Origin of the sequence: Microbacterium sp. Se63.02b, from assembly GCF_014171575.1 — a bacterium.
GTDB lineage: Bacteria > Actinomycetota > Actinomycetes > Actinomycetales > Microbacteriaceae > Microbacterium.
The window spans coordinates 2,158,071-2,213,897 of record NZ_CP050453.1; the positions used below are offsets into that span (position 1 = coordinate 2,158,071).

The 55,827-nt window shown below is 68.3% G+C and carries 49 protein-coding genes, 1 other RNA gene and 10 pseudogenes (2 of these 60 running past the window's edge); 24 read left to right on the forward strand and 36 right to left on the reverse strand.

What is annotated here, in order from left to right:
- From G4G29_RS21930 to G4G29_RS21950, 5 genes and pseudogenes are all read right to left on the reverse strand, one after another.
- Positions 1–266: the 5' portion of a hypothetical protein gene (locus G4G29_RS21930; protein WP_244631883.1), read on the reverse strand. It extends 13 nt beyond the left edge of the window; only the first 266 of its 279 coding nucleotides appear in the window; its start codon is at positions 264–266; its stop codon lies beyond the left edge, outside the window.
- Positions 267–330: 64 nt separating this feature from the next.
- Positions 331–564: pseudogene (locus G4G29_RS23990) on the reverse strand (hypothetical protein); the annotation flags it as partial.
- Positions 565–568: 4 nt separating this feature from the next.
- Positions 569–889, reverse strand: a pseudogene (locus tag G4G29_RS21940) (acylglycerol kinase family protein); the annotation flags it as partial.
- A gap of 1 nt (position 890) precedes the next feature.
- A complete protein-coding gene (locus tag G4G29_RS21945; RefSeq protein ID WP_244631884.1) occupies positions 891–1,721 on the reverse strand; it encodes an FAD-linked oxidase C-terminal domain-containing protein in 831 nt (276 codons plus the stop codon).
- Between the two features lie 5 nt (positions 1,722–1,726).
- A complete protein-coding gene (locus G4G29_RS21950; RefSeq protein ID WP_244631886.1) occupies positions 1,727–2,512 on the reverse strand; it encodes an FAD-dependent oxidoreductase in 786 nt (261 codons plus the stop codon).
- Positions 2,513–2,532: 20 nt separating this feature from the next.
- Between G4G29_RS21950 and G4G29_RS21955 the strand changes: the two genes are divergently transcribed.
- The 6 genes and pseudogenes from G4G29_RS21955 (at position 2,533) to G4G29_RS10665 (ending at position 5,424) form a co-directional block, all read left to right on the forward strand.
- The gene (locus G4G29_RS21955) at positions 2,533–2,688 is read left to right on the forward strand and encodes a TetR family transcriptional regulator (RefSeq protein ID WP_244631888.1); all 156 of its coding nucleotides are present in this window, start codon (positions 2,533–2,535) and stop codon (positions 2,686–2,688) included.
- Positions 2,689–2,756: 68 nt separating this feature from the next.
- The gene (locus G4G29_RS21960) at positions 2,757–3,143 is read left to right on the forward strand and encodes a hypothetical protein (RefSeq protein WP_244631890.1); all 387 of its coding nucleotides are present in this window, start codon (positions 2,757–2,759) and stop codon (positions 3,141–3,143) included.
- A complete protein-coding gene (locus G4G29_RS23420; protein ID WP_274601157.1) occupies positions 3,140–3,535 on the forward strand; it encodes an FAD-dependent oxidoreductase in 396 nt (131 codons plus the stop codon). Before G4G29_RS21960 ends, G4G29_RS23420 begins: the two co-directional genes overlap by 4 nt.
- Positions 3,536–3,628: 93 nt before the next feature.
- A pseudogene (locus tag G4G29_RS10660) lies at positions 3,629–4,276 on the forward strand (FAD-dependent oxidoreductase); the annotation flags it as partial.
- A gap of 15 nt (positions 4,277–4,291) precedes the next feature.
- Positions 4,292–4,588, forward strand: coding sequence for a glycerol-3-phosphate dehydrogenase C-terminal domain-containing protein (locus G4G29_RS23995; protein WP_258567215.1), 297 nt, complete (start codon positions 4,292–4,294; stop codon positions 4,586–4,588).
- 140 nt (positions 4,589–4,728) lie between these two features.
- On the forward strand, positions 4,729–5,424 hold the full coding sequence (locus G4G29_RS10665; protein WP_183152809.1) for an SPFH domain-containing protein: 696 nt from the start codon (positions 4,729–4,731) through the stop codon (positions 5,422–5,424).
- Positions 5,425–5,472: 48 nt separating this feature from the next.
- On the opposite strand, the gene dxs is transcribed toward G4G29_RS10665, so the two are convergent.
- From dxs to dut, 5 genes are all read right to left on the reverse strand, one after another.
- A complete protein-coding gene (gene dxs, locus G4G29_RS10670) occupies positions 5,473–7,413 on the reverse strand; it encodes a 1-deoxy-D-xylulose-5-phosphate synthase (protein ID WP_183150114.1) in 1,941 nt (646 codons plus the stop codon).
- A gap of 157 nt (positions 7,414–7,570) precedes the next feature.
- A complete protein-coding gene (acnA, locus tag G4G29_RS10675) occupies positions 7,571–10,450 on the reverse strand; it encodes an aconitate hydratase AcnA (protein ID WP_183150115.1) in 2,880 nt (959 codons plus the stop codon).
- Between the two features lie 108 nt (positions 10,451–10,558).
- Entirely contained in the window at positions 10,559–11,293 is a 735-nt protein-coding gene (locus tag G4G29_RS10680) for a DUF3159 domain-containing protein (protein WP_183150116.1), read from the reverse strand.
- Positions 11,290–11,877 (reverse strand): DUF3710 domain-containing protein, encoded by a 588-nt coding sequence (locus G4G29_RS10685; RefSeq protein ID WP_183150117.1) that lies wholly within the window; start codon positions 11,875–11,877, stop codon positions 11,290–11,292. The genes G4G29_RS10680 and G4G29_RS10685 overlap by 4 nt, the downstream gene beginning before the upstream one ends.
- Positions 11,870–12,343 carry a dUTP diphosphatase gene (dut, locus tag G4G29_RS10690; protein WP_183150118.1) on the reverse strand — a complete coding sequence of 158 codons (474 nt, stop codon included), beginning with the start codon at positions 12,341–12,343 and terminating at the stop codon, positions 11,870–11,872. The genes G4G29_RS10685 and dut overlap by 8 nt, the downstream gene beginning before the upstream one ends.
- A gap of 3 nt (positions 12,344–12,346) precedes the next feature.
- Here dut and G4G29_RS10695 point away from each other — a divergent pair, with 3 nt between their 5' ends.
- The gene (locus G4G29_RS10695) at positions 12,347–12,820 is read left to right on the forward strand and encodes a DUF3093 domain-containing protein (RefSeq protein ID WP_345941057.1); all 474 of its coding nucleotides are present in this window, start codon (positions 12,347–12,349) and stop codon (positions 12,818–12,820) included.
- A 76-nt stretch (positions 12,821–12,896) separates the two neighbouring features.
- Here G4G29_RS10695 and G4G29_RS10700 read toward each other — a convergent pair whose 3' ends face one another.
- Positions 12,897–13,190 (reverse strand): DUF4193 domain-containing protein, encoded by a 294-nt coding sequence (locus G4G29_RS10700; RefSeq protein ID WP_046747247.1) that lies wholly within the window; start codon positions 13,188–13,190, stop codon positions 12,897–12,899.
- 198 nt (positions 13,191–13,388) lie between these two features.
- Between G4G29_RS10700 and sepH the strand changes: the two genes are divergently transcribed.
- Entirely contained in the window at positions 13,389–14,429 is a 1,041-nt protein-coding gene (gene sepH / locus G4G29_RS10705; RefSeq protein WP_183150119.1) for a septation protein SepH, read from the forward strand.
- Between the two features lie 3 nt (positions 14,430–14,432).
- Here sepH and G4G29_RS10710 read toward each other — a convergent pair whose 3' ends face one another.
- Entirely contained in the window at positions 14,433–15,503 is a 1,071-nt protein-coding gene (locus tag G4G29_RS10710; protein WP_183152811.1) for a nucleotide pyrophosphatase/phosphodiesterase family protein, read from the reverse strand.
- A 95-nt stretch (positions 15,504–15,598) separates the two neighbouring features.
- Here G4G29_RS10710 and G4G29_RS10715 point away from each other — a divergent pair.
- Positions 15,599–18,039 (forward strand): annotated as a pseudogene (locus G4G29_RS10715) (DNA topoisomerase IV subunit A).
- 72 nt (positions 18,040–18,111) lie between these two features.
- Here G4G29_RS10715 and G4G29_RS10720 read toward each other — a convergent pair.
- Positions 18,112–20,241 (reverse strand): DNA topoisomerase IV subunit B, encoded by a 2,130-nt coding sequence (locus tag G4G29_RS10720; RefSeq protein WP_202045652.1) that lies wholly within the window; start codon positions 20,239–20,241, stop codon positions 18,112–18,114.
- A 177-nt stretch (positions 20,242–20,418) separates the two neighbouring features.
- Between G4G29_RS10720 and G4G29_RS10725 the strand changes: the two genes are divergently transcribed.
- Positions 20,419–20,637 carry a hypothetical protein gene (locus G4G29_RS10725; RefSeq protein WP_183150121.1) on the forward strand — a complete coding sequence of 73 codons (219 nt, stop codon included), beginning with the start codon at positions 20,419–20,421 and terminating at the stop codon, positions 20,635–20,637.
- Positions 20,638–20,655: 18 nt separating this feature from the next.
- On the opposite strand, the gene G4G29_RS21965 is transcribed toward G4G29_RS10725, so the two are convergent.
- The 3 genes from G4G29_RS21965 to G4G29_RS10735 are packed head-to-tail and all read right to left on the reverse strand — an operon-like array spanning position 20,656 to position 22,396.
- A complete protein-coding gene (locus tag G4G29_RS21965; RefSeq protein ID WP_244631891.1) occupies positions 20,656–20,988 on the reverse strand; it encodes an alanine racemase C-terminal domain-containing protein in 333 nt (110 codons plus the stop codon).
- A complete protein-coding gene (locus G4G29_RS10730) occupies positions 20,985–21,695 on the reverse strand; it encodes an alanine racemase (RefSeq protein WP_244631894.1) in 711 nt (236 codons plus the stop codon). The genes G4G29_RS21965 and G4G29_RS10730 overlap by 4 nt, the downstream gene beginning before the upstream one ends.
- On the reverse strand, positions 21,692–22,396 hold the full coding sequence (locus tag G4G29_RS10735; protein WP_244631895.1) for an alanine racemase C-terminal domain-containing protein: 705 nt from the start codon (positions 22,394–22,396) through the stop codon (positions 21,692–21,694). The genes G4G29_RS10730 and G4G29_RS10735 overlap by 4 nt, the downstream gene beginning before the upstream one ends.
- A gap of 80 nt (positions 22,397–22,476) precedes the next feature.
- On the opposite strand from G4G29_RS10735, the gene G4G29_RS10740 reads away from it, so the two are divergent.
- Positions 22,477–23,493 (forward strand): sugar-transfer associated ATP-grasp domain-containing protein, encoded by a 1,017-nt coding sequence (locus G4G29_RS10740; RefSeq protein WP_183150122.1) that lies wholly within the window; start codon positions 22,477–22,479, stop codon positions 23,491–23,493.
- Between the two features lie 62 nt (positions 23,494–23,555).
- On the opposite strand, the gene G4G29_RS10745 is transcribed toward G4G29_RS10740, so the two are convergent.
- The 3 genes from G4G29_RS10745 to G4G29_RS10755 form a co-directional block, all read right to left on the reverse strand.
- Positions 23,556–24,248, reverse strand: coding sequence for a coenzyme F420-0:L-glutamate ligase (locus G4G29_RS10745; protein WP_183150123.1), 693 nt, complete (start codon positions 24,246–24,248; stop codon positions 23,556–23,558).
- On the reverse strand, positions 24,248–25,486 hold the full coding sequence (locus tag G4G29_RS10750) for an RNA polymerase sigma factor (protein WP_244631897.1): 1,239 nt from the start codon (positions 25,484–25,486) through the stop codon (positions 24,248–24,250). The genes G4G29_RS10745 and G4G29_RS10750 overlap by 1 nt, the downstream gene beginning before the upstream one ends.
- Positions 25,487–25,654: 168 nt before the next feature.
- Entirely contained in the window at positions 25,655–26,596 is a 942-nt protein-coding gene (locus G4G29_RS10755; RefSeq protein WP_183150124.1) for a PAC2 family protein, read from the reverse strand.
- 113 nt (positions 26,597–26,709) lie between these two features.
- On the opposite strand from G4G29_RS10755, the pseudogene G4G29_RS10760 reads away from it, so the two are divergent.
- From G4G29_RS10760 to sucB, 3 genes and pseudogenes are all read left to right on the forward strand, one after another.
- Positions 26,710–28,183, forward strand: a pseudogene (locus G4G29_RS10760) (leucyl aminopeptidase).
- 3 nt (positions 28,184–28,186) lie between these two features.
- Positions 28,187–29,560 carry a dihydrolipoyl dehydrogenase gene (gene lpdA / locus G4G29_RS10765; RefSeq protein ID WP_183150125.1) on the forward strand — a complete coding sequence of 458 codons (1,374 nt, stop codon included), beginning with the start codon at positions 28,187–28,189 and terminating at the stop codon, positions 29,558–29,560.
- Between the two features lie 67 nt (positions 29,561–29,627).
- Positions 29,628–31,351, forward strand: a pseudogene (gene sucB / locus G4G29_RS10770) (2-oxoglutarate dehydrogenase, E2 component, dihydrolipoamide succinyltransferase).
- 7 nt (positions 31,352–31,358) lie between these two features.
- On the opposite strand, the gene G4G29_RS10775 reads toward sucB, so the two are convergent.
- Both G4G29_RS10775 and G4G29_RS10780 read right to left on the reverse strand, forming a co-directional pair.
- Positions 31,359–31,574: a hypothetical protein gene (locus tag G4G29_RS10775; protein WP_183152926.1), complete on the reverse strand. Its 216-nt coding sequence runs from the start codon at positions 31,572–31,574 to the stop codon at positions 31,359–31,361.
- A 642-nt stretch (positions 31,575–32,216) separates the two neighbouring features.
- Positions 32,217–32,828 carry a hypothetical protein gene (locus G4G29_RS10780; protein ID WP_183150126.1) on the reverse strand — a complete coding sequence of 204 codons (612 nt, stop codon included), beginning with the start codon at positions 32,826–32,828 and terminating at the stop codon, positions 32,217–32,219.
- Between the two features lie 160 nt (positions 32,829–32,988).
- On the opposite strand from G4G29_RS10780, the gene G4G29_RS10785 reads away from it, so the two are divergent.
- Positions 32,989–33,699 carry a DUF4191 domain-containing protein gene (locus G4G29_RS10785; protein ID WP_183150127.1) on the forward strand — a complete coding sequence of 237 codons (711 nt, stop codon included), beginning with the start codon at positions 32,989–32,991 and terminating at the stop codon, positions 33,697–33,699.
- 67 nt (positions 33,700–33,766) lie between these two features.
- On the opposite strand, the pseudogene G4G29_RS10790 reads toward G4G29_RS10785, so the two are convergent.
- Positions 33,767–34,954, reverse strand: a pseudogene (locus G4G29_RS10790) (RimK family alpha-L-glutamate ligase).
- 20 nt (positions 34,955–34,974) lie between these two features.
- Here G4G29_RS10790 and G4G29_RS10795 point away from each other — a divergent pair.
- Positions 34,975–35,466 carry a RimK/LysX family protein gene (locus tag G4G29_RS10795; protein WP_183150128.1) on the forward strand — a complete coding sequence of 164 codons (492 nt, stop codon included), beginning with the start codon at positions 34,975–34,977 and terminating at the stop codon, positions 35,464–35,466.
- Between the two features lie 7 nt (positions 35,467–35,473).
- Here G4G29_RS10795 and G4G29_RS10800 read toward each other — a convergent pair whose 3' ends face one another.
- Positions 35,474–35,902: an RDD family protein gene (locus tag G4G29_RS10800; RefSeq protein ID WP_244631899.1), complete on the reverse strand. Its 429-nt coding sequence runs from the start codon at positions 35,900–35,902 to the stop codon at positions 35,474–35,476.
- A gap of 147 nt (positions 35,903–36,049) precedes the next feature.
- On the opposite strand from G4G29_RS10800, the gene glnA (G4G29_RS10805) reads away from it, so the two are divergent.
- The 4 genes from glnA (G4G29_RS10805) to G4G29_RS10820 all read left to right on the forward strand — a co-directional run bounded on the left by glnA (G4G29_RS10805) (position 36,050) and on the right by G4G29_RS10820 (position 40,682).
- Positions 36,050–37,474, forward strand: coding sequence for a type I glutamate--ammonia ligase (gene glnA / locus G4G29_RS10805; protein ID WP_183150129.1), 1,425 nt, complete (start codon positions 36,050–36,052; stop codon positions 37,472–37,474).
- A 113-nt stretch (positions 37,475–37,587) separates the two neighbouring features.
- Positions 37,588–37,860 (forward strand): hypothetical protein, encoded by a 273-nt coding sequence (locus G4G29_RS10810; protein WP_183150130.1) that lies wholly within the window; start codon positions 37,588–37,590, stop codon positions 37,858–37,860.
- A 203-nt stretch (positions 37,861–38,063) separates the two neighbouring features.
- Positions 38,064–39,443: a serine/threonine-protein kinase gene (locus G4G29_RS10815; protein WP_183150131.1), complete on the forward strand. Its 1,380-nt coding sequence runs from the start codon at positions 38,064–38,066 to the stop codon at positions 39,441–39,443.
- A 93-nt stretch (positions 39,444–39,536) separates the two neighbouring features.
- Positions 39,537–40,682, forward strand: coding sequence for an AI-2E family transporter (locus tag G4G29_RS10820; RefSeq protein WP_183150132.1), 1,146 nt, complete (start codon positions 39,537–39,539; stop codon positions 40,680–40,682).
- 32 nt (positions 40,683–40,714) lie between these two features.
- Here the strand turns inward: G4G29_RS10820 and G4G29_RS10825 are convergent, their stop codons facing one another.
- From G4G29_RS10825 to G4G29_RS10840, 4 genes and pseudogenes are all read right to left on the reverse strand, one after another.
- Positions 40,715–41,635, reverse strand: coding sequence for a diacylglycerol kinase family protein (locus G4G29_RS10825; RefSeq protein WP_183150133.1), 921 nt, complete (start codon positions 41,633–41,635; stop codon positions 40,715–40,717).
- Positions 41,636–41,685: 50 nt separating this feature from the next.
- Positions 41,686–44,661 (reverse strand): annotated as a pseudogene (locus G4G29_RS10830) (bifunctional [glutamine synthetase] adenylyltransferase/[glutamine synthetase]-adenylyl-L-tyrosine phosphorylase).
- An 8-nt stretch (positions 44,662–44,669) separates the two neighbouring features.
- Positions 44,670–46,005, reverse strand: a pseudogene (gene glnA / locus G4G29_RS10835) (type I glutamate--ammonia ligase).
- A 2-nt stretch (positions 46,006–46,007) separates the two neighbouring features.
- Positions 46,008–46,232 carry an SPOR domain-containing protein gene (locus G4G29_RS10840; protein ID WP_183150134.1) on the reverse strand — a complete coding sequence of 75 codons (225 nt, stop codon included), beginning with the start codon at positions 46,230–46,232 and terminating at the stop codon, positions 46,008–46,010.
- Between the two features lie 68 nt (positions 46,233–46,300).
- Between G4G29_RS10840 and G4G29_RS10845 the strand changes: the two genes are divergently transcribed.
- Positions 46,301–47,047 (forward strand): polyphosphate--glucose phosphotransferase, encoded by a 747-nt coding sequence (locus G4G29_RS10845; protein ID WP_183150135.1) that lies wholly within the window; start codon positions 46,301–46,303, stop codon positions 47,045–47,047.
- A gap of 70 nt (positions 47,048–47,117) precedes the next feature.
- On the opposite strand, the gene rnpB is transcribed toward G4G29_RS10845, so the two are convergent.
- The 4 genes and pseudogenes from rnpB to G4G29_RS10865 all read right to left on the reverse strand — a co-directional run bounded on the left by rnpB (position 47,118) and on the right by G4G29_RS10865 (position 50,432).
- Positions 47,118–47,474: RNase P RNA component class A (gene rnpB, locus G4G29_RS10850), an RNA gene on the reverse strand.
- 42 nt (positions 47,475–47,516) lie between these two features.
- Positions 47,517–49,216: pseudogene (locus tag G4G29_RS10855) on the reverse strand (bifunctional 3'-5' exonuclease/DNA polymerase).
- A 22-nt stretch (positions 49,217–49,238) separates the two neighbouring features.
- Positions 49,239–49,973 carry a C4-type zinc ribbon domain-containing protein gene (locus G4G29_RS10860; RefSeq protein ID WP_183150136.1) on the reverse strand — a complete coding sequence of 245 codons (735 nt, stop codon included), beginning with the start codon at positions 49,971–49,973 and terminating at the stop codon, positions 49,239–49,241.
- A 36-nt stretch (positions 49,974–50,009) separates the two neighbouring features.
- Entirely contained in the window at positions 50,010–50,432 is a 423-nt protein-coding gene (locus tag G4G29_RS10865) for a YchJ family metal-binding protein (protein ID WP_183150137.1), read from the reverse strand.
- Between the two features lie 42 nt (positions 50,433–50,474).
- Between G4G29_RS10865 and G4G29_RS10870 the strand changes: the two genes are divergently transcribed.
- Positions 50,475–51,314 (forward strand): aldo/keto reductase, encoded by an 840-nt coding sequence (locus G4G29_RS10870; RefSeq protein ID WP_183150138.1) that lies wholly within the window; start codon positions 50,475–50,477, stop codon positions 51,312–51,314.
- A gap of 6 nt (positions 51,315–51,320) precedes the next feature.
- Here G4G29_RS10870 and G4G29_RS10875 read toward each other — a convergent pair whose 3' ends face one another.
- Positions 51,321–52,157 carry a helix-turn-helix transcriptional regulator gene (locus tag G4G29_RS10875; protein ID WP_183150139.1) on the reverse strand — a complete coding sequence of 279 codons (837 nt, stop codon included), beginning with the start codon at positions 52,155–52,157 and terminating at the stop codon, positions 51,321–51,323.
- Between the two features lie 100 nt (positions 52,158–52,257).
- On the opposite strand from G4G29_RS10875, the gene G4G29_RS10880 reads away from it, so the two are divergent.
- Complete coding sequence (locus G4G29_RS10880; protein ID WP_183150140.1) at positions 52,258–53,022, forward strand: SDR family NAD(P)-dependent oxidoreductase; 765 nt, start codon at positions 52,258–52,260, stop codon at positions 53,020–53,022.
- A 33-nt stretch (positions 53,023–53,055) separates the two neighbouring features.
- On the opposite strand, the gene G4G29_RS10885 is transcribed toward G4G29_RS10880, so the two are convergent.
- The 4 genes from G4G29_RS10885 to G4G29_RS10895 form a co-directional block, all read right to left on the reverse strand.
- Entirely contained in the window at positions 53,056–54,009 is a 954-nt protein-coding gene (locus tag G4G29_RS10885) for an L-lactate dehydrogenase (RefSeq protein ID WP_183150141.1), read from the reverse strand.
- A gap of 54 nt (positions 54,010–54,063) precedes the next feature.
- Positions 54,064–54,441, reverse strand: a complete 378-nt coding sequence (locus G4G29_RS24000) for a DUF1731 domain-containing protein (protein ID WP_345941058.1) — start codon at positions 54,439–54,441, stop codon at positions 54,064–54,066.
- Between the two features lie 89 nt (positions 54,442–54,530).
- Positions 54,531–54,950: an NAD-dependent epimerase/dehydratase family protein gene (locus tag G4G29_RS24005; protein ID WP_309491568.1), complete on the reverse strand. Its 420-nt coding sequence runs from the start codon at positions 54,948–54,950 to the stop codon at positions 54,531–54,533.
- Positions 54,951–55,019: 69 nt separating this feature from the next.
- A complete protein-coding gene (locus G4G29_RS10895) occupies positions 55,020–55,577 on the reverse strand; it encodes a dihydrofolate reductase family protein (protein WP_183150142.1) in 558 nt (185 codons plus the stop codon).
- 63 nt (positions 55,578–55,640) lie between these two features.
- Between G4G29_RS10895 and G4G29_RS10900 the strand changes: the two genes are divergently transcribed.
- Positions 55,641–55,827: the 5' portion of a hypothetical protein gene (locus G4G29_RS10900; RefSeq protein WP_183150143.1), read on the forward strand. 257 nt of this gene lie beyond the right edge of the window; 187 of the gene's 444 nt are visible here — the first part of the coding sequence; it begins with the start codon at positions 55,641–55,643; the stop codon falls past the right edge of the window.

The window sequence follows — 55,827 nt, forward strand, 5'->3', positions numbered from 1 at the left end:
TCCGACACCATGACGGTGAGCGCCCCGGGAAACACGGAGATCGCGCACTCATCCTCACCGACCCGCTCCCCGTCCGCGTAGACGACGAGCCCGGGAGCGGAGATCGTGACAGCTCGCGCCCGTCGATGGACGACCTCCGGCCGATCCAGGTGGGTTCCGCGCAGGAGCAGCGGGAACAGCCGAAGCAGGCGCGCACGGCTGAGCGGCGCGACCTGCACGATGTCGAGCAGGCCATCGTCCGGCAGCGCTCCGACGCAGATCGGCATGCCTCCCGCCGTAGCTCGCTGTGCTGCCCGCGGCGATCAGCGTGCCGGGAGACATCCTCGGGATCTCGCCGTCGACGGAGATCGTGAAGTCCATCGGGCGCAGACGCGCGAGTTCGATGAGCAGCGCGAGGTAGTAGCGGGGCGCGCCGTGCGGCCAGCGGAGTCGGTTCGTGCGTTCGCTGATCTTCGCATCGAAGCCGAGAGCAGCGATGGTCAGGTACTTCTTGACCGGTCGCTGTGCGGATCTCTCCGACGTCGATCGGACGCGGCACCCCGGTGAGCGCGAGTTCCGCGGCAGCCTTGGCGTCGCGACGGGGCAGGCCCAGCGCCCGCGCCAAGTCGTTCCCGGTGCCCGCTGCCACGAGCGCTACCGGAACGGATGCCGCGCAGACGACGTCGAGGACGCCGGAGAGCGTGCCGTCGCCGCCCACCACGACCAGTGCGCGCGGTTCCTCTGCGAGCGCCGTGGCGGCGAGCCGGACGGTGTCGTCGGCTGACGCGCCGGCGTAGGTCCGCACATCCGCACCTCGTTCGCGCAGATGAGAGACGGCGATCTCCGCAGCTCTCCTGCCGCGGCCCTTGCCGGAGAAGGGATTCGCGAGCACGGCGATGTGCTCTGCCACGTCAGCGTGTCCGTTCGACGGGGATCACGGCACCGGGGTTCAGGATGCCTGCGGGATCGAGCTCGCGCTTGATCGCGGTGAGGATGCGGATGCCGGTGTCGCCGATCTCCTGACCGAGCCAGTCCGCGTGGTCCCGTCCCACCGCATGGTGATGGCTGATGGTGCCGCCGGACGCGATGATCGCGTCGTTCACGCGCGCCTTCACCGCCTCCCAGACGCCGAGAGGCTCGGCACGGATACCGGCGAGCACGGTGAAGTAGAGCGACGCTCCTGTGGGGTAGATGTGGGAGACGTGGCACATGACATACGTCTTCGCTCCGGCATCGGCGAAACCGTGCTTCAGCGCCGTCTCGACGGCCGTGCGCAGGGGCCGCAGGTTCGACCACGTCGTCGCGGTCTCGAGGGTCTCGCAGAACACACCCGCGTCGAGCAGCGAATCCCGCAGATACGGACCGTCGAAGCGGCCCTGAAGCCACTCCTCCGCCGCGCCCTCCCCGGCAGACGTGCCGCCGGCTGCGGCGAGCTGGGCACTCGCCCTGGCCCGCCGACCGGTGATGTCTTCGCCCTCGTACACCGTCACCGCGCTCGCTCCCTTCGCGAGGGCCTTCCCGATCTTCCCCACCTGGGCGAGGCTCACCGCGGTCTCCGCCTCGTCGGAGAGCCGGATGACGGTAGGGCCGTCGCCCGACTGCGCCACTCGCCGGAGCCCTTCGACGCCGCTCTCGAAGTCGGGGAAGGTCCACGATTCGAACAACCGCTCGCGAGGAATCGGATGCACGCGCACCTTGACCTCGGTGATCACACCGAAGATGCCCTCGGAGCCGAGGAACACACGGATCAGGTCGGGCCCCGCCGCCGAGCCGGGTGAGCGCCCGAGTTCGAGGTCCCCGTCGGCGTCGCCACGCGGATCCCGGTCACCATCGTCTCGAAACGTCCGTTGCCTGCCGAGTTCTGGCCCGAGGAACGCGCCGCCGCGAAGCCGCCGATCGTCGCGTAGCGGAAGCTCTGGGGGAAGTGTCCGAGTTCGAGACCGTGCGCCGACAGCAGCGACTCCGCCTCGGGCCCTGTGGTGCCCGCGGCGAGCACGGCTTCGCCGCTGAGCTCATCGAGTCTCACCAGGCCGGTCAGGCGGCGCAGATCGAGGGTCACGACACCGTGGTGCGTCCCGCGGTCGGGGTCGAGGGCACCGACGACGCTCGTACCACCGCCGAAGGGGATCACCGCGACCCCGCGCTCACCAGCCACCTCCAGGCACGCACGTACTTCGTCGTGAGCGGCCGGGCGCACGACGGCATCGGGCACACGCTGCTCCCGAGCTCGGCGTCGCAACAGGTCCGGAGTCGACCGCCCGCCCGCGTGGCGGATGCGCGCCTCCGCAGACTCGTCCACGTGCTCCGCGCCGACGACGGAGCGGAAAGCGTCGAGATCCTCCGCCGTCAGAGCGCTGTCATCGATGCGGACGGCGTCCAGCGACACCGGCTCCTCTGGCCGACGGATGCGACCGAGCAGAAGCGGCAGCAGGGTGCGGACCGCGCGCGGCAGCTCCTTGGCCTTGCGAGGATCGCCCCAGCCGTTCCACCGCATCGCGACATGGTCGGCGCCGCTGCCACTCTCCTGCTCCATGCGTTACAGTGTGACACATCATGGAAGAACGTCAACCAGAAGTCGACAAGAGCGAAGACGAGCTCCCCGCGTGGGATGCCACCCAGACCCGCATCCTCGACGCTGCCGACGCCCTGATCAGCCGTCGTGGTGTGCACGGCGTGACGATCGCCGAGCTCGCACGGCGCTCGAGCTGAGCCGTCCGACGATCTACCGCAGCTGGTCCGATGCCGACGACGTCGTCCGCTCGGCTTTGCTTCGTCGGGTGATCGGGCTCATCGAGATGCTGCCGCCGGACCCCGCCCGCACCCGCGCGTCGGTGGTCGACGCAGTCATGCGGTTCATCACGCTCTTCCGCGGCGACACGGTGTATGCGCGTCTGCTCGCCGACGAGCCGGAGGCCTTCACCCGCTACACGCTGCAGCGCGTCGGGTCGAGTCAGCGCCGGATACTGCGCTGGCTCGCCGCCGCCATCGCCGCAGCCCAGACCGATGGGTCCGTCCGCGCTGATCCGGCCGGAGAGATCGCGGTCATGGTGCTGCTGGTGGCCCAGTCCGCCGTCCTCTCGCACGGGACCGTCGCGGAGCTCATCTCCGAGGCCGCATGGGAGCGCGAACTGCGGACGACTCTCGACGGGCTTCTGCGCCCATGACCACGACATCCTCTGCGCTGAACGGGTCACGGCGTCGGGGCGACCTTGCACGAGCGGCGGAGGAGACGGTGGATGTTCTCGTCATCGGCGGCGGGATCACGGGCGCCGGCGTCGCCCTGGACGCCGCAGCTCGCGGCCTCTCCGTCACGCTGATCGACGCGGAGGACCTCTCCTTCGGCACGAGTCGGTTCAGCTCGAAACTCGTGCACGGCGGCCTGCGTTACCTTGCCACCGGGGACGTGGCCACCGCACGGGAGAGCGCGCACGAGCGACACCTTCATGACCACCATCGCCCCGCACCTGATCCGTCCGCTCGGACAGCTGCTCCCGTTCAGCGAAGGCATCACGCTCCGCCAGCGCACGGCCGGCGCTCTCGGCATGGGGCTCGGTGACCTCCTGCGGATGAGCGCACACCTCCCGGGCCGTGCTCCCGGCTCCGGTTCTGGTGTCCGCGCGCACGGCCGCCCGCATCGCGCCGGCCCTGGAACGCCGTGGTCTGCGCGGCGGCATGCTCGTCGTACGACGGCCAGCTCGACGACGACGCCAGGCTCGTGGTCACGGTGGCGCGGACAGCCGCGTCGCTCGGAGCGCGGATCCTCACCCGAGTCCGAGCTCTCGGGCTGCGTGGCGACGGCGCGACCGCCGAGGACACGCTGACGGGAGAGCGTCTCGATATCAGAGCGCGCGCCGTCATCAACGCGACCGGCGTGGGGGCGGGCTCGCTCGACGACGCGATCCGGGTGCGCCCGAGCCGGGGCACGCACATCGTCCTCGACGCGAACGACCTCGGGGCGCCGCACACGGCCCTCACGATCCCCCACGAAGGGTCGATCAGCCGATATGTCTTCGCGCTGCCGCAGGCGTACGGTCGGGTGATCGTCGGGCTGACCGACGAGGATGCTCCGGACGCCGTGCCCCGGGTTGCGCAGCCCACGGAACGTGAGATCGACTTCCTGCTCACGAACCTCAATCGTGTGGTCGCGTCGCCGATCCGACGCGAGCAGGTGCGCGGCGCGTTCGCGGGCCTTAGACCTCTCGTCGACCGGGGCACGGCTCCGACGGCCGACATCTCGCGCAGACACCTCGTGACCGTGTCCGGCGCGGGGTTCGTCACGGTCCTCGGCGGGAAGCTGACCACCTATCGACGGATGGCCGAGGACGCGGTCGATCTGGCGCTGCACACCCGCGGGCTGACGGCCCCACCGAGCCGGACCGCGTCATTGCGTCTCGTCGACCGCAGGGTTCCCGTTGCTCGAGAGCCGGTCGACGAGGAGACGGGCCTGACCAGTGCTGAGGTCGAGTACGCCGTGCGTGTCGAGGGCGCCATGACGGTCGAGGACGTCCTCGACCGGCGGACCCGCATCGGGCTCGTCGATGCCGACCGAGAACGGTGCCGCGCAGCCGTCGAAGCCATCGTCCAGAGGTCGCTCGCAGACGGGGCCTGATTCCTTCCGGAGGCGGATCCGAGCGCTCCCGGTTCGACGGCACGGCAACGCGGGTAACGGCGGGAGAACAGCGCATGAACTCCCCTCGACCGCGGTCCCCACGCGACGCACTGCCCGCCGCGAGCGTGCACAGTGGTGTCATGGACATGCTCTTCACGATGCTGGGCGGCAAAGGGATGTCAGGGCTGTTGAAGACCGGAACAGCGATCCTCACGACCCTCCTGGTACTCCCCGCTCTCCTGAAGCTCTTCATCGTCACTGTCGATGAGGGCTGGGCGGCCATCCGGACGCGAAACGGCAAGCCCATCATCCGCAATCGCCCCCAGCGACGCCCGACCAATCGCGGGGGCGCGGTCGGCGAGGTGGTCGTGCTCGATCCGGGCTCGCACGGCGCGTTCCCGCTGTTCTACTGGTACCGGCTGATCGACGTCCGCTGTCGGGCGACCGATCTCCCGGTGCGGGAGATGGGAGGAGCGAACGGTCACCAGCACCGGGTCCACGCGTCGTTCGAATGGCGACCGATACCGAGCGGTCGAGATCTGCGAGTGTTCGAGCTCGACGTCGTGAACGTCAAGGAGCGGGCCTCGAACATCGTCGGAGCAGCGCTGCGCGATGTCATCCGCGGGCTCGAGGGCACCGAGTTGCCGCACAACGACGAGATCAACACCAGGGTCATCGCCGCGAGTGCCGATGAGGTGCGCCGCGCCTGCGGTGTGGAACTCGTGCGCGTCATGGTGACCGGTGACGCCCTGACCGACGGGTATCTCCTCTCGACGGCACTCCGCGACGTCGATCGGGGCGCTCAAGCCGTCGCCGCGCTGCACGCACTGAACTGACGCCCGCCGACGCGGTGCCGGGGAAGACGTCGGCTCGGGCCGCTCGGCTCAGTGCCGCTCGTGCAGCGGAAGGTCGATCGCGCCCGTCTCCCCCGCGTGGCGGGCCTTCGGGATGCGGGTTCCGAGAACCTGGGCGACGATGTCCTGCGCGATCTTCGACGGTGTGAGTCCCGCATCGGCGAGGATCTGGTCGCGGCTCGCATGGTCGATGAACTCGTCGGGCAGGCCGAGCTCGTCGACCGCCGTGTCGATGCCGGCCTCTCGGAGGGCCTGGCGGACCCGGGTGCCGATGCCGCCGACGCGGATGCCGTCTTCGAGCGTGATGACGAGGCGGTGGTGCCCGGCGAGCTCGACGATGGACGGCTGCACCGGGATAGCCCAGCGCGGGTCGATGACGGTCGCCCCGATCCCCTGCGCGCGCAGACGATCGGCGACGTCCAACGCGAGTTCCGCGAAGGGACCGATCGCCACGATCAGGACGTCTTCGCTCTCGCCGCGGGCCAGCACGTCGACGCCGTCACGCAGGCGCTCGATCGCCGGAAGATCCTGCGCGACCTCGCCCTTGGGGAAGCGGATGACCGTGGGGGCGTCGTCGACCTCGACGGCCTCGTTCAGGGCCTCCGTCAGCCGGGCGCCGTCTCGCGGGGCGGCGATGCGGATGTGCGGGACGATCTGGAGCATGGCGAGGTCCCACATGCCGTGGTGGCTGGGGCCGTCCGGGCCGGTCACCCCTGCGCGGTCGAGCACGAAGGTGACGCCGGCGCGGTGCAGAGCCACGTCCATCAGCACCTGATCGAACGCGCGCCCCATGAATGTCGCGTAGAGCGCGACCACCGGGTGCAGCCCGCCGAAAGCGAGTCCGGCCGCAGAGGCGACCGCATGCTGCTCGGCGATGCCGACGTCGTACACCCGATCGGGGAACCGCTCCGCGAACGGAGCGAGACCTGTCGGCCGCAGCATGGCGGCCGTCATCGCGATCACATCGCTGCGCTGCTCGCCCACCGACACGAGCGCATCGGAGAACACATCGGTCCATCCTCGGCCGCCGGACGACAGTGTCTCTCCGGTCGTCGGGTCGATCTTCCCTACGGCGTGGAACTGGTCGGCTTCGTCATCGCGTGCCGGTTGGTAACCGCGCCCCTTCTCGGTGATCGCGTGCACGATCACCGGAGCACCATACGACTTCGCCAGCTCGAGGGTCTCGAGCAGTGCCGGGAGGTCGTGCCCGTCGACCGGACCCAGGTACTTGATGTCGAGGTTGGAGTACAGCGCCTCGTTGTTCGTGAACCGCGACAGGAAACCGTGCGTTCCCCCGCGGACGCCGCGGAACACCGCTCGGCCGACCGGGCCGAAGGCGCGGAACAGGCGGTCGGAGCGCTGGTGCAGGTCTTTGTATGCGGCGGCGGTGCGCACCCGGTTCAGGTACCGCGACATGCCGCCGATCGTCGGCGCGTACGAGCGTCCGTTGTCATTGACCACGATCACGAGATTGCGGTCGTTGTCGTCGGAGATGTTGTTCAGCGCCTCCCACGTCATGCCGCCCGTGAGCGCACCGTCGCCCACGACCGCGACGACATGCCGATCCGCCCGACCGGTCGCGGTGAGCGCCCGGGAGATGCCGTCGGCCCAGCTGAGCGAACTCGAGGCGTGGGAGGACTCCACGACGTCATGGGCGCTCTCCCCGCGTTGCGGATACCCGGCGAGACCGCCACGCACCCGCAGGGCGGAGAAGTCCTGGCGCCCGGTGAGCAGCTTGTGCACGTAGGACTGGTGACCGGTGTCGAAGATGAAGGGATCGTCCGGGGAGGAGAAGACCCGGTGCAGCGCGATGGTCAGCTCGACCACTCCGAGGTTCGGACCGAGGTGGCCTCCCGTCCGGGAGACGTTGTCGACGAGGAACTCTCGGATCTCTGCAGCGAGCTGCTCCAGTTGGTCGGCCGAGAGGGCGTCCAGATCACGGGGTCCTGAGATGCTCGGAAGAATGGTCATCTGCGCCTCCTCACAGGCTCCGCCGGAAGCACCCGACGGGGGTGCGGGCGCCTCTCGATCCTACCCCGCGGGCTCCGCAGAGCACGCTGCACAGACACCCCCTTGACAGGCGGAAGGGGCTCGTGTCCGAAGACCCGAGCCCCTTTCGTCTGTGCGATCAGACCAGCGAACGCAGCACGTACTGCAGGATGCCGCCGTTGCGGTAGTAGTCGGCCTCACCGGGGGTGTCGATGCGGACGACCGCGTCGAACTCCACGGTCTGCTTGCCCTCGGGCGAGTGCTCGCTCGGGGTGGCCGTGACCTTGACCGTCTTGGGCGTGACGCCGTTGTTGAGCTCTTCCAGACCCGAGATCGAGACGATCTCGGTACCGTCGAGTCCGAGCGACTCCCAGCTCTCGCCGGCAGGGAACTGCAGCGGGACGACGCCCATGCCGATCAGGTTCGAGCGGTGGATGCGCTCGAAGCTCTCGGTGATGACGGCCTTGACGCCCAGCAGGCTCGTGCCCTTGGCCGCCCAGTCGCGCGACGAGCCGGAGCCGTACTCCTTGCCGCCGAAGATGACGAGAGGGGTACCCTGCTCCTGGTAGTTCATGCTCGCGTCGTAGATGTACGACTGCGGGCCGCCGGGCTGCGTGAAGTCGCGCGTGAATCCACCCTCGACGACCTGTCCGTCGTTGACGGCCGAGACCATGAGGTTCTTCAGACGGATGTTCGCGAACGTCCCGCGGATCATGACCTCGTGGTTGCCACGACGCGAACCGAAGGAGTTGAAGTCCTTGCGGTCGACGCCGTGCTCGGTGAGGTACTGCGCCGCCGGCGTGCCCGGCTTGATGTTTCCGGCCGGCGAGATGTGGTCGGTCGTGACCGAGTCGCCGAGCGTCGCCATGACACGAGCACCCTCGATGTCCTTCACCGGGGTGAGCTCCATCGTCATGCCGTCGAAGTACGGCGCCTTGCGGACGTAGGTCGAGTTCTCGTCCCACTGGAACGTGTCGTCGTCCGGCGTCGGCAGGTTGCGCCAGCGCTCGTCGCCGTCGAACACCGTCGCGTACTGCTTGATGAACTGGTCGCGCGAGATCGACGAGTCGACGATCTCCTGCACCTCATCGGGCGTCGGCCAGATGTCCTTCAGGAAGACGTCCTGTCCGTCGCTGCCCTTGCCGAGCGCGTCGTTCTCGAAGTCGAAGTGCATCGACCCGGCCAGCGCATACGCGATGACCAGCGGCGGGCTGGCGAGGTAGTTCATCTTCACGTCGGGGCTGATGCGACCCTCGAAGTTGCGGTTGCCCGAGAGCACGGCGGTGACGGCGAGGTCGTGCGAGTTGATCGCCTCCGACACCTCTTCGATCAGCGGGCCCGAGTTGCCGATGCAGATCGTGCACCCGTAGCCGACGGTGTAGAAGCCGAGGCCCTCGAGGTCCTTGTCCAGACCGGACTTCTCGTAGTAGTCGGTGACGACCTTCGAGCCGGGGCCGAGAGTCGTCTTGACCCACGGCTTCTGCTTCAGGCCCTTCTCGAGCGCCTTGCGCGCGACGAGACCGGCCGCGATCATGACCGACGGGTTCGACGTGTTGGTGCACGAGGTGATCGCGGCGAGGGTGACGGCTCCGTTGTCGAGGATGTACTTCTCCCCCGACGGCGTGGTGACGGGAACCGGGTTGGAGGCGTTCGTCGGCGCACCGCTGCTGATGTGCACGGGGCGCGTCGTCGGCTCCTCTTCGCCGGGGACCTGTCCCGGGTCGGACGCCGGGAACGAGTGCTTCGACTCGAGGTCGACGATGTCGTCGCTCGTCGAGGGCGTCGCATAGCTCAGGATGTCCTGCTCGAACTGCGTCTTCGCCTCGGAGAGGAGGATGCGGTCCTGCGGGCGCTTCGGGCCGGCGATCGACGGCACGACCGTGCCGAGGTCGAGCTCGAGGTACTCGCTGAAGGTCGGCTCGTGCGAGGCGTCGTGCCAGAGCTTCTGCTCCTTGGCGTACGCCTCGACCAGTGCGACGGCCTCCTCGCTGCGGCCGGTGAGGCGCAGGTAGTCGAGGGTGACGTCGTCGATCGGGAAGATCGCGGCCGTGGAGCCGAACTCGGGCGACATGTTGCCGATCGTGGCGCGGTTCGCGAGCGGCACGGATGCCACGCCCTCACCGTAGAACTCGACGAACTTGCCGACCACGCCGTGCTTGCGCAGCAGGTCGGTGATCGTGAGCACGACGTCGGTGGCAGTGACGCCGGCGGGGATCTCACCCGACAGCTTGAAGCCGACGACGCGCGGGATGAGCATCGACACGGGCTGGCCGAGCATGGCCGCCTCCGCCTCGATGCCGCCGACGCCCCAACCCAGCACGCCGAGGCCGTTGACCATGGTGGTGTGCGAGTCGGTGCCGACGCAGGTGTCGGGGTATGCGCGGAGCACGCCGTCGACGTCCCGGTCGTAGATGACCTTCGCGAGGTGCTCGATGTTCACCTGGTGGACGATGCCGGTTCCAGGCGGGACGACCTTGAAGTCGCTGAACGCGGTCTGCCCCCAGCGAAGGAACTGGTAGCGCTCGCCGTTGCGCTCGTACTCGATCTCGACATTGCGCTCGAGGGCGTTCTCGGAGCCGAACAGGTCGGCGATCACGGAGTGGTCGATGACCATCTCGGCGGGCGAGAGCGGGTTGATCTTGTTCGCGTCTCCGCCGAGCGCCGTCACGGCCTCGCGCATGGTGGCGAGGTCGACGATGCAGGGCACACCGGTGAAGTCCTGCATGACCACGCGGGCCGGCGTGAACTGGATCTCGGTGTTGGGCTCTGCCGCGGCATCCCACGACCCCAGCGCCTCGATCTGCGCCTTCGTCACATTCGCGCCGTCCTCGGTGCGAAGCAGGTTCTCCAGGAGGACCTTGAGACTGAAGGGGAGCTTCTCGAAACCGGGCACCGTGTCGATGCGGAAGATCTCGTAGTCGGTGCTGCCGACTGTCAGGGTGCTCTTGGCACCGAAGCTGTTCACCGTGGACACGAATCCGTCTCCTTCTATTCGGATGGGAGCGACAGGCGCCTCCATCTTGCTCGCCAGCGAGCTCCTGCGGCTAGCAAGGCGGACCTAACCAGTCTGCTCCGCGCGGCCCGCCGGCGAAAGCCTGCGATTTATCTTGATGTCAAGATAAATCTATCATGCCTCGGCGGTATCCTCGCGCGACGGCCCCCGAGGATGGAGAGCCCGGACGACCAGCCAGGTGACGGCGATGAGGGGCGCGAACAGCGGCAGCCCCATGATGAGCTTGAGCGTGCCGAGCGCCGTGACGTCACCCGCGAGGTAGAGCGGCAGCTGCACCGCGAGCCGCGCGAAGAACAGCGCGGCCCATGCGATGCCGAGCCAGAAGTACGCGCGACGTTTGCGCCGATCGTTCCGCCAGGCAGTGCCCTCCCCCATCAGGAACCCGACGGCGAGGCCGATCAGCGACCATCCGATCAGGGCCGACACCAGGATGACCGAGCCGTACACGGCGTTCGTGATCAGGCCGGGGACGAAGTTGTCGGCGCCGCGCCCCGTCCACAGTGCCAGTCCGGCCGCAGCCACCGCGGCGACCAGCCCGCCGATGGCGGCGGACGGCGGGGACTTCTGCAGCAGACGCACGATCGTGAAGATCGCGGCGAGGCCGACGGATATCCCCAGCGAGAGGATCAGCGGCTCGGGGCGGATCGTGAAGATGACGACGAAGGCGAGACTGGGCAGCACCGATTCGAGGATGCCGCGAACCCCGCCGATGGCCGACCACACGACCTTGTGGGTGCTGGCGCTCTCCGCCGGGTCGAGTCCGGCACGGCGAGCCGCACTGCCGAGCGCCTCCCCGAGGAGTTCCGAGGTGCGCTTCTCGCGCTCCGGCTCGTGTTCCGGCGTGCTCACGCCGAGCCCGGTGTCGCCGGCATCTTCAGCGGGATCAGGTCGCGCGGCGGCATGGGAGAACCACCGCGCACGACGACGATCGATCGGAACAGGTCCTCGACCTTGGCCCCGGCCTCCGGATCCGACGCGCCGGCGCCGCCGATGACCCCACGCAGGAACCACCGCGGCCCGTCGATGCCGATGAAGCGCGCGAGACGCAGACCCGAACCCTCGCTCGCGGTCGCAGGGACCTCGGCGAGCAGCTCCTTGCCCAGCGGACCGTCGCGCTCCTCGACGCGGCCGCCCTGCGCCTTCACCTGATCGCGCAGCTGCACGCGGGTCTCATCCCAGAGACCGCCCGATCGCGGCGCCGCGAACGGCTGCACCTGCAACGAGGAGTCGGCGTAGTCCAGGCCGACGGCCACGATGCGCTTGGTCTGCTCCTCCACCTCGAGTCGCAGGTTCAGGCCTTCACGCGGAAGGATCTTGATCCCCCCGAGATCGATGTACGGCCGGACCGGGTTCGCCTCGGAGTCGTCGAAGGGCCCATCGGTGGCGCGGTTCTCGGGCGCCGACTTCGAAGGGGTGTCGTTGTTGTCAGTCATTGGCTTGTCCTGCTTCGTTCTGGTGGAGCGCCGCCTGGTATCCGGTGGAACCGAATCCCCCGTCGCCGCGGATGCTGTCTGGCAGCTCATCGACCGGGAGGAACGTGGCACGCGTCACCGGCATGATGATCAGCTGCGCGATGCGATCGCCGACCGCCACATCGTACGCGCTGCGGGTATCGGTGTTGATCAGACTCACCTTGATCTCACCGCGGTATCCGGCGTCGACGGTGCCGGGCGAGTTGACGATCGAGATGCCGTGCTTCGCGGCGAGACCGCTCCGCGGCACCACGAAGGCGGCGTACCCGTCCGGGAGCGCGATGCGCACGCCCGTCGCGACCAGAGCCCGCTCCCCCGGCTCGAGATGCACGGCCTCGGCCGAGACCAGATCTGCACCGGCGTCTCCCGGATGCGCGTACCCGGGAGTGACTGCGGCGATAATGGGGACATCAACGGAATCGGTCACCCCATGAGGCTAATGCAGAACCCCGCCACAGACGCACGTACCCGCTATCGCGAACGGCTCTCCCCGAGCCTGTGGCTTCTCGTCACCGTCGCGGTTGCCGGACCGATGGTGTCACTCGTCTTCGTCCCCATCGGTTCGACGTTCGCGCTCGTGCTGGGAGCGGTGGTCTCCGCGCTCCTCGTGCTCGGGTTCGTGCTCGCGACGCCCGTCGTCGCCGTGGAGGGCACGGTGCTCCGCGTCGGACGCGCGCACATCGACGCGCGATTCCTCGGTGAACCGGTGGCGTTGACCGGAGAAGAGGCCAGACAGGCGCGCGGTCCCGATCTCCCGGCCCGTGGCTGGCACCTGATCCGCGGCGGCATCGACGGCATCGTCATCGTGCCGAACATCGATGCGGACGATCCCGTCGTCGCCTGGACGATCTCCAGCCGCACGCCCGATCGCCTGGCTGCGGCTATCCGGGCCGCCCGCGCCTGACGGAAACGCGCCCGGGAACGACAGCGCGCCCCTGACCGGAGGGTCGGGGGCGCGTGAGACGTCGCTCGGAGGACTGCTAGGCAGCGCACTCCTTGCAGATGGGCCCGGATGCGCCCTCGTGGTCGAGCTGCGAGCGGTGCTTCACGAGGAAGCAGCTCATGCACGTGAACTCGTCCTGCTGCGCAGGCAGCACGACGACATCGAGCTCGAGATCGGAAAGGTCGGCACCCGGAAGGTCGAAGCTCGACGGGTTGTCGGAGTCTTCGTCCCCGCTTGAGCCGGAGTTCTTGTCCGGCACACGCTCCTTGAGGGCTTCGATCGACTCGGAGTCGTCTTCGCTCTTTCGGGGGGCGTCGTAATCGGTTGCCATGCGGTAGATCTCCACTTTCATGGTGCGAGTGGGTGGTGCGCCGTCGGGTATTCGGCGGCCATAGTTTGCACGACGCAAAGGCATAACGCAAATGCGGGTCCGTGCGACAGAGCAAACTCACGGCACGCCCAGGGTATTCCCCGCCGCTGCGCTCGTCGCGTGACACCATGAACGGACACCCATCAGAGGGGCATTCGCATGGAAAACGTCACCATCGTCGGCACTGAAGCAGGAGTCCTCGTACTCGCGACCGAGTCGGGCGAGCGGTTCGCGCTGCCCATCGACGACATGCTGCAGCGGGAGATCCGTCGCGCCACGCGCCAGTCCGAGCCCACCGCCCAGAAGCTCGCCGCGAGTCCCCGCGACATCCAGGCGCAGATCCGCGCCGGTCTCACGGCTCCGGAGGTCGCCGAACTCCTCGGCATCAGCGTCGACGACGTCGCACGGTTCGAGGGCCCGGTCCTCGCCGAGCGGGAGCACATCATCGGTCAGGCCCTCGCGGTCCCCGTCCTCATCGGCAGCGAGGTCGAGCCCGACGCCCAGCCCACCTTCGGCGCCGCCGTCCGCGCGAAGCTCGATGAGGTCGCGGCCACCGCGGAACGCTGGGCCAGCTGGAAGGGAGACGCGGGCTGGACGGTCAAGCTCGAGTTCACCGCCAACGACGTCGAGCACGATGCGCGCTGGAGCTTCGACCCGCGTCGCAGCGCCCTCTCGCCGTTGAACGCGGATGCCACCCAGCTCTCACGTCAAGGCTCCCTTCCCGAGGGCCTCATCCCCCGCCTCCGGGCCGTCGAGGCCGACCGTGCCACGTCTCCCTACAAGGATGAGAGCCGCTTCGACTCCGGGGCGTTCGGCCCCCGCCTGCTCCCGGCACCCGAGGCGGAGCTCGAGGACCCCGCCCTTCCGGCGCGCTCCGACGTCGCCGCGCAGGATGCGGCGATCAAACGCGCACCCTCGGCGCAGAGCACCAACCCGGAGACCGCCGATCTGCTCGAGGCGCTCCGTCGCCGGCGCGGTCAGCGCGAGACGGCGCCCGTTCTCGAAGACACCGAAGACGACGATCACTCCGACCCGATCGCGCTTTTCGATGCGCTCGAGCAGCAGCAGGACGAACCGGAGCCGACGCAGACCTCTCAGCCATCACCCTCCGAGACGGGCGACTCCAGCGGTCGGCGACGTCGACGCAACGCGATGCCCTCATGGGACGAGATCGTCTTCGGGGCACGCACCGACGAGTGACGGTCAGCGCGCGAACGCCCCCAGGCGCAGCAGCGGCACGTTCCGCTCCTCCGGCGTGAGAGCGCCGTGCTGGCCGATCATTCCGCGCCCTCGCTGGTCCGCAGCCGTACCGTCGTAGATGGCCCATGCGCCGCGTGCGATCGCCAGCAGGTCGCCGATCCGCGACGCGGCCGCCTCAGTCACCGTCGGTCCGAACAGTCCGAGCTGAACGGCCTCTTCGCGAGTGATCACGTCGGCCACACCCTCGAGATCGGCTCTCCAACGCGCAGTCACCGCGGCGGAGTCGGCGTCGGGTTCGAGATAAACGTGGAGCATCCGAGGCTCGCCGCCGATGTGGCGCACCCCGGCGAGATGCTCTGCGTCGAGCACGACCTGGCGGTTCACCGGCACATCGACCATCCCGTGATCCGATGTGACGAGTACGCCGACTCCGGGAGGCACGCGTGCCGAGAGTGCGGCGTCGATGTCCTCGAGCGCGGCGACCCATTCGCGCGAGGCGATGCCGTACTTGTGACCGGCTTTGTCGACCTCAGGCAGGTAGCAGTAGACGAGTGAACCCGCACTCCCCTGGGCGAGTGCGTACGCGGCTTCGATGCGCGAGGCAGCCGTCGTCGCTGCGACGAACTCCGCCCCTCGGAGGGTCGCCTTGGTGAACCCGCTGTGCGCGTAGCCGCCGAATCCGACCGCGAAGCTCGGGTGCCCGTCGCGACCCGCGCGTTCGAAGATCGTCTCTGCCGCCTGCCAGGTGAGCGGGTCGATGCCGTCCGTCTCCCAGCCGCTGAGCTGGTTGACGAGGATGTCGCGGCTCGCATCCCGCACACGATAGCCCACCAGTCCGTGTTCGCCGGGCCACACACCCGTGACGATACTCGTGAGCGCCGCTGCCGTCGTGGAAGGGAACACGGTTCGGGCGACGTCCTTCTTCGCCATCCCGGCTGTCAGAGCGCGCGCATGTCCGGCATGACTGCGCAGGCTGATCGCACCGAGTCCGTCGATCACGACGAGGACAGCCGCATCCACGCGCGGGAGCGCAGCGGATTCACCGCGGAGCGCGGATGACAGGTCCGCCGCCACCCCGACGACGCTCCGAACGCTCGGCGACTCGGACGGTAGCATGAGGGACATCCGAGCCAGTCTGACACAGGCTCCCGTACGCCTTCAGGAAGTCCATGCCGAAAACGCCGCCGCCCGAGCCCGTCGAGGAGCGCATCCAGGACATCGACCTCTCCTCGGAGATGCAGGGTTCGTTCCTCGAGTACGCGTACTCGGTGATCTACTCACGGGCCCTGCCCGATGCCCGTGACGGCCTCAAGCCGGTGCAGCGGCGCATCCTCTACCAGATGGCCGAGATGGGCCTGCGCCCCGACCGCGGACACGTCAAGAGCGCCCGTGTCGTCGGCGAGGTGATGGGGAAGCTGCATCCGCACGGCGACTCGGCGATCTACGACGCCCTGGTGCGTCTGGCACAGGAGTGGGCTCTGCGCGTGCCCCTCGTCGACGGCCACGGCAACTTCGGCTCGCTCGACGACGGGCCTGCCGCCGCCCGATACACCGAGGCTCGTCTCGCCGCCGCTGCCCTCGCACTCACCGAGAATCTCGACGAAGACGTCGTCGACTTCATCCCGAACTACGACGGGCAGTTCCAGCAGCCCGCGGTGCTCCCCGCGGCGTTCCCCAATCTGCTCGTGAACGGCGCCAGCGGCATCGCCGTCGGCATGGCGACCAACATGGCCCCGCACAACCTCATCGAGGTCGTCGCCGCTGCCACCCACCTGCTCGAGAACCCGGACGCGACCACCGAGGAGTTGATGGAGTTCGTCCCGGGACCCGACTTCCCCTCCGGCGGGATCCTGATGGGGCTCGACGGGGTCAAAGACGCATACACGAACGGCCGAGGCGCTCTCAAGGTCCGCGGCAAGACCTCGATCGAGCCGCTCGGCCCTCGACGCACCGGCATCATCGTCTCCGAACTCCCCTACATGGTGGGACCCGAACGACTGATCGAGAAGATCCGCGACGCCGTGCAGGCCAAGAAGCTGCAGGGCATCAGCGACGTCACCGACCTGACCGACCGCAACCACGGGCTGCGCGTGGCGATCGGGGTCAAGACCGGTTTCGACCCGAATGCCGTCCTGGAGCAGCTCTACCGTCTGACCCCGCTGGAGGACTCCTTCAGCATCAACAACGTCGCGCTCGTCGACGGCCAGCCGCGCACTCTCGGCCTCAAAGAGATGCTGAGCGTCTACGTCGGGCACCGCCTCGAGGTCATCACGCGTCGCAGTCGCTATCGCCTCGCGCGACGCGAAGAGCGCCTGCACCTCGTCGAGGGACTGCTCATCGCGATCCTCGACATCGACGAGGTCATCCAGGTGATCCGCTCCTCCGACGACTCGGAGCAGGCCAGGACGCGGCTTCGCTCCGTCTTCGATCTCAGCGAGCTGCAGGCCGAGTACATCCTCGAGCTGCGCCTGCGTCGTCTGACCAAGTTCTCGCGCATCGAACTCGAGACCGAACGCGACGCGTTGCTGGCGGAGATCGCGTCGCTGCGAGAACTCCTCGGGAGTCCGGTGCTGCTGCGCGCCGTCGTCGCGCGCGAGCTCGATGCCGCCGCCGACGCCTATGGCACGCCTCGTCGAACCCTCTTGATGAACGCGGCGCCCCCAAGCCGCGGGCCACGAAGGGTGCCGTCGACCTGCAGATCGCCGACGCCCCCACCGTGCTCGTGCTGTCGACCACCGGTCGCGCCGTGCGGGTCGACCTCGGCGAGGGTCAAGAACTCGGCGTCCCTGCACGGCGAAGCAAGCACGACGCCATCCTCACCACGATCGAGACGACGGTCCGCGCGGAGATCGGTGCGGTGACGAGTCTGGGTCGTGTCGTGCGCTTCTCTCCGGTCGACCTGCCGTCCGTGCCGTCGACATCGGTGCAGCTCGCCGCTGGCACGCCGCTGCGCGACTATCTCGGCATCACGACCAAGGGTGAGAAGGTCCTCGGGTTCGTCCGCTTCGACAGCGATACCCCGATCGCGCTCGGAACCGCGCAGGGGACGGTCAAGCGCATCGTGCCTTCCTCGCTGCCCGTGCGACCCGACCTCGAGGTCATCGGGATGAAGCCGGGCGATACCGTCGTCGGTGCGGCCGAGGCCTCGGACGACACCGAACTCGTCTTCGTCACCACCGACGCCCAACTGCTCCGCTTCCCCGCATCGACGGTTCGTCCGCAGGGTGCCCCGGCTGGCGGCATGGCCGGCGTGAAGCTCGGCTCCGGGGCGTCGGTCCTCTTCTTCGGCGCCGTCGACCCGACGACGGACGCCGTCGTGGCCACCGTGTCCGGCGGCGAGAGCATCCTCCCCGGAACGGACCCCGGCCGCGCGAAGGTGTCGTCCTTCGCGGAGTATCCCGCGAAGGGCCGCGCCACGGGTGGCGTGCGCGCACATGCCTTCCTGAAGGGCGAAGACCGCCTCACGGTCGCCTGGGTCGGAGCGAGCCCGCCCCAGGCCGTCGACCCGACGGGAGCAGTGCGCAAGCTGCCGGAGACGGGCGCTCGCCGAGATGCCTCGGGCCAGCCGATCGACGGCGTGATCGGCAGCATCGGCCGGACCCTCGTCTGACGCCCCACCGGCGACTCGGATGAGAAGAGGGACCAGGGCGACCTGGTCCCTCTTCTCATCCGTCCGGCCGACTCAGGCGTCGATCGACTCGCGCGACAGTCGATCCGACGAGTCGATGATGAACTCCCGACGCGGGGCTACCTCATTGCCCATGAGCAGTTCGAAGACGCGACCCGCGGCCTCGGCATCCTCCATCCGCACACGACGCAGAAGGCGTCCGGAGCGGTCCATCGTCGTGTTCGCCAGCTGCTCGGCGTCCATCTCGCCGAGACCCTTGTAGCGCTGGATCGGTTCGTGCCAGCGCTTGCCCGCCTTGCGGAGCTTCGCCAGCAGGGCATGCATCTCCTGCTCGCTGTACGTGTAGATCGTCTCGTTCGGCTTGGAGCCGGGGTTCATCACGATGATCCGGTGCAGCGGCGGAACAGCGGCGAACACGCGACCGTCTTCGATCAGCGGGCGCATGTAGCGGAAGAACAGTGTGAGCAGCAGCGTGCGGATGTGTGCGCCGTCGACGTCGGCATCGCTCATCAGGATGATCTTCCCGTACCGCGCGGCGCCGATGTCGAACGTGCGACCGGAGCCCGCCCCGATCACCTGGATGATCGACGCGCACTCGGCGTTCGACAGCATGTCGCCGACCGACGCCTTCTGCACGTTGAGGATCTTGCCGCGGATCGGCAGCAGGGCCTGGAACTCGCTGTTTCGCGCGTTCTTCGCCGTGCCGAGCGCCGAGTCTCCCTCGACGATGAAGAGCTCACTGCGCTCGACCTCGTTCGTGCGGCAGTCGACGAGCTTCGTCGGGAGAGTCGAGGACTCGAGGGCGTTCTTCCTGCGCTGCGTCTCCTTGTGTGCGCGCGCGGACACACGCGCCTTCATCTCGGAGACGATCTTGTCGAGAAGCTGTGACGCCTGATTCTTGTCGTCGCGCTTGGTCGACCCGAAACGCTGCGCCAGGTCCTTGCGGATCACCTGCGCCACGATCTGCCGCACCGCCGGGGTCCCGAGAACCTCCTTGGTCTGGCCTTCGAACTGCGGCTCTGGCACGTTGACCGTGAGCACCGCCGTGAGCCCGGCGAGGACGTCGTCCTTCTCGAGCTTGTCGTTGCCCACCTTGAGCCGGCGCGCGTTCTGCTCGACCTGCGTGCGGAGCACCTTGAGGAGCTCCTGCTCGAAGCCCTGCTGGTGCGTTCCCCCCTTGGGAGTCGCGATGATGTTCACGAACGATCGGACGCGGGTGTCGTAGCCGGTGCCCCAGCGCATCGCGAGGTCGACGGCACACACGCGCTCCACCTCGGTCGCGACCATGTGCCCGTCCGCCTGCAGCACCGGGACGGTCTCCTTGAAGGTGCCCTCGCCCTGGATGCGCCAGGTGTCGGTCACCGGCGGGTCGATGGCGAGGTAGTCGACGAACTCGGAGATCCCGCCCTCGTAGAGGTACGAGGTCTCGACGACACCGGTCTGAGCGGTGATGTCCTCGGCGTCACCGGCGACATCCGCCGTGCGGTCGGTCCGCTCGTCCCGCACGACGATCTCGAGCCCGGGAACGAGGAACGCGGTCTGGCGCGCCCTCGTCTCGAGGTCGCCCAGTTGGAAAGCGGCATCCTTGGTGAAGATCTGCCGATCCGCCCAGTAGCGCACGCGCGTGCCGGTCACCCCGCGCGGGGTCTTCCCGATCACGCGGAGCTCGCTGTTCTCCTCGAACGGCGTGAACGGCGCATCGGGGCGCTTCTCGCCGGAGTCCGTGAAGATGCCGGGCTCCCCACGGTGGAACGACATCGCGTAGGTCTTGCCGCCGCGATCCACCTCGACATCCAGCCGCTCGGAGAGCGCGTTGACGACGGAGGCGCCGACGCCGTGCAGACCGCCGGAGGCCGCGTAGGATCCGCCGCCGAACTTTCCGCCGGCATGCAGCTTGGTGTAGACGACCTCGACGCCCGTCAGGCCGGTGCGCGGCTCGACGTCGACCGGGATGCCGCGCCCGCGGTCGTGCACCTCGACGCTGCCGTCGGCATGCAGGATGACGTCGATCTTCGAGCCGTTGCCGGCCACGGCCTCGTCGACGGCGTTGTCGATGATCTCCCACAGGCAGTGCATGAGTCCCGGCGAGCCGTTCGACCCGATGTACATCCCGGGGCGCTTGCGGACAGCTTCGAGTCCCTCGAGGACCTGGAGATGATGGGCGGAATACTCGGCATTCACAATCTCCGAGTCTATTCTCGCCACCCCGACTCCGGCCGCAGACACTCCCCGGACGGCATCAGCCGGGTGCCTGCCCGTACGCGCTGAGCGAAACACGCCGCAAACCGGGCATGCACACAGGCACAGCATGGTTGTATTGACCAAATCCCCCGCGAAGCCGACACCCGAGGAGGCGCCGAGATGAATGCAACGACCGAACGTGACACCTCCACCGTCGAGTTCCGTCTGACGGCCATGGATCGCTGCGATTCCTGCGGCGCTCAGGCGTACATCGCCGCGGAGGTCAACGGATCCGAACTCCTGTTCTGCGCCCACCACGGACGCAAGTACGAAGAGAAGCTCCGCAGCGTCGCCACCAGCTGGCACGACGAGACCGCGCGTCTGATCGACACCCCCTGATCGCGAGGGCGCCGCTGGTCAGTCGATGACCACTCGGCGCACCCGCGACGTCAGTCTGGTGAGGATCTCTTCGCCGACCGTGTCGATGTGTTCGGCGAGAGCAGTCGCCGAACGCTCCCCCGAGGTTCCAGGGCCGAACAGCACGACCTCTTCTCCGACGCGAGCGCCGGTCCAGGCGTCCACCACGGACGATGTGCGGTTCACCCGCAGGAGGGTTCGCCCCCCGGCGGGCGTTCCGACGGTCACTCCGGCGAGCGTCGAGGGGAGACCGTCGAAGCTGCCGATGTCGATCGTCACCGCCTCCTCTCGCGTCTCGGTGACGGTGGCGACCAGCTGCGCGGCGGGCGTCACGCCGTCGAGGTCGGGCCCCTCGGCAGAGCGGATGCCGTAACAGAAGGCGCCGATCCGCGAGACCGTGCCCTCAGCTCCGGACGCCACCACGATGCTGCTGAGGCGGTCAGGTGCAGAGCCGACGGCGCGGTGCCGGATTGCTCCGCGACACGGACCGCGTCGAGGAAGATCGCCTGCGCTTCGTCGTCCTCGGCATCGCTCGCCTCGGCGATGTGGCTCCACACGCCGACGAGCTCCACGAGGCCCGCTTGTTCCGCTGCGCGCGTCTCCGCGATCGCCGATGCCCAGTCCTCCGCCAGCACACCGTTGCGGTGCAGTCCCGTATCGATCTTGAGGTGAACGCGGGCACGCGCGCCGAGGACGGAGGCACGGGCGACGATCCGCCGCAGATACTCCACGGTCCCGACTCCGAGGTCGATGTCCTGCAGCAGCGCATCGTCGATCTCGGTGTCGGTCGAGGTGGCCCAGGCGAAGATCCTGGCTTCACCGCCGACGAGTTGACGGGTGACGATCCCGCCGCGGATGTCGTAGCTGCCGAACCAGTCGACGCCCACGCGCAGAGCGTTCTCGACCGCCCAGGCGAGCCCGTGTCCGTAGGCGTCGTCTTTCAGGACGATCATGAGGGCCGAAGGCGACACCCGTTCGCGCACGGCGACGATGTTGGCACGGAGGATGCTGCTGCGCAGTCGCAGCTCCGGACGCGTCACGCCTCCCACCCCCGCACCGCGTGGGCCCCCGAGACGGTGACGAGCTCCGAGGATTCCAAACCGGTGATCTCCGCCCATCGTGCGATTCCCGCGGCAACCGGACCCGTGCCGCCGAAGTAGGTGACCTCGTCTCCGACCGCGGCGTCGTCGCCCTGCAGGTCCACGACGCAGACATCCATCGCCACGCGCCCGATGATCGGATGTGCCGTTCCATCGACCTCGACATCGGCGCGGTTCCCGAGCGCTCGCACGATGCCTTGGGCATATCCTCCGGTCACGAGCGCGACGGTGGTGGCGACCTCGGCCCGGAACGTGTACCCATAGGAGACGGCGTCACCGGGGTGGAGCTTCTTGGTGGACATGACGCGGCCGGTCAGGCGCATCACGGGGCGCGTCGCGAGGGCTCCCGTCGCATCGGGCAGACCGTAGAGCAGCGTCGAATCGATGTCCGGCTCTGCCGACGTGACCCCGAGGATGCCTTCCAGGCGGAGCGCTTCGACTTCTCCGGGCGCATCGACGAGCACCTTCTCCGCGCCCGCCGCCGTGACGGCATGTGCCACAGCGAGGAGTCCGTGGCCCCACGCATCACGCCGGAGATCTGCCGTGCGACCTCCGGCGGCCACGGCGACGGAGGCCGCGGATGCCAGGGCCGACCGGGAGATCATCGCGAGCGGCAGGGCGCTGGAGGTCGTCTCACACACGTTCTCCAGCCTAGCTTCCGGCTCCCAGGTCGAGCGTCCGTGCCCCCGTAGACTGGTGAGGACCCCGACCCTGGAGCCTCATGTCTCGTCTTTCCCTCGCGCCCCGCATCCGCTACCTGCTGGGACGTGCCCGCCGCATCGATGTCGGATCGGTGGTGGAACGCGCCAAAGAGGCGTCCGAGCAGCACCACAAGGCGGTTCCCGCGATCGTCGTCGACATGCTGTGGTCTGCCGCGCGTCACAACGTCGGGTTCCAGGACTACATCGACTACGACTTCGCGATGCTGACGAAGGCCGAGCGCGAGACGTACATGACCCACCCGGTCTCCAACCAGCTCTCACAGCGGTACGACCACCCCGACTATCGCTGGATCTTCCAGGACAAGGTCGAGTTCGACAAGCAGTTCTCGCCGTTCCTGCGGCGCGAATGGCTGGTCGTGGAAGCGGGCAACGCCGATGCCGTCCGCGAGCTCACGCAGCGCCTCGGCACGATCGTCACCAAGGAACCGGTCGGCCAGGCGGGCACCGGCGTGCACCGCTACCACGCCGCCGACATCGATGACTGGGATGCTTTCCACCGTGGCCTCCTCGAGCGCGGCGAGCTCCTCATCGAAGAGGTGATCCGTCAGCACGACGCTCTCGCGGCCGTGTGCCCCGGGACCGTGAACACGACCAGGATCACCGCGTTCTTCGATGGCGAGAAGGCGCACATCCTCGCGATGGCCCAGAAGTTCGGCCGTGGCGCGGTGAGCGACCAGATGACCTTCGGCGGCTTCTACACCATGCTCGACGAGAACGGCCATGCGGTCGGCGCCGGGTACGACTCGCACGGCCATGTGCACGAGACGCACCCCGACTCGGGTTTCCGCATCGCGGACTTCCAACTGCCGTACATGGACCAGGTGCGCGCATTCATCGACGAGGTCGCCCGCGTCGTCCCCCAGGTGCAGTACGTCGGCTGGGACATCGTCGTATCCCCAGACGGCCCGGTGCTCGTGGAGGGCAACTGGGGCGCGGGCGTCTATGAGAACAAGCCGAGTGTCACGGGCATCCGCACCGGTCACAAGCCGCGCTATCGCGAGGTCATCGGCTTCTGAGGCCGCGAAGGCGAAAGGCCCCGGATGCCGAGCATCCGGGGCCTTCGTCATGACGGGAGTTCTCAGATCGCGCGGACGATGCCGAGCGGCGTGGACTCCAGGCCCTGGCCGAGCGGGTTGTCGCCGAGGATCTTGACGAGCCGATTCTCGCCGGCCTTGTCGAGTGTCGAACCGAGGATGTTGCCGCCCAGGTCGTTGATGTCGACGACGGCGACCTCCGCCTGGCCGCCGATGAGAGCCTTCACGCGGGCAGCGACGCCATCCGGATCCTTGGGCCCGAGCACGACAGCCTCGTTGTACGGAGGGATGGTGTGCTTGGTGGGACCGTCGATCGCCCTCGCCTTGTCGCCGGCGATGCGGTAGAAGTCACCGCGTCGGCCGAATGCCTTGGTCACCGCGGCCACGGCCGATGCGAACAGGATCCGCGGAGTGCCGCACTCCCGCAGCGCCATCTCCATCGTCTCCGGCATGCCGAGTCCGATGCCGTACGGCGTGCGGGTGACGTACTTCGACAGGAAGAGGGCGAGCTTGCGCGGCTTGATCTCGTCGAGGCGGTAGGAGCGGCCCTGCGTGATCGCCACGATCTTCTCGGTCACGAACAACAGGTCGCCCGGCTGTACCGCATCCTTCGCGTACTCGGTGATGATGGCATCGAGGTCGTCGTCCGGCATGACCACGCGGGTGCGCAGCGGGATGCGCGCATAGCTCTTTCCGTCGACGCTCGTCTCGAGCGCCTTGCCGTCGTTCGCCTGCATCACTCGAGGTAGTCCCGCAGCGACTGCGAACGGCTCGGGTGTCGCAGCTTCGCCATCGTCTTGGACTCGACCTGACGGATGCGCTCGCGCGTCACGCCGAACGTGTCGCCGATCTGGTCGAGCGTCTTCGGCTGACCGTCGCCGAGGCCGAAGCGCATGCGGATCACGCCGGCCTCGCGCTCCGACAGCGAGTCGAGCAGCTGCTCGAGCTGACGCTGCAGCATCGTGAAGCCCACGGCGTCTGCCGGGACGACGGCCTCGGTGTCCTCGATGAGGTCACCGAACTCGCTGTCTCCGTCTTCACCGAGCGGCGTGTGCAGCGAGATCGGCTCGCGGCCGTACTTCTGCACCTCGACGACCTTCTCCGGGGTCATGTCCAGCTCGCGGCTGAGCTCTTCCGGAGTGGGTTCGCGACCGAGGTCCTGCAGCATCTGCCGCTGCACGCGGGCGAGCTTGTTGATGACCTCGACCATGTGCACCGGGATGCGGATCGTGCGCGCCTGGTCGGCCATCGCGCGGGTGATCGCCTGACGGATCCACCAGGTGGCGTACGTCGAGAACTTGAAGCCCTTGGTGTAGTCGAACTTCTCGACGGCGCGGATGAGGCCGAGGTTGCCCTCCTGGATCAGGTCCAGGAACTGCATGCCGCGGCCCGTGTAGCGCTTGGCGAGCGAGACGACGAGACGCAGGTTCGCACCGAGCAGGTGGCTCTTCGCCCGCTGTCCGTCGCGCGCCACCCACTGCAGATCGAGACCGAGCTGGCTCGTCTTCTCCGCAGCCGACATCGCGGAGAGCTTCTCCTCGGCGAACAGTCCGGCCTCGATGCGCATCGCGAGCTCGACCTCTTCGGCCGCGTTCAGCAGTGCGACCTTGCCGATCTGCTTCAGGTAGTCCTTGACCGGATCGGCCGTGGCGCCGGTGATCTGCGTGGAGTAGACCGGGACGTCTTCGTCGTCGTTCGACGAGATGACGATGGCGCCGGTCGGCAGCGGCTCGGTGAACTTTGGCTTGGCGTCTTCGTCTTCGTCGTCCTCGACAGCAGCAGCTGCGGGAGCCTCGTCTTCTTCGACGACGTCCTCGGACTTCTTCTTCTTGACGGGGGCGCGCTTCGCGGCAGCACGCTTCGCCGCGCTCAGAGGCGCAGGCTTCTCTGGCGCATCGGTCTCGACCGGAGCGTCGGCGGTCGTCTCTTCGGCAGCCTTCTTCGTCCGGGTGTTCTTCGTCGTGGCAGGAGTCACGTTTCGCCTTTCACGGGGCTGCTGTGTAGCCCCGGGACATTTCGGACACTAGTAAGACCCTTGTCAAGTCCAGTGCTCGAAAACACTGATTGACAACGGGTCGGAGTCCTAGTATCGCACACGTGTGGCGATGCGGACGCATTCCGGCGAAGTTCTCTCCGATCGGAGTCAGCCGCGGCCCGGCTTGTCTTCGTCACCGGAAGGACGAGAGGCCAGATAGCGCTCCAACTCGGCCGCCAGTTCGTCTGCACTCGGCAGGTCCCGTTCGCTGAACCCGCCCTCGTCGTAGGTGTCGTCGTCCGGATTCCGCCCCGCCATGTACGCGTCATAGCGACGCTCGAGGTTGTGCACCATCTGCTGGAGCTCGTCGTTACCGGCGACCTGTTCGTCGACGCGCGCCAGATAGTCCTCTCGGCGTTCCTGTACGGCGTCGAGCATCAGCACGAGACCGGTCGACGCCATCAGACGCTCCGCCGCGGCGATCACAGCCTCCGGGTTCTCGGTCTCCGCCAGGTAATGCGGAACGAGCAGCACGAAGCCGACCGCGCGTTCTCCGCGCTCGACGAACCGGAACTCCAGCAGGTGCCCCGCCGTCGCAGGGACCTGGGTGCGCGGGCGCCACACCGAATGAGCGACCGTCAGCTCGCGACGGTTGCCGCTCACCGTCGTGCCGATCGGCCGGGTGTGCGGCACGGGCATGGCGATCGAGTGCACCCAGTGCAGACCGGACACCTCGAACTCCGCCGCGAGGTCGAGCACCGTGCTCGCGAAGCCGTTCCAGGCGAAGTCCGGCTCGTACCCGGCCAGAAGGAGGAACGGGCGTCCGAGGGCGTCCGTCGCGAGGGAGAGTTCGAGGCGCGGCGGACGGAACTCGGTGAGGTGGTCCTGATCGAACGCGATCACCGGGCGGCGGGCTCGATAGTCCAGGAGCGCGTCGTTGTCGAAGATGACGACCGGTTCCGGCGACGCCGTCTCGCGCAGATGATCGATCAGTCCGGACACGGCGCTGCCGGCGTCGGTGAAACCTGTCAGGAGAAGCACAAGGGGCAGGCCATGCGGCACCGTCGGCGCATTCGCGACGCGTTCGTGGATCTCACCGGAGAAGGGCATGACTCCATGCTACGAGCACGTCTCCGCGCCGGGCCCCGGCCCGTCTCGCTGAGAGCGAACACGCGGGCCGCGGGCGTACGTCCGCGCTCGGACGGTGATCCTAGGATGGAGGCATGACGCTTCCCGTGCTCTCGCACACCACCGATCAGTTCCCCGGAAGCGCTGCAGATGCCGCAGTGCTCGTCGTCTCGGCTCTTCCCGAGTCGGCGGAATCGCTCGCCTCGTACCCCGGCCTCGCCGACATGCTGGCCGGGATCGGCTTCACCGGCTCAGCCGGATCCTTCGCGCGGGTCCATCTTCCCGATGTCTCTCCGGTGCCTTTCGCCGTCGTGGGCGCCGGCGACACACCGGATGCCGGCGCGGTGCGCCGTGCGGCGGGTGCGGCCCTTCGCTCGCTCACCGGATTCGACCACATCGCGCTCGGCCTCGCCGACGGTCTCGAGACGTTCGCCGACGCGGCCGCGGAAGGCGCCGTGCTCGGCGGCCACCGCTTCGACGGCTACCGCTCCGAGAAGGGCAAGACGCGCGCGACCGCGGTCACGATCCACGCCGCGCTCACCGACGAAGGTGCTGCGCGCGCGCAGGTGATCGGCGACGCGGTGGGGCTCATCAAGGACCTGGTGAACGTCCCAGCCGAGTGGCAGAGTCCGGCCCAGCGCTCGCGCAGAGCGCAGCCGAGAGTGTCGCCGACCTCGACGTCACCGTCGACATCCTCGATGAGAAGGCGCTCGCCGACCAGGGCTTCGGCGGCATCCTGGGTGTCGGCCAAGGCTCGGACCGGCCACCTCGACTCGTGCGCCTCGACTACTCCCCGCCGACGCCACGCGTCACATCGCTCTGGTCGGCAAGGGCATCACGTTCGACACCGGCGGGTTGTCGCTGAAGCCGGCGGCGTCGATGGTGGGCATGAAGTTCGACATGGCGGGAGCCGCGACCTCTCTCGCGGCCCTGCGAGCGATCGCGACGCTGGGTCTCCCCGTGCACGTGACCGCGTGGCTGTGCATCACCGACAACATGCCGTCCGGCCGCGCTCTGCGCCCTGGCGACGTCATCCGCATCCTGGACGGCACGACCGTGGAGGTCCAGAACACCGACGCCGAGGGCCGCCTCGTACTCGCGGACGGACTCGTGGCGGCGAGCCGCGAGCACCCTGACGTCATCATCGACGTCGCCACGCTCACCGGCGCGATCGTCGCGGCGCTCGGCCACCGGCATACGGGTGTCTTCGGCGACGACGACACGGTCGCGGAGTTCCTCGCCGCCGCTGAACAGGTGGATGAGCCTGCCTGGCACATGCCCCTCCCCGCCTACATGGAGGAGTCGCTCGAATCACCCATCGCCGATCTGCAGAACGCGAACATGGGAGATCGGATGGGCGGCGCGTCTTTCGCCGGGCTGTTCCTCCGCCGCTTCGTCGGTCGTACATCGGATGCCGACGACGCCCCCCGCATCCCCTGGGTGCATCTCGACATCGCGGGCTCCGGCGAGCACGCCGGCGCAGCGTACGGCTTCACTGAGAAGGGCCCAACGGGGGCGATGGTCCGATCGATCGTCGCCTTCGCCGACGCATCCCACACGGAGGCATGACACATGACAACCCACACCTTCGACATCGTCGTCCTGGGCGGCGGCAGCGGTGGCTACGCCGCTGCATTGCGCGCGAGTGAACTCGGCAAGTCCGTCGCCCTGATCGAGAAGGACAAGGTCGGCGGCACCTGCCTGCACCGCGGATGCATCCCCACCAAGGCGCTGCTGCACGCGGCCGAGGTCGCAGAGCACGTGCGCGACGCCGCATCGGTCGGCGTCACCGCGACGTTGGAGGGCATCGATCCCGCCGGAGTCCGCGCCTACCGCGAAGGGATCGTCGCCAAGAAGTTCAAGGGTCTCGAAGGGCTCGTCAAGGCGCGCGGCATCACGACCGTCGCCGGCCTCGGTCGGCTCAACCCCGACCGCAGCGTGAGTGTGGGTGACGACGTGTACGTCGGCGCCGACGTCGTGCTCGCGACCGGCTCTTACAGCCGTTCGCTCCCCGGGCTCGACATCGGCGGTCGGATCCTCACGAGCGAGCAGGCGCTGGCACTCGACGTCATCCCCGAACGCGTCCTCATCCTGGGTGGAGGCGTGATCGGCGTCGAGTTCGCCAGCGTGTGGCGGTCGTTCGGTTCAGAGGTGACGATCATCGAGGCCTTGCCGCACCTGGTTCCGAATGAGGACATCACCCTCAGCAAGGGGCTGGAGCGTGCGTTCCGTCGCCGCGGGATCCAGTACTCCCTCGGCATCCGGTTCCAGAGTGCTCGGCAGGATGACGCGTCCGTCACCGTCACGCTCGAGGACGGCAAGGAGTTCTCCGCCGACTACCTCCTGGTGGCCGTCGGACGCGGTCCGGTCACCGCCGATCTCGGTTTCGAGGAAGCCGGCGTGACTCTGGATCGCGGCTTCGTCACCGTGGACGAGGAGCTGCGCACCGGGGCGCCCGGCGTGTGGGCGGTCGGTGACATCGTTCCGGGACTCCAGCTCGCCCACCGCGGCTTCCAGCAGGGCATCGCCGTCGCTGAGCGCATCTCGGGCATGTCGCCCGCGAACATCCCCGACGCGCAGATCCCGAAGGTCACCTACTCGAGCCCCGAAGTCGCATCCGTCGGCCTCAGCGAGGCCGCGGCGGCGGAAGAGCATGGTGCGGACGCCATCGTCGCCTACGAGTACAACCTCGCAGGCAACGGGAAGAGTGAGATCATCGGGACGAGCGGTCTCGTGAAGGTCGTCCGTCTCAAGGACGGCCCGGTCGTGGGTGTCCATCTGCTCGGCGATCGGGTGGGAGAACTCATCACCGAAGGCCAGCTCGCCGTCGCCTGGGAGGCGCACCCGGAAGACATCGCCCCGCTGATCCACGCCCACCCGACCCAGAGCGAGGCACTCGGCGAAGCCTTCCTGGCACTGGCCGGCAAGCCCCTGCACGCCCTCTGAGCACCAACCGGTGCCCGAGTCACTAAGCTAGACAAGCGTCATACAACTTCCTGAAGGAGACTCAGTCATGAGCACATCCGTGGTCCTCCCCGCTCTCGGCGAGAGCGTCACAGAGGGTACGGTCACCCGTTGGCTCAAGCAGGTGGGAGACACCGTGCAGGCAGATGAGGGCCTGCTCGAGATCTCGACCGACAAGGTCGACACCGAGATCCCCTCCCCTGTCACCGGTGTGATCGAGGAGATCCTCGTGGCCGAGGACGAGACCGTCGAGGTCGGCGCCCTCCTCGCGCGCATCGGCGACGGCAGCGGAGCAGCTCCTGCTGCGGACGCTCCCGAAGCCGCTGCGCCCGCTGCCGAAGAAGCACCGGCCGAGGCCGCGCCCGCCGCCGAGGCTCCCGCGCCCGAGACGCCGGCCGCAGAGACGCCGGCACCCGAAGCAGCCCCGGCAGCACCGGCCGGAGACGCGACCGACATCGTGCTTCCCGAACTGGGCGAGAGCGTCACCGAAGGCACCGTCACCCGCTGGCTGAAGCAGGTCGGCGACACCGTCGCGGTGGACGAGGCTCTGCTGGAGATCTCGACCGACAAGGTCGACACCGAGATCCCGTCGCCGATCGCCGGTGTGCTGCAGGAGATCGTCGCCGCGGAGGATGAGACGGTCGCCGTCGGCGCCGTGCTCGCACGTGTCGGCTCGGGTGCCGCTCCTGCCGCCCCCGCCGAAGCGCCTGCTGCTCCCGCCGCGGAAGCGCCCGCTGCTCCGGCACCCGCCGCTGCTGCTCCGGCACCCGCCGCTGCTGCTCCGGCACCTGCAGCCGCTCCGCAACACCTGCAGCCGCTCCCGCGCCTGCCGAAACTCCGGCCGCACCGAAGCTCACGCTGCCGACCGAGAGCGACAACCTCTACGTCACGCCGCTGGTCCGCCGGCTGGCTGCCCAGCAGGGTGTGGATCTCGCCTCCGTCAAGGGCACCGGCGTGGGTGGCCGCATCCGCAAGGAAGACGTCCTCAAGGCTGCGGAGACCGCAGCGACCGCCCCCGCGGCTTCCGCTGCGGCTCCCGCTCCGCTGGAGGTCTCTCCGCTGCGCGGCACGACGCAGCCGATGTCGCGTCTGCGCAAGGTGCTCGCAAAGCGCGCCGTGGAGTCGATGCAGCAGACCGCTCAGCTCACGACAGTCGTCGAGGTCGACGTCACCGCCCTCTCGGAGTACCGCGACAGCGTGAAGGCGTCGTTCCTCGAGAAGACGGGCGACAAGCTCTCGTTCCTCCCGTTCTTCGCGCTCGCGACCGCCGAGGCTCTGCAGGCGTTCCCGATCGTGAACGCGACCGTCGACGGCGAGAACATCGTCTACCCGGCGAGCGAGAACGTCTCGATCGCGGTCGACACCGAGCGTGGCCTGCTCACGCCAGTTCTCCGGGATGCGGCCTCGAAGAACATCGCCGAGATCGCTCACGAGATCGCCGACCTCGCCGCGCGCACCCGCGACAACAAGCTGAAGCCCGACGAGCTCGCCGGTGGCACGTTCACCCTCACCAACACCGGTTCGCGCGGCGCGTTGTTCGACACGCCCGTCGTCTTCCTCCCGCAGTCCGCGATCCTCGGAACGGGCACCGTCGTCAAGCGTCCCGGTCTGGTGAAGGTCGGAGGTGCAGACGCCATCGCCATCCGGTCCTACGTGTATCTCGCCCTGTCGTATGATCACCGGATCATCGACGGTGCGGACGCCGCCCGCTTCCTCGGCGCGGTCAAGTCTCGACTCGAGTCGGCGCAGTTCGCCTCTCAGCTCGGCGCCTGACAGAGAATCATCCTGGCTGGTCCGCGACGTCATACACGTCGCGGACCAGCCATTTCTCATGTGCGCGGATGAGCACGACCATGAGTTGCTCGGCTGTGTCCGCATCCGCCTTCCCCTCCGCTGTCGGGTCGACGAGGAGTCGCACCACGGCGACATCTCCGTACTCGTCAACCAACTCGATTCCCGGCGAGGCATCGGCGGCCGCGCCGAGTGCGGCGACCACGCCTTCTGCCCCGGCCGCCACTCCCTCGGCGCAGGTCGCATCCCCGAGCGCGACAATCTGCGATCGTCTCGAGCACGGCAACGGCCGCAACCTCGGGGCTGGGGTCGGTCGGCGACGAGACCGGGGGTGTCGGCACGGCGCCGGACTCGTCAGATCCGCCTTCTCCGAGGTCGCTCTGATCCGCCCGCGTATCGCCCGGGCGACGTGGCGTACCGGGGGCGTCCGGTCGCGTGTCCGCAACCGCATGGCGAGACCTGTCCTCGGGTGCGCCCTCCGCACCTCCGACCGGCCAGAGCATTCCGCCCACGAGCACGGCCGCAGCAGCCGTCCCCGCGATGATCATCGCCCGCCGCCGTCTACCACGCCGCATGTCAGCCGGGCTGGTTCCCGCCTTCTGAGGCGCTCGTCGCGGCCGCCACACAGACCTGAAGAGTTCCTCGGCGCGGGCGACGACCGCGGTGACACCAGCCTGCAGGCCGAGAGCGACCCGACCGAGGCCGCTTGTCGCCGTGTCGGCCTCGGATCTGCGTCGCAGCTCCGCGCGCGGTGAGGTCTGTCCGCGTGGCCTGAGGGCGTGAAGGACGTCACTCGGGGCTTCTGGCGCGTGCAGGCTGAGATCGAGGGGCTGCGGTGCGGCCACGTTCAACAGCTCGACCTCCCCGCCTCGAGCAGCTTCCGCGGAACCCGGGGCTGACCTGCCGAGCTCGCGAGTGCGCGCTCCACCACTCCCAGAGCACGCACCATGACCTTGTCGAAGCTGTGCTCCGACAGGCGGGCGACGACCGCCTCCGCTCCCGCGCGAGCGTCGGTCCCTGCACCGAAGACGAACACCGGTCGTCCACCATCGGTCAACCACCACTCGCCCCCGCTGGCCCCCTCGACGCCGATCTCGTCCAGCCCTCGCAGCATGCTGATCACGAGGGTGGTCGACTCTCCCGGCGTCAGCGGTGCGTCCGCAGCCACGCGGCGGACCACGAACGCCGATATCCGTTCCGTGCACCACGGGAGCAGCACGTCGTGTCCTCCCCTGCGGCGGATCACGTCGATCGGTGCCGCGATGTGCTCGGCACCGGCATAGCGCCAGCCGACCCAGCCGTCGAGTTCCTCGGCATCCCGGCGCACGGCAACCGCGCTCCCACACGTCACCAGTGACCCGGGGAAAGGCCCCTCCGCCGGGTCGAGCGTCCGGACCACGCGATGCGCTCTCGGAACGAGCGCCGTCTCCCCCGACTCCTCGGTCCTGATGTCTGCCATTCCTCCATCACAGCTCACCTGCCGGCGCGCGTTCTTCGTTCCTGGGCGATGTGCGTCGATATCGCTCGAAGTCCCGATGTGCAGGAGCAGTCCGCCCGCCCGCTCCGCTTCACGCGAACGTCGACATCACGCGGCCCGCGGACTCGGTAGGCTGGTCTCCATGGCAAAGCGTGCTCCTGAACCCGAAAAGCGTCCTGGGTTCTTCTCCCAGATCAAGTCCCTCTTCCGGTTCACCCGCGAGGCCTACCCGTGGCTTCCCTGGGCGCAGCTCGCGATCCTCCTCGGCGGCGTCCTGATCGGTCTGCTTGCCGGATACCTCATTCCGCCGTTCCAGATCTGGACGCTCATCCTGTGGGGCGTCACCGGGCTCATGCTGGGCATCCTCGGTGCGCTCTTCCTCATGACGCGCATGTCGACGTCGGCGATGTACACGAAGATCGACGGCATGCCCGGCGCCACCGGCCACGTGCTCAGCACGAGCCTCGGCCGTAGCTGGCAGGCGTCGGAGACTCCCGTCGGCATCAACCCCAAGACGCAGGAAGCCGTCTACCGCACGATCGGCCGTGGCGGCATCGTGGTGGTCGGCGAAGGTGCGCGTGGTCGACTCACCCGGCTGGTGAACGAAGAGCGCAGCAAGGCTCAGCGCGTCGCGCACGGCGTTCCCGTCACGGTCCTCTACGTGGGGCACGGCGACGATGAAGTCGCGATCGCCGACCTCGCGAAGACCATCAAGAAGCTCCCCAAGGCGATCGACAAGGCGACGATGGCCGCTGTCATCCGCCGCGTCGACTCGGTGTCGCAGTCGCTGTCGTCGCTGCCGATCCCGAAGGGGATCGATCCGACCAAGGTGCGCTCCCAGCGTCCACGCTGAGTCTCCGTACCGCAGAAGCACGCAGAACGCGGCCGTCCTCCTCGGAGGGCGGCCGCGTTCTGTGTGCTCACTCGGAGAGCGGCTGCCGTGGCAGACGACGGACCTTCGCGCGGCGTCGACGACGCTCGGGAACCATCGAGCGCATCTCGTCGAGCTTGCCGAAGCAGAACAGCCGGTCGTCGGCCTCCAGAACGACGTGCTTGCGGGGGTTGGGGATCACGCTGACCCCGCGGTGGAGCGTGAGCACCGTGATGTCCCGCTCCCAGAGCCCCGCTTCGCCCAGGGTCTTCCCCACCAGATCGACAGCGCCGTGCACCATCAGCTCTGCGACGCCGTAGCCCGTCGAGACCGTGAGCCGCTGGCGCACATCGATCTCGGGGAACGCGACCTGTCCGGCGATGTAGTCGATGATGGCACCCGCCACGTCGAGCTTGGTCGCGGTCTCGATGCCCTGAAGGCCCGGCGAGGAGTTGACCTCCATCACGAGCGGTCCGTCGTCGCCCTCCAGCATGTCGACGCCCGCGACGCGCAGGCCCAGGAACTAGGCCCAGCGCACGGCGGCGCGCTCGTACACGGGGTCGAGTTCGATGGCCTCGACCGAGCCGCCCCGATGCACGTTCGACCGGAACTCATCACCGGCGGCGGAACGCCGCATCGCGGCGACCACGCGGTCGCCGACGACCAGCGCGCGGATGTCGCGACCACGACTCTCGGAGATGAACTTCTGGATCAGCACGTTCTGCTTGGTGGAGTGCAGCGTCTCGATGATCGCCTCCGCGACCTTCACCTGGGGGGCGAGGATCACACCGATGCCCTGAGTACCCTCGAGCAGCTTGATGACGACGGGTGCCCCGCCGACGCGCTCGATCGCCGGACGCACGTCGGCACGGTTGCGGACGAACGCGGTCGGCGGCATCGCGATGTTGTGCCGGGAGAGGATCTGGTTGGCGCGGAGCTTGTCGCGGGCGCTCGAGATGCCGTTCGCGGTGTTCGGCGTGTAGACGTCCATCTGTTCGAACTGCCGCACGACCGCGGTGCCGAAGTAGGTGATCGAGTTGCCGATGCGCGGCAGGATCGCGTCGTAGTCGCTGAGCTGCCGACCTCGATAGTGGAGGTCGGGTTCATCCGAGGTCAGATCTATCGCGAAGCGCAGCGTGTTGAGCACCTTCACGTTGTGCCCGCGCTGGAGCGCTGCTGCACGCAGACGCTGGGTGGAGTACGCCTGCGGCGCGCGGGAGAGCACTGCGATCTTCACGGGGGATTTTTCCTGCCAGGATGTATCAGGTGAGTAGGACTACCCCCCATTCAAACACCCTTACGGGGTGGCGAGAATGGGTGAGCCTGCCCGATCTCGGGGTCGACTGGCTCAAAGCCAAGATCGACACGGGCGCGCGCACGTCTTCCCTGCACGCATTCGACGTCGTGGAGTTCGAGCAGGACGACCAGCCCTGGGTCCGCTTCAAGGTCAAACCCTGGCAGGACAGCCAGGAGGACGCGGTGGTCGTCGAGTGTCCTGTACACGATCGTCGCGCGGTGCGCAGCTCCTCAGGACATGCGCAGGAACGGTTCGTCGTCGAGCTGCTGATCCGACTCGTCGACCGGGAGGTCCTCGCCGAGGTGACGCTCAGCAACCGCGACGAGATGGGCTTCCGCATGCTCATCGGCCGGGAAGCTCTGCGACAGGGATTCTCCGTCGACCCGGCACGGTCGTTCCTCGGCGGCCGCGCACCACGGGAAGCGCGTCGCCGCAACCGCGGCAGGGCCTGATCACGGCTCAGGTGCGGATCAGGATCGTGCCGACCGCCTTGTCGTGGAGGCCTCGCTGATCCGCATCCCAGATGACCGCTGGCACCACGACCACGAGGAGCAGCGTGCGGACGATCGGACGCCACAGCCCGATCCACCCGCCGTCGCGTCGGACCAGACGCATCCCGAGGATCCGGTGGCCAGGGCTTCCGCCCGCCGTCGGTATGAAGACGATCTGCAGGACAGCGAACACGAGCATCGGGGCGAACTGCGTCAGTCCGGCCTCGGTGGGCAGCGCGAACTGGTCGTAACCGAGGAAACCCGTCGCGATGATCGTGGCAGCCGCGTAGTCGATCAGGAGTGCTCCGATGCGACGACCGGGACGTGCGATGCTCCCGGAACCGGATTCGGGGAGCCCGAGTCGCTCGCCGGGGTACGTGTTCACAGCATCCGTCACTCCCCCAGCCTATCGAGGGTCACAGACGGCCCCGTCCCGTCGGCTCCTGTAACACGCCCGAAACAAAGCGGATACCGTAGAGAAATCCCCCGTCCGTACTCTGCAGAATGGCCGTGAAGCCATCGATCCGCATTACAGGAGTCGTACATGTTCAAAGATTCGTCCGAGGTACTGGCCTACATCAAGGAGAACGACGTCAAGTTCCTTGACATCCGTTTCACCGATCTCCCGGGTGTACAGCAGCACTTCAACATTCCTGCATCGACTGTGGACGAGGCGTTCTTCACGGACGGCCAGCTGTTCGACGGCTCCTCGATCCGCGGCTTCGCGAGCATCCACGAGTCCGACATGCAGCTCATCCCGGATGTCACGACGGCCTACGTCGACCCGTTCCGCGAGGCCAGCACTCTCGTGATGCTGTTCGACATCTACAACCCCCGCACCGGCGAGATCTACTCCAAGGACCCGCGTCAGGTCGCCAAGAAGGCCGAGAAGTACCTGGCCTCGACCGGCATCGCCGACACCGCCTTCTTCGCCCCCGAGGCGGAGTTCTACATCTTCGACGACGTGCGCTACTCGGTCACCGCCGGCGAGAGCTTCTACAAGGTCGACTCCGAAGAGGCCGCCTGGAACACCGGCCGTGAGGAAGAGGGCGGGAACCTCGCCAACAAGACGCCGTACAAGGGCGGATACTTCCCGGTCAGCCCGGTCGACAAGACCGCCGACCTGCGCGACGACATCACCCTCAAGCTGATCGAGGCGGGATTCATCCTCGAGCGCTCGCATCACGAGGTCGGCACGGCAGGGCAGCAGGAGATCAACTACCGCTTCGACACCATGGTGCACGCGGCGGATGACATCCTGAAGTTCAAGTACATCGTCAAGAACACCGCCAACGAGTGGGGCAAGGTCGCGACCTTCATGCCGAAGCCGCTCTACGGCGACAACGGTTCGGGCATGCACACCCACCAGTCGCTGTGGAACGACGGCAAGCCGCTGTTCTACGACGAGGCAGGCTACGGCCAGCTGAGCGACATCGCGCGCTGGTACATCGGCGGAATCCTGGCACATGCGCCGGCGCTGCTCGCGTTCACGAACCCCACGCTGAACAGCTACCACCGCCTGGTCAAGGGCTTCGAGGCTCCGGTGAACCTGGTGTACTCGGCGGGCAACCGCTCCGCCGCGATCCGCATCCCGATCACGGGCTCCAACCCGAAGGCGAAGCGCATCGAGTTCCGTGCTCCCGACGCGTCGGGCAACCCGTACCTCGCCTTCGCCGCGCAGCTCATGGCGGGCCTCGACGGCATCAAGAACCGCATCGAGCCGCACGAGCCGGTCGACAAGGACCTCTACGAGCTCCCGCCCGAGGAGGCCAAGGACATCCCCCAGGTGCCGAACTCCCTGCTCGACTCGCTCGACGCGCTGGCGGCCGACCACCAGTTCCTCCTCGAGGGCGGCGTGTTCACCAAGGAGCTCATCGAGACCTGGATCTCGTACAAGTACGAGAACGAGATCCTGCCGATGGCCCAGCGCCCGCACCCCTTCGAGTACGAGCTGTACTTCGGCGTCTGATCCACCGGACTCCGCAGAGTCTCCCGAAGAGCCCGTCACGGTCCGCCGTGGCGGGCTCTTCTGCATCCCGCGCAACAGCATCCGCCGTGCTGATCTCGCGCTAGGCTCTGCGCATGTCCGAACCCGACGCTGAGCCGACCCCGTCGCTGATCCAGCAGCGCCTCGAACTGGGACGCTGGCGTCTGGGTGCGCTGATCATGATGATCGGCTGGGGCGTGATGACCGTACTTCGCGCGATCACGTTCGATGCGGGCTCGATCGTCGACGGGGTCATGCTGATCGTCACGTTCGCCCTCGCGCTCTACGGCGTGAAACTCTGGTTCGACTACCGTCGCAAGGTCCGTGCATTCGAAGACGAGCACGGGCCGGACGCGGGCAGACAATAGTAGCGGCGCGCGACGTCGCCCGTGGCGACGCTGATGCGGTGCGCGGTGTCCTGCGGAGCGAGGCGGGCACTCGTCGAACCGCCGCCGCGCCTCCGGCTTGCAGGTCGCGGTCTCGGCGTCAAGCCCGGTGCCCCGCGTGCGCGGCACCCGTAGTCTCTCCGGAGTCGCAGGGATGACCCGATCCGTGCGGCCAGGAGGCAGCGATGTGGACCGAGGATGCGGCGCCGACCGAGGCGCTGCTCGATGCACGCTATCGCCTCGCCGAGATGGTCGGCGAGGGCGGCATGGCGACCGTCTTCCGCGCCGAGGACGTTCTCCTGGGCCGAACAGTCGCGGTCAAGGTGATCCGACGCGAGCCTCGCTCCGTGATGGGCTCAGCAGATCGCGCCCACACCGAGAAGGCGCTGCTCGCCTCCCTCAATCATCCCTGCCTGGTGACACTGCTCGATGCCAAGCTGGATCCGGGGAGCGAACAGTATCTGGTGATGGAGTTCGTCGCCGGGCCCGCCCTCAGCACGAGGATGGCACGGTCACCCATCCCTCCCGCGGAGGTCGCCCACATCGGGGCCGACATCGCCGAGGCGCTGCACGCGGTGCACGCGGCCGGCATCGTGCACCGCGACGTGAAACCGTCGAACGTGCTTCTCGTGCCGCCCTCATCCGACGGCGACCGCTGGCGTGCGAAACTCGCGGACTTCGGCATCGCGTGCGCACTGGACGCGTCCCGGGTCACCTCCCCCGGGTTCGTCCTCGGCACGGTGGCCTACATGGCACCCGAGCAGCTTCGGAACGCGGACATCCGTCCGTCGCTCGATATCTATGCGCTCGGACTCGTGCTGCTCGAGGCTCTGACCGGACAGCCGGGTTTCCCCTCCGGGCTCGGCGTGCAGTCGGCTCTGGCGCGACTGCACATCCCCCCGGACATCCCCGAGACGCTCGGACCCGAGTGGGTCGCCCTTCTCACCCGGATGACCGCTCTCGATCCCCACACCCGTCCGCATGCGCTCGAGGCGGCGCGCTCGATCAGAGACCTGGCCGCCGTCGCGCGACCGCGGATCGCCGCCGTCGCGCCGTCGTCTGGCGAACCAGCGCGTACGAGACCTCTGCCTGCCGTCGACGCGCAGACGCTCGAGCACTCGACACGCAGGCTCCGCCGTCGACCGGATGCACGTCGTCGGAGACGTCTCGGCCTCGTGGGCGCTGCGGTCGCCGCAGTGATCGTCGGATCGACGGCCTCGGTCGCGTGGATGACCAGCGGAAGCGCGGAGCCGGAGATCGCACGAACGGCTGCGACAGCTCCCCCACGGCAGGACCCTGCAGTGGTTCCTGCCGGGCAGTCGGAGCCCACGCCGCAGGAGCCGACCGCGGTGACGCCCGTATCGTCGAACGACGACAGCCAGACACCCGGAACCGACAAGGGGTCGGGCGACACGGACAAACCAGGCCAGCACAAACCAGGCCAGCACAAACCAGGCAAGGACAAGCCAGGCAAGGACAAGCCAGGCGAGGACAAACCAGGCAAGGGCAAGCCCGGCGCGGAGAACTCCGGCGCGGACAAGCCGGGCACGGACCCCGACAAGTGATCCGGCACCGCCCGTGAGGACGCAGGGTGTCGCTCAGTGCGCGCGTGGCCCGCGTGGAGGAAGATCGACTGAGTCCGGAAAGAGGGAGGGCCCATGCGCCGCAAGAGAGTGATCGCGCCCAACGAACCGCAGACGACGGCGGCCCAGCGCAGATCGACGACCACGGTCGTCGCCGCAGCACGCGCCAACCCGTTCATGTTCGGTCTGCTCGGCGCCCTCGGCGTGCTGGTGGCGCTGGCCATCGGCGGGATCGTCGACCAGCTCGCCACCGTGCTCGTCTACATCGGCGTCGCGCTCTTCCTCGCGCTGGGCCTGGATCCGATCGTCACGTTCATCGAGAAGAAGCTCCCCCGCCCAGCGGCCGTGACCATCGTGGTCGCCGTGGTCATCCTCGCCTTCGCCGGCATCATCCTCGCGATCGTCCCCGTGCTCGTCGAACAGATCGGCAACCTCATCAAGGACGGCCCGAAGATGGTCGAGGAGTTCATGGACAGCCAGTGGTTCAAGGATGTGAGCGGGCAGTTCGGCACGACCATCCAGGACGCGGCGCAGGGCGTGCTCGACTTCGTCCAGGATCCGGACAACTTCCTCGACATCGGCGGCGGCGTCTTCGCGGTCGGGGCGGGCATCGCCGGCGGTCTCACCGGGGTCACGATCGTCCTGATCCTGACGCTGTATTTCATGGCGTCACTGCGCGGCATGAAGCGCACAGCCGCGCGCTTCGTCCCCGCCTACCAGCGCGACACCTTCAGCGAGCTCCTCGAGGACGTCTCGGGCGCGGTCGGCCGCTACGTGATGGGGCAGGCGAGCCTGGCGCTCATCAACGGCGTGCTGAGCCTGATCGTCCTCTCGATCATCGGAGCCCCCGTCCCGGCGCTCCTCGCGCTCATCGCCTTCATCGGATCGATGATCCCCCTCGTCGGAACGCTCACGGCCTCGATCATCAACTCGTTGATCTGCCTGTTCGTCTCACCCGTGACGGCTCTCATCGCGTTCGGGTACTACCTCGTCTACATGCAGATCGAGGCATATGTCCTCTCGCCACGCATCATGAGCCGTGCGGTTGCGGTGCCGGGAGCCCTGGTGGTGATCGCTGCCGTCGCCGGCGGTGCCCTCGGCGGCATCCTCGGTGCGCTCGTCGCCATCCCCATCGCGGCGAGCATCATCATCATCGTCCAGAAGGTGATCTTCCCCTCCCAGGATCGGAAGAAGGCACCGCCGGTGATCACCACGTCCTGACGGCCAGGGCACCCGCGCTCCGGGGCGATGTCTCAGCGCACGAGCAGCGCGCCCGGCTCGACGCGCACGTCGAATGCCGAGACCTCGCCCATCTCCTCGCCGTCGATCTCGAACACGAGAGGCGTCTTCAGCTCGACCGACACGGTCTCGACAGGGAGGTGACGCGCGGAGTCCGTGCTGACGGCTTCATCCGTGGCTCCGAAGATCCGACGGATCCCGTTGTCCCACACGAAGGAGCGGAGGGTCTCCAGCCATTGGAGCGCGCCATCCGCGCTGATCATGAGCACGTCGAGCTTTCCGTCATCGAGGACCGCGTCCGGAAGCAGGCGGATTCCGCCCTGCACCATCCCACAGTTGCCGATGAGCATCGTGTGCCCGCGCACAGCGACCGCCTTGTCCCCATCGATGGCGATCGTGAGATCGGTCATCTCCGTGCCGGCGAGGGCACGCCCCATCGCCTCGACGTAGGCCAGCCATCCTGCTTTCGACTTGAGATCGTCATCGGTCTCCACCAGCATCTGCGCGTCGATGCCGAAACCCACCATCACCGCGAAAGCATGTTCCGTGCCGTCGTACGACACCCATCCGAGGTCGATACGACGAGGCTCTCCGTCGCGGATCCGCTCGAGAGCCGCTGTCACGTTGTTCAACGGGACCTCGAGGTTGCGCGCGAGGAGGTTTCCCGTGCCCTGCGGAACGATGCCGAGTGCGGTATCCGAGCCGGCGAGCGACTCCGCGACCGCGCGGACCGTGCCGTCGCCGCCCACGGCGATGACGATCTCCCTGCCGTCTTCGAGCGCCTCGCGGGCCATGCCCCTGCCCGGATCCTCCGGCGTGGTCTCCCACCAGCGGATGTCCTGCTGATCGCCGAACACCTCGTTCACGGCTGTCTGCAGAACCCCCTTCTCGACCTTCGAAGGGTTCCAGATGATGCCGATGCGCGAGTGGGTCATATCGTCAGCTTGCGACAGGACGTCCGATACCGCAAACTCATCGCCGCGGCCTACCCGTAGAACAACTGCTCGAACGTCCTCCTGGCGCGCCGCGTCACCCCGAGATAGTCCTCTTCGAGCTCGCTCGCCGAACGATCGGGGTACCCGAGCAGGCGTCCGATCGCATCGAGCTGCCGGCGATCCGCAGGGAGGACATCGCTGGTCTGGCCGGTGAGCAGGGTGATCGCCGACCGGAGCCGACTCGAGAGCAACCACGCCTCACGCAGACGCACGGCGTCCTCCTCGGGGACGAGGTCCGCGGCGACCGCCGCGTCCAGCGCTCCGAGCGTCGATGTCGTGCGCAGACCGGGTACGGCATACGCGTGCTGGAGTTGAAGCAGCTGCACCAGCCACTCGACGTCGCTGAGAGTTCCAGGGCCGAGTTTGAGATGCCGTCGAGGATCGGCTCCCTGAGGCAGGCGCTCCCCTTCGACCCGGGCTTTGATCCGCTTGATCTCGCGCGTGCCCTGCAGATCGACCGACTCCGGGTAGCGGATCGCGTCGGCCAGGGTCATGAAGCGCGCGATGAGCTTCGCGCTGCCTGCCACTCCCCTCGCCCGCAGCAGCGCCTGCGCCTCCCATGACAGCGACCAGCGGCGGTAGTACTCGGCGTAGGCGTCGAGCGACCGCACCAGAGGCCCGTTCCGGCCCTCTGGACGCAACCCGGCGTCCAGATCGAGGGGAAGGCGGTGATCCGTGAGCTGTTCCCGCAGGCCGGCAACGATCTGCGTCGCATGGCGTTGCGCACGCTGGGGTCGACGCCGTTCGCGTCGTAGACGTACAGGATGTCCGCGTCCGACCCGAAGCCGAGTTCGGCGCCGCCGAAGCGCCCCATCGCGATCACGGCGAAGTCCAGCGCCTCGTCCTGCGGCGGGACGACCTCACGCATCACCGCGCGCAGAGCAGCCTGGATCGTCGCCGCCGTGATCTCGGTGAGTGCCGTGGCGACCTCCTCGATCGTGAGCACATCGAGCACGGCTCCCATCGCCGTGCGCAGGAGCTCGCGCCGGCGCAGGGCTCTGACGGCTCGCAGCGCATCGCCGATCGTGTCGTGTCGGGTCTGGATCGCACGCGCTTCGTCGTCCAGTGCCGATGCCCCGCGCGGACGCAAGCGCTCCGAGTTGTCGAGCCATGCCACCGACTCCGGGATCCACTCCAACAGTTCCCCGACGTACCGCGAGGACGACAGCAGGCGCGTCAGACTCTCGGCAGCCCCGGACGAGTCGCGCAGCATCCGCAGGAACCAGGGGTGTCGCCCAGACGCTCGCTGATGCGGCGGAACGCGAGGAGCGCGTAGTCGGGATCGCTGCCGTCGGCGAACCACCGCACCATGACCGGCATCAGATGCCGCTGGATGGTCGCCTTGCGGCTGAGTCCGCTCGTGAGGGCGCCGATGTGACGCAGAGCCCCCGCTGGGTCCCGGAACCCGATCGCCGCCAGACGGTCGTGGGCCTGGGCGGCGGAGAGCGTGCGCTCTTCCTCCGGCAAACCGGCGACCGCGGAGAGCAGCGGCCGGTAGAACAGGCGCGTGTGGATCTCGCGCACCTCCCGACGCACCGCCTCCCACCGCGCCCACACACCCCTCGCCGCTGTCGGCCAGCCCGGAACTGCGGGCGAGGATCCGCAGGCCCGCAGGCGTGCGCGGCATCAGGTGCGTGCGGCTGAGTTCCCGCAGCTGCAGCCGGTGCTCCATCAACCGCAGCAGACGGTAGTCGTCGGCGAAGGCTGCCGCATCCACGCGTCCGATGTACCCGCCTTCGACGAGGGCGTCGAGGCTCTCGAGGGTCCCGCGCGTGCGCAGCGACTCGTCGGTGAGCCCGTGCACGAGCTGCAGCAGCTGCACGGTGAACTCGATGTCGCGCAGTCCACCGGCGCCGAGCTTGAGCTGGTACGGCGCGTCCTCGGGATCGATGTGCTCCATCACGCGCTCACGCATCCGCTGCACGCTTTCGACGAAGTCCTCCCGAGCCGCACTCGACCAGATCTTCGGCTGCACGGCGGCGATGTACTCCGCACCGAGCTCGGGGTCGCCCGCGAGCGGCCGCGCCTTCAGGAGCGCCTGGAACTCCCAGCTCTTCGCCCAACGGTCGTAGTACGCCAGATGCGAGGCGAGAGAGCGGACCAACGCGCCCTGCTTCCCCTCGGGTCGCAGCGCGGCATCCACTTCCCACAGCGGGGGTTCCACCTCGATGGCGCTGAGATTGCGCATGGTCTCTCGTGCCAGGCGGGTGGCGATGTCGATGGCGCGAGCCTCGCTCACGGTCTCCTCGTCACGGCTGCCCCCCACGAAGATCACATCCACATCGCTGACGTAGTTCAGCTCCCGAGCCCCCGCCTTCCCCATGCCGATCACAGCGAGCCTGGTCGCGGCGAGGTCGGCGCGCGCGAACGCATCGCCGAGGCGCGTCCTGGCCACGGCGAGAGGGGGCTTCGAGAGCCGCTCCGGCGAGATCGGCCAGTGCGGCGGATACAGCAGCCACCACGTTCTGCGGTACCGCATGCATGAGGTCGTAGGCCGCGATGGCGGCCAGCTCGCGACGATAGGCGATTCGGATCGCCGCGATCGCGTCGTCATCCCCTGCTCGCGCGAACCCGTCACGGGCATCGACGGCTGCCAGCATCCGCTCCTGCAAGGCCTCCGCGGACGGGAGCACGTCGACCGCCTGCTCCAGCACCGTGAGCTCCTCCGGATGCCGCAGGAAGAACTCGGCCAAGCCCTCGGACGCACCGAAGACGCGCCAGACGCGCCGGCGTGTCGCCTCGTCGTCCAGGAGACGCCGCAACGGCGCCTCGTTCCGACGCGCGACCCGGAGGAGACCCCGCACGGCGGCGTCCGGATCCGCGGCGTCCGAGGCCTCCAGCAGCACCCCACGGGGTCGGTCGAGGATGGTCGCCAGCTCCGTCAGGGATGCGGCGGCCTCGCTCAGGTCGGCGAACCCGAGCCTGGCCAGGGCGGAGAGCGAGACGGAGTCGTCCGGGCGGGCCATGCCGGGCCTCAGAGAAGCTCGAGGTTGTTCTTCAGCTCCAAGGGAGTGACCTGCCCGCGGTAGGCCTCCCACTCCTTGCGCTTGTTGAGCAGCACGTAGTTGAACACCTGCTCCCCGAGGGTCTCGGCGACGAGCTCCGACGCCTCCATGTACTCGAGAGCGTGGTCGAGGCTCGCAGGTAGAGCGGAGTAGCCCAGCGCACGGCGCTCGGCGTCGCTGAGCGCCCACACGTTGTCCTCGGCCTCGGGCGGGAGCTCGTAGCCCTCCTCGATGCCCTTGAGCCCTGCGGCGAGCATGAGCGCGTACGCGAGGTACGGGTTCGCTGCAGAGTCCAGTGCGCGGTACTCGACGCGGGAGGACTGTCCCTTGTTGGGCTTGTACATCGGCACCCGCACGAGCGCTGATCGATTGTTGTGGCCCCAGGTGACGAAACTCGGAGCCTCATCCCCGCCCCAGAGCCGCTTGTACGAGTTCACGAACTGGTTCGTGACCGCGGAGATCTCGTTCGCGTGCTTGAGGAGTCCGGCGATGAAGTGGCGTCCGGTCTTGGAGAGCTGGTACTTCGCTCCCTCCTCGTAGAACGCGTTCTGGTCGCCCTCGAAGAGCGACATGTGCGTGTGCATCCCGCTGCCGGGCTGCCCGCTGAGCGGCTTCGGCATGAACGTGGCATAGACGCCCTGCTCGATCGCCACCTCCTTGATCACGGTGCGGAACGTCATGACGTTGTCGGCCGTCGTCAGCGCATCGGCGTACCGGAGGTCGATCTCGTTCTGTCCGGGTCCGCCCTCATGGTGGCTGAACTCGACCGAGATGCCGAGGTCTTCGAGCATGCGGACAGACCGACGGCGGAAGTCGTGGGCCGTGCCACCGGGCACGTTGTCGAAGTAGCCCGCCGAGTCGACGGGCACCGGGCCGTCGGGGCCGAACGACGAGGACTTCAGAAGGTAGAACTCGATCTCGGGATGCGTGTAGAACGTGAACCCGGCGTCTGCGGCTTTCGCCAGCGTGCGCTTGAGCACATGCCGCGGGGGCGACGGCCGGCTGGCCGTCCGGCGTCGTGAGGTCGCAGAACATGCGCGCTGTCGGGTCGATCTCGCCCCGCCACGGCAACGTCTGGAAGGTCGTCGGGTCCGGCTGCGCGAGGAGGTCGGACTCATACGTGCGCGTGAGCCCTTCGATCGCGGAGCCGTCGAACCCGATGCCCTCCGCGAACGCACCCTCCACCTCGGCAGGGGCGATCGCCACGGACTTGAGCGTTCCGATGACATCGGTGAACCACAGTCGCACGAACTTGACGCCGCGCTCCTCGATCGTGCGGAGGACGAAGTCCCTCTGCTTGTCCATGGCTACTCTGCGCCCCGGCCCTTTGCCTCGCCCTTGACGTCCCAGCCCTGTTCGACCGCCTCCTCCTCGGCCCAGGCGCGCGAGCGCTCCTTGAGCACCTCAGGAGCGCGGCGGGCCTCGGCCTCCGTGTCGAAGGGGCCGATCCGGTCGATGGAGGGCGAGATCATGCCGAACTCGACCTCGCCGGTCTCGGAGTTGTACCAGTACTTGTGGTCACCGTCAGACATGTCTGTCCCTTCTTCACGTGATGTCATCGATCCTACTGGCGTGCACCGTGGTCGCTAAGCTATCGGCCATGGCAAAAGCGATCGGCGTCGACATCGGCGGCACGGGTATCAAAGCAGGAATCGTCGACCTCGAACACGGCACCATGGCCTCTGATCGGGTACGTGTCCCGACGCCGGAGGGCGCCGCACCGGAAGACGTGCTCATCGCCGTGCAGACGGTGCTGAAGACCCTCGACGTGCACGAGTCGACGCTGCCGCTGGGTGTCGCCTTCCCCGCGATCGTCAAGCGTGGGAAGACCCTCTCCGCGGCGAACGTCTCGAAGGAGTGGATCGACTTCGACGCCGAGCGGTTCTTCCGCGACGGCCTCGGCCGCAACATCGTGTTCGTGAACGACGCCGATGCCGCCGGTGTCGCCGAGGCCCGCCATGGTGCCGCCCGCGACGTGCTCGGCTTCACCCTGCTGACCACGCTCGGCACGGGTATCGGCTCGGCATTCCTGTACGACGGCGTGCTGCTGCCGAACACCGAGCTCGGCCATCTCAACTTCCGCGAGTACGAGTCCGTCGAGACCTATGCCGCGACGTCCGCACGTGAGCGCGAGAACCTCAGCTGGGAGGCGTGGGCGGAACGCCTGCAGGCTTTCTACTCGCACATCGAGTTCCTCTTCAGCCCCGACCTCTTCGTGGTCGGCGGCGGTGTGTCGAAGAACGCGGGAGACTTCCTGCCGCTCCTCGACCTCAAGACCCCGATCGTCCCGGCCATCCACCGCAACAACTCGGGAATCATCGGCGCGGCCTCGCTCGCCGGGGACTGACCCTCGCCCACTCCGACGACGCGAAGGACCCGATGACTCGTCGTCATCGGGTCCTTCGTTTCGTGTGAGGCGAATGGGCCGACCTGTACGCCGGGTTCTGTTCCGGGGTTCTTCGCCCCTTCGACGGCCATCTCTCTCGGCGACACGTTGCCGTGGCACTCTAGCGGTCTACCCGAGGACTCGGCGAGCCGCGTCAACATCCTCTGTCTGACCTTGCTCCGGACGAGGTTTACCTGGCGGGCCATGTCACCATGGCCCCCGGTGGTCTCTTACACCACCCTTTCACCCTTACCCCTTGCGGGGCGGTCTGCTCTCTGTGGCACTTTCTCGCGGATTGCTCCGGGTGGGCGTTACCCACCGTCCTGCCCTGAGGAGCCCGGACGTTCCTCGGTGCGGTCTCCCGCAACGCGGCCGTCCAGTCGACCCATTCGCATGTCCATTCTACGTTCTCCGGCCCGACGGTCTGCGGCTACTTCTCCGCCGACTCCGCGATACGCAGATCGAGGGGCACATCGATCGGGAACGAGCCGAACAACCGCGTCGTCGCCGTGGCAGCGGCCTCTTTCACGGCCGTCGCCGCCGACTCCGCATGTTCGAGCGGGACGTGCAGGATGACCTCGTCGTGCAGGAAGAACGCCAGATGAGGCACCCGCGCGAACGGCCCCGATGCCGGTGCCTCCCCGAACACCTCCGGGAGCTGCTGCAGGCGGTGTCGGATCTCGGCGAGCCAGATCAGAGACCACTCCGCGGCAGTGCCCTGCACCACGAAGTTCCTGGTGAAGCGTCCCCAGTCTCGGGCTCGACGACGAGCAAGAGCCACCACCGCGGGGTCGGCGTCCGCTCCCGTCGCGTCGGACTGCAGTCGCATCCACTCCACAGACGGGCGCGGGGAGGATCTGCCGAGCCAGGTGGACACGATCCCGCCGTCCTCCCCCGTCCGCGCGGCGGCGTCGACCAGAGCCATCGCCCGCGGATACACCTTTCGCAGACGCGGGACGAGCCGCCCGCTGTCGCCGGTCGTCGCGCCGTACATCGCACCGAGAACGGCGTATTTCGCCTCCTCCCTGGAGGCGACCGCGCCGGAGGCCACCACTCCGGCGTATAGATCGCGGCCTCGCGCAGCCTGGGCCATCGCCTCGTCGGCAGCCATCGCGGCCAACATCCGTGGTTCAAGCTGAGCCACGTCGGCGACGACCAGCGTCCATCCGGGATCGGCACGCACGGCAGGGCGCAGACTGCGCGGCAGTTGAAGCGCGCCACCACCCGCAGACGCCCATCGCCCGGTCACAACGCCGCCGGGGATGTAGACGGGACGGAACCTTCCGTCGTGCACCCACTCGGCGAGCCAGGCCCAGCCGTTGGCGCTGAGCAGTCGGGAGAGCTTCTTGTAGGCGAGCAGAGGCTCGATGGCCGGATGATCATGTTCGGCCAGCTCCCACCGGCTCGTGGACTCGACATCGACCCCGACGCGATGCAGCGCCCTGAGCAGCTTCTGCTGACTGTCGAGATGGAGCGTGGCGTCGCCCAGCTGCTGCCGTACCTGGTCGCCGAGTGCGACCATCCGGCTCGGCAGCCCTCCTGCGATCGGCCGGATGCCGAGCGTCTCGGTCAAGATCGCATCGTGCACGCGCTCGTCCCACGGCAGCCCGGCCACGCGCATCTCCTCGGCGATGAGTCCCCCTGCCGATTCAGCGGCGCACAGCAGCGTGAGACGTCCGTCCGGCGCCGTGGCGATCACGCGGCGCTGAGCACGATACTGCTCGAGCGTCGCGGCGATCGTGTCTTCGCCGCTCTCCACCTCGAAGGCGTCGAACAGCGACGGCGCCGAGACCGTGGACTCGCGCCGTTCCCACGCCGCGGATCCGGGGAGTGGGGATGCCACCGCGGCGGTGTCGCGCAGGATGGCGTGGCACAGCACCAGATCATGGCTGCGACGGACGCGCACCCCTCAGCGAGCAAGGTGGCGTAGGTCTCGGAGGCCGTGCGGATGATCCACCGCGGGGCGTCGCTCACCTCGATCGACGCCACCCATTCGGCGAGGCCATCCGATCGCAGCAGGGTGCGCCCGGACTCTTCGTCTTCGCCGTCGAGCTCGATCGCGACGTAGTCCTGCGGACCGACCGAGAGGAGCACGATGCGCCGCTCGACAGGCGACGCCGGCGCCGTCATCTCCGGTGCGCGCGGATCGGGCTCACGCGAGACCGGACTCCTCGGTGCGCACGAGGATGCACCCACACTCGGGGCACGAGACGACGAGGTCGTCCGCGGCCCGTCGGATGTCGTTCAGGTCAGTGCTGGGAAGCACGATGCGGCAGCCTTCGCAGGTCCCCCGCGTGAGGAGCGCCGCGCCCGCGCTGTTCGCCGCACGGCGGGTGTACTCGGCCAGCAGCTGCGGCGACACGCCTTCGGCGACGGCAGCGCGGTCGCGCGCCAGTTGCGCACCCAGCTCGGTCGCCGCGGCGACGTCGGCCTTCGCCTGTGCGGTGAGGGCCGTCCCCTCCTCCGTGGTCGTCTGCAGCAGAGCCTGCTGAGCGGCGACGGCCGCTTCCGCTTCTTCCAGGCGACCCATGACATCGAGCTCGGCGTCTTCGAGGTCGCTCTGACGCTTGGCGAGGCTCGCGAGTTCGTGCTCGAGCGCCTGCGCATCCTTGGGGCTGGTGGCGGTGGCGAGGCGCTCGGCGTCGCGGTTGCGACGCTGCTCGACGAGAGCCACATCGGACTCGAGCCGCGTGAGTTCGGTGCGGACGTCGTCGCGGGTGCCCGTGAGCGCGGTGAGTTCGCGGAGCTGGTCCTGACGGATGGCGACGAGCTCGGTGATCCGCCCCGCCTGGCTCGGCTTCGTGCGGGCGCGCTCGGCCTGCGCGATGCGTCGATCGAGGTCGGCGATGTCGAGCAGGGTGCGCTGGTTCTCGGGGCTGGCGTTCACGCTCTCAAATCTAGTCGCTGCGACGACATCCGCCCATCAGCTCACGTCGCCGTCGACGTAGTACCACTGCCGATCCTCTCTGACGAAGCGACTGCGCTCATGCAACGCGCCTCGCTGCGTACCCTGCCGCCAGAACGCTTCGAACTCCACGATGCCGTCGCGGTCGAACGGACCGCCGGCATGCCGATCGAGGATCACGAGTCGACGCCACTCCATGTCGGGTTCGAAATCGACGGTGCGCGGCCGCGTCGAGCCGTGCCAGGTGCGAACGAGATGCGCCGCGTCGCGGAGGCCGAAGGCCGTGAAACGGGAACGCATGAGCCGCTCGGCCGTCGAGGCGGGCGCCCCCTGGAGCAACGGCCCGCAGCATCCGCCGAAGATGTCGCCCGACCCGCATGGGCACCGCGCCGAATCGTCGATCACGACGTCATCCGCCGCCATCTCCGCGTCCGCTGTCATCCCCTCAGCGTACGCTCGAGGAAACGCCCCGAAGGAGTCACGATGACCACTGTCCCCACCTTCACCGCCCACAACGGCTTCGCGCTGCCGGCGATCGGTCTCGGCACGTACGGCCTCAACGGCGATGCAGGAGCCGCCGCCGTGACCCGCGGGATCGCGGCGGGTTACCGGCTCGTCGACACCGCGTTCAACTACGAGAACGAGGGGTCCGTCGGACGCGGAGTCGCCGCCTCCGATGTGGATCGCGCGGAGATCATCGTCACGACGAAGCTCCCGGGCCGCCACCACCCGACGGCCAAGGCGCGCACCAGCATCGAGGAGAGCCGCTCGCGTCTCGGTCTGGACGCCACCGATCTGCACCTGATCCACTGGCCGAACCCGAGCCAGGACGAGTACGTGCAGGCATGGGCGGCGCTGGTCGACGCGCAGGCCCGCGGCGTCGTCCGGCAGATCGGAGTCTCCAATTTCCTGCCCGAGCACCTGGAGCGCATCGAGCAGGAGACGGGCGTGCGACCGGTGCTCAACCAGATCGAGGTGCATCCGTTCTTCCCCCAGGAGGAGCAGCTCGCGTACCACCGCGAGCACGGCATCCTCACGGAAGCGTGGAGCCCGCTCGGTCGGGCGAAGGAACTGCTCGACGAAGCGGTGATCCGCGAGATCGCGTCCGCGCACGACGCCACCCCTGCTCAGACGGTCCTCGCGTGGCATGTCGCGCGCGGCACGGTCTCGATCCCGAAGGCGTCCTCGCTCGAGCACCAGATGGCGAACCTCGCGGCGGCCGAGATCGCGCTGGACGATGCCGAGGTGACCGCGATCACCGCGCTCGGACGGCCGGACGGTCGCCTGTTCGGCGCCGACCCGCGCACCCACGAGGAGTCCTGAGGTCGGTCAGATCCGCTGCGTCCCCAGCACGCGCAGGAACTCGAGCTTGCCGGCGGCCTCGCTTCCCGGGGCCGCCGTGAGAACGACCAGCGCTTGGGACTCATCCTCGGTGAAGAGCGCCTGACAGTCGACCTCGATCTCGCCGAGCTCAGGATGCACCATCACCTTGTGCTGCTCGAACCGGCGGCTCACCTCGTGCGCCTCCCACAGCCCCACGAACTCAGGGCTGCGGGCGGAGAGTTCCGCGACGATCTCCCCTGCCCGCGACCGCGCTCCCATGATCCCGTGAGCCGCCCGAAGCGACCCCACCAAGGAACGGGACTGGCGGGCATGATCGACCTCCCGGTACCGTCGTCGTTCCTCCTCCGGGTGGGCGAACCACCGGTAGATCCCGCTGCGGTCGAAGCCGACGAGGCCACTCGCATCGCCGATGAGGGCTCGCGAGGCGTCGTTCTGCACCAGCACCTCGTCGAGGAGCGAGACGACGAACGCCGGAGTGTCATGCAATCGGTCGAGCACGCGCAGGATCCCAGGGCGCACGTACTCGGTGGCGTGCGCTCGGTCGGGGGCGCTGTGCCCGCAGAGTCGGAACAGGTAGTCGCGTTCGTCCTCGGTCAGCCGCAGCGCCCTGGCCAGAGCGGCGAGGATCTGCACGCTGGGCTGCGGTCCGCGTCGCTGTTCGAGGCGCGTGTAGTAGTCCGTCGACATCATCGCCAGCTGCGCGACCTCCTCGCGACGCAGTCCGGCGGTACGCCTCCTGGCCCCTGCCGCGAGCCCGACGTCCGCGGGCGTCAGGGCCTCACGCCGACGGAGGAGGAATTCGGCCAGAGCGTCACGATCCACCCCTGCAGTATGCCCCGATGCGGACGACCGAACCAGGGACGCTCGCTCCGTGGATGAGTGCTCTCTGGAGCTGTTCCGACTGCCCGGCGAGGCTGAACCCATGAACATCAGCGGAAACACCATCTTCATCCCCGGCGCGACCAGCGGTATCGGTCTCGCACTCGCGCTGCGGCTCCGCGACCGGGGCAACACCGTGATCGTCGGGGGCCGTCGGGAGGAGCGGCTCACGGCCATCGCCGCCGAGCATCCCGGTCTCCACACCGTGCGCATCGACACGACCGATCCCCGCAGCATCGACGAGGCGACCCGCACGGTGCTCACCGCGCACCCGGCTGTGAACGTGCTCATCACGATGGCGGGTGTGATGCGTGCCGAGGACTGGACCATCCGCGACGGATTCCTCACGACCGCGGAAGAGACCGTCACGACGAACATCCTCGGTCCGATCCGACTCATCGCCGCCTTCATCGAGCATCTGCGCGCGCAGCCCGACGCCACGATCATGACGGTCTCGTCCGGGCTCGCCTTCGCCCCGCTCCGGGTGACGCCGACGTACAACGCCAGCAAGGCGGCGATCCACATGCTCAGCGAGTCGTTGCGATTGCAGCTGTCGGAGACGAACGTCTCCGTGCTCGAACTGGAACCGCCCGCCGTGCGCACGCCGCTCATGCCGGGACACGAGGTGAACGAAGCGGCGATGCCGCTGGATGAGTTCATCGACGAGGTGATGGCCCTGATCGAGTCGCAGCCGGATGCCACCGAGATCCAGGTGGAGCGGGTGAAGTTCCTCCGCTACGGCGAGGCACGCGGCGACTACGAGCAGGTCGTCGCCACGCTCAACCGCACCGACCCCCACGGGCGCTGACTTCCATGACAGCGGATCCGCATCGGTGGTCGATCAACGCCGGAGCGATGCCGCCGCTGCCGTGAGCGCGTCCGCGGACTGCCGCAGCAGCGCCAGCTCCTGGTCGGAGAAGGACGTGTTCCGAATCGGCACCGCGCCCTGTGCGCTCACGATCGACGGCACGGAGAGCGCGACACCGTCGAGTCCGTGGAAGTCGCGCAGCACGGTGCTCACGGGCATCACGGCGTGCTCGTCGCCGAGGATCGCCTCCACGATGCGGGCGCTCGACAGGCCGATCGCATAGTTGGTCGCCCCCTTGCCGAGGATGACCTTGTAGGCGGCGTCACGCACGTCGACGGCGATGTCGTCCAACTCGTCGAGCGTGAAGCGCGGGTGCCCCGGTGTCTCCCACTCCAGGATCGGCACCGTGCCGATCGTCGCGCGCGACCACAGCGGGAACTCCGTGTCGCCGTGCTCCCCGACGATGTAGGCGTGGACACTCGCCGTCGACACGCCGGCACGCTCGCCCAGCTTCCACCGCAGCCGGGAGGTGTCGAGCACGGTACCGGAGGCGAAGATCCGCTCCGGGGGGAGACCGGTCTCCTCCTGCGCGATCACCGTGAGGACATCGCACGGGTTCGTGACGATCACGTACACCGCGTTCGGGGCAACCTCGAGCAGCTGCGGCATCATGCCGCGGATGATGCCCGCGTTGACCTCGGCGAGCTCGATGCGCGTCTGACCCGGCTTCTGCTTCGCGCCCGCGGTGATCACCACGACGTGCGAGCCTGCTGCCACCGCGATGTCACTGCCGCCGACGATGTCGCTCGAGCCGGTGAACTGGGTGCCGTGGGCGAGGTCGAGCACCTCGGCGTCGACCTTCTCGGTCGCGATGTCGTACAGCGCGACGTGGCGGGCGGAACCGCGGATCAGCGCGGCGTACGCGACGCTCGAACCGACGCTTCCCGCACCGACGACCGTGAGCTTCGAGTTCTCGATGATCTCCATGCGCTCAGTCTCGCAGCGGGGCGGATGATCCGGGAGGGGCGGAGACCGTGATTTTCAGAGCGCCGCCGAGACCGCATCCGTCGCCGTGGGATGCAGGAAGTGGAAGCCTGACCGCTCCAGCACCGCGGGGCGGACGTCGGCGTCGGGAAGGAGCAGCGATTCGGCAGCGTCGCCGAGCGCGAGCCGCAACGCCCACGCGGGCGCGGGGAGCCAGAACGGGCGATGCATCCGCGCGGCGAGGGCACGGCCGATGTCGTTCGCCGTCGCGGACGCGGGTCCCGACAGGTTGACCGGCCCCGAGATCTTCCGGTCCAGGACGTGGCGGACCGCGCGCACTTCATCGTCGAGAGAGATCCACGGCCACACCTGGGTTCCCCGCCCGAGCGGCCCGGAGACGCCGAATCGCGTGAGCTGGATCAACGGTTTCAGCACACCGCGACGGTGTATGACCGGGGCCGTTCGCAGCAGCGCGACCCTGGTGTGGTCTTCGGCCCGTCGCGCCTCTGCCTCCCAGCGCACCGTCAGGTCGGCGAGGAACGTCTCCCCGCAGCCGATTCCTCCGTGAGGACTTCGCCCGGAGCCGACCCGTAGTAACCGACCGCGGATGCGGACACGAGCGCCGGCGCATCGGTGCGCAACGCGCGCAGCGCGGTGGTGAGGGTGCGCGTCGCCTGCAATCGTGAGTCGATGAGCTCCCGGCGATAGCCCTTCGTCCACGGCAGTCGTCCCACGCTCGCCCCGCCGAGCGCGACGACGGCTTCAGCGCCGTCGAGCACCTCGGGGTCGAGGGCACTTTCCCCGGGGGCCCACTGCGTCTCGTGCTCGGACCGCGGCGGGCGACGGACCAGTGTCGTGGCCTCGACACCGTCGGCACGGAGGGAGGAGACGAGCGCCGACCCGATCAGGCCGGACGCTCCGCTGATGACGATCCGTCGCGCCATTGAGGTTCTCCGTCCCACGACCACGAGCTCGGTCGTGGACCCAGCGTACGCGTCGCGCGCGGACGGGACTCAGTCGACGCGTCGGTAGTGCGTGATGATGACACCGTTGCTCATGGACGCTGTCGACACCAGTTCGAGCCGCCTGGTTGCGAGCAGGCCGCTCTCGTACAGGGTCGGGCCGTGTCCGACGATCCGCGGATGCACGAGGAAGCGGTATTCGTCGATCAGGTCGAGCCGGTCGAGCGCGGTCGCGAGCTTCCCGCTGCCGAGGAGCACGCCGGCCGGGATCGCATCCTTGAGCGCCTGCACGCTGTCGCGCAGGTCTCCCGTGATCACGTGGGTGTCGTTCCAGGGGAAATCCTGCCGGGTGGATGACACCACGTACTTCGGCTTGGCTTCGAGCTTGACCGCCCAGTCACGGAGCGCCTGCGGTGCCTCCATGTCTCCGCGGGCGACGGCGGGCCACGCCGCCTCCATCATCTCGTAGGTCGTGCGGCCCCACAGCATCGCGCCGGATTCGTCCATGAGCCGGGTGAAGTAGGCATGGGTCTCGTCATCGGCGATCCCCACTTCGTGATCGATGCAGCCGTCGAGGGTGACGTTGATGCTGAAGGTCAAGAGTCCCATGCGGGGATCCTAGATCCGTGCGGAAGCACCCGCCAGGGCTGAGCGGCCGATACGCTCGCGACCATGGGGTTCTCCGTGCTCGGGCTGGCGCTGAGCCTCGCCGTCTTCGCGCCGAACCTTCTCCTCCTGTGGTTTCCGCCCCGGCCCGCGATCGACGACGATGACGCACCCCTCATCGTCGAGATCCTGGAGCGCGCAGGGCAGGCGCTCTGCGTCACCCTTCCGGCCATCACCGTCGGGGCCTTCGTGC

What these genes read in the sequence shown, in the direction of transcription:
- G4G29_RS21950 (WP_244631886.1), bottom strand. Translation starts at nt 2,512, where the DNA reads ATGGAGCAGGAGAGTGGCAGCGGCGCCGACCATGTCGCGATGCGGTGG.
- G4G29_RS21955 (WP_244631888.1), top strand. Translation starts at nt 2,533, where the DNA reads ATGGAAGAACGTCAACCAGAAGTCGACAAGAGCGAAGACGAGCTCCCC.
- G4G29_RS23420 (WP_274601157.1), top strand. Translation starts at nt 3,140, where the DNA reads ATGACCACGACATCCTCTGCGCTGAACGGGTCACGGCGTCGGGGCGAC.
- G4G29_RS23995 (WP_258567215.1), top strand. Translation starts at nt 4,292, where the DNA reads ATGGCCGAGGACGCGGTCGATCTGGCGCTGCACACCCGCGGGCTGACG.
- G4G29_RS10665 (WP_183152809.1), top strand. Translation starts at nt 4,729, where the DNA reads ATGGACATGCTCTTCACGATGCTGGGCGGCAAAGGGATGTCAGGGCTG.
- dxs (WP_183150114.1), bottom strand. Translation starts at nt 7,413, where the DNA reads ATGACCATTCTTCCGAGCATCTCAGGACCCCGTGATCTGGACGCCCTC.
- acnA (WP_183150115.1), bottom strand. Translation starts at nt 10,450, where the DNA reads ATGGAGGCGCCTGTCGCTCCCATCCGAATAGAAGGAGACGGATTCGTG.
- G4G29_RS10685 (WP_183150117.1), bottom strand. Translation starts at nt 11,877, where the DNA reads ATGACTGACAACAACGACACCCCTTCGAAGTCGGCGCCCGAGAACCGC.
- G4G29_RS10695 (WP_345941057.1), top strand. Translation starts at nt 12,347, where the DNA reads ATGAGGCTAATGCAGAACCCCGCCACAGACGCACGTACCCGCTATCGC.
- G4G29_RS10700 (WP_046747247.1), bottom strand. Translation starts at nt 13,190, where the DNA reads ATGGCAACCGATTACGACGCCCCCCGAAAGAGCGAAGACGACTCCGAG.
- sepH (WP_183150119.1), top strand. Translation starts at nt 13,389, where the DNA reads ATGGAAAACGTCACCATCGTCGGCACTGAAGCAGGAGTCCTCGTACTC.
- G4G29_RS10725 (WP_183150121.1), top strand. Translation starts at nt 20,419, where the DNA reads ATGAATGCAACGACCGAACGTGACACCTCCACCGTCGAGTTCCGTCTG.
- G4G29_RS10740 (WP_183150122.1), top strand. Translation starts at nt 22,477, where the DNA reads ATGTCTCGTCTTTCCCTCGCGCCCCGCATCCGCTACCTGCTGGGACGT.
- G4G29_RS10745 (WP_183150123.1), bottom strand. Translation starts at nt 24,248, where the DNA reads ATGCAGGCGAACGACGGCAAGGCGCTCGAGACGAGCGTCGACGGAAAG.
- G4G29_RS10755 (WP_183150124.1), bottom strand. Translation starts at nt 26,596, where the DNA reads ATGCCCTTCTCCGGTGAGATCCACGAACGCGTCGCGAATGCGCCGACG.
- lpdA (WP_183150125.1), top strand. Translation starts at nt 28,187, where the DNA reads ATGACAACCCACACCTTCGACATCGTCGTCCTGGGCGGCGGCAGCGGT.
- G4G29_RS10780 (WP_183150126.1), bottom strand. Translation starts at nt 32,828, where the DNA reads ATGGCAGACATCAGGACCGAGGAGTCGGGGGAGACGGCGCTCGTTCCG.
- G4G29_RS10785 (WP_183150127.1), top strand. Translation starts at nt 32,989, where the DNA reads ATGGCAAAGCGTGCTCCTGAACCCGAAAAGCGTCCTGGGTTCTTCTCC.
- G4G29_RS10795 (WP_183150128.1), top strand. Translation starts at nt 34,975, where the DNA reads ATGTATCAGGTGAGTAGGACTACCCCCCATTCAAACACCCTTACGGGG.
- glnA (WP_183150129.1), top strand. Translation starts at nt 36,050, where the DNA reads ATGTTCAAAGATTCGTCCGAGGTACTGGCCTACATCAAGGAGAACGAC.
- G4G29_RS10810 (WP_183150130.1), top strand. Translation starts at nt 37,588, where the DNA reads ATGTCCGAACCCGACGCTGAGCCGACCCCGTCGCTGATCCAGCAGCGC.
- G4G29_RS10815 (WP_183150131.1), top strand. Translation starts at nt 38,064, where the DNA reads ATGTGGACCGAGGATGCGGCGCCGACCGAGGCGCTGCTCGATGCACGC.
- G4G29_RS10820 (WP_183150132.1), top strand. Translation starts at nt 39,537, where the DNA reads ATGCGCCGCAAGAGAGTGATCGCGCCCAACGAACCGCAGACGACGGCG.
- G4G29_RS10825 (WP_183150133.1), bottom strand. Translation starts at nt 41,635, where the DNA reads ATGACCCACTCGCGCATCGGCATCATCTGGAACCCTTCGAAGGTCGAG.
- G4G29_RS10840 (WP_183150134.1), bottom strand. Translation starts at nt 46,232, where the DNA reads ATGTCTGACGGTGACCACAAGTACTGGTACAACTCCGAGACCGGCGAG.
- G4G29_RS10845 (WP_183150135.1), top strand. Translation starts at nt 46,301, where the DNA reads ATGGCAAAAGCGATCGGCGTCGACATCGGCGGCACGGGTATCAAAGCA.
- G4G29_RS10865 (WP_183150137.1), bottom strand. Translation starts at nt 50,432, where the DNA reads ATGACAGCGGACGCGGAGATGGCGGCGGATGACGTCGTGATCGACGAT.
- G4G29_RS10870 (WP_183150138.1), top strand. Translation starts at nt 50,475, where the DNA reads ATGACCACTGTCCCCACCTTCACCGCCCACAACGGCTTCGCGCTGCCG.
- G4G29_RS10880 (WP_183150140.1), top strand. Translation starts at nt 52,258, where the DNA reads ATGAACATCAGCGGAAACACCATCTTCATCCCCGGCGCGACCAGCGGT.
- G4G29_RS10885 (WP_183150141.1), bottom strand. Translation starts at nt 54,009, where the DNA reads ATGGAGATCATCGAGAACTCGAAGCTCACGGTCGTCGGTGCGGGAAGC.
- G4G29_RS24005 (WP_309491568.1), bottom strand. Translation starts at nt 54,950, where the DNA reads ATGGCGCGACGGATCGTCATCAGCGGAGCGTCCGGCCTGATCGGGTCG.
- G4G29_RS10895 (WP_183150142.1), bottom strand. Translation starts at nt 55,577, where the DNA reads ATGGGACTCTTGACCTTCAGCATCAACGTCACCCTCGACGGCTGCATC.